The organism is Pseudomonas sp. PDM13 (assembly GCF_025685765.1).
Lineage (GTDB): Bacteria > Pseudomonadota > Gammaproteobacteria > Pseudomonadales > Pseudomonadaceae > Metapseudomonas > Metapseudomonas solani.
Genome location: NZ_JAOTQU010000041.1, coordinates 1 through 41610, shown reverse-complemented (window position 1 = coordinate 41610; position 41610 = coordinate 1). Strand labels below are relative to the sequence as shown.

General features: G+C 65.5%; 34 protein-coding genes and 1 pseudogene. 24 read left to right on the top strand and 11 right to left on the bottom strand.

What is annotated here, in order from left to right:
- Positions 1-301, bottom strand: a pseudogene (locus OEJ36_RS29155) (hypothetical protein); the annotation flags it as partial.
- Between the two features lie 386 nt (positions 302-687).
- Between OEJ36_RS29155 and OEJ36_RS29150 the strand changes: the two are divergent.
- Positions 688-1341 (top strand): YceH family protein, encoded by a 654-nt coding sequence (locus OEJ36_RS29150; protein ID WP_263404470.1) that lies wholly within the window; start codon positions 688-690, stop codon positions 1339-1341.
- 99 nt (positions 1342-1440) lie between these two features.
- On the top strand, positions 1441-2571 hold the full coding sequence (locus OEJ36_RS29145) for a M14-type cytosolic carboxypeptidase (protein ID WP_263404469.1): 1131 nt from the start codon (positions 1441-1443) through the stop codon (positions 2569-2571).
- Positions 2572-3197: 626 nt separating this feature from the next.
- Here the strand turns inward: OEJ36_RS29145 and OEJ36_RS29140 are convergent.
- Complete coding sequence (locus OEJ36_RS29140; protein ID WP_263404468.1) at positions 3198-3761, bottom strand: TetR/AcrR family transcriptional regulator; 564 nt, start codon at positions 3759-3761, stop codon at positions 3198-3200.
- A 172-nt stretch (positions 3762-3933) separates the two neighbouring features.
- On the opposite strand from OEJ36_RS29140, the gene OEJ36_RS29135 reads away from it, so the two are divergent.
- The 6 genes from OEJ36_RS29135 (at position 3934) to OEJ36_RS29110 (ending at position 13244) form a co-directional block, all read left to right on the top strand.
- A complete protein-coding gene (locus tag OEJ36_RS29135; RefSeq protein WP_263404467.1) occupies positions 3934-5082 on the top strand; it encodes a MexC family multidrug efflux RND transporter periplasmic adaptor subunit in 1149 nt (382 codons plus the stop codon).
- Between the two features lie 27 nt (positions 5083-5109).
- The gene (locus tag OEJ36_RS29130) at positions 5110-8235 is read left to right on the top strand and encodes an efflux RND transporter permease subunit (RefSeq protein WP_263404466.1); all 3126 of its coding nucleotides are present in this window, start codon (positions 5110-5112) and stop codon (positions 8233-8235) included.
- A 5-nt stretch (positions 8236-8240) separates the two neighbouring features.
- Positions 8241-9665, top strand: coding sequence for an efflux transporter outer membrane subunit (locus OEJ36_RS29125; protein ID WP_263404465.1), 1425 nt, complete (start codon positions 8241-8243; stop codon positions 9663-9665).
- Positions 9662-11197: an MFS transporter gene (locus OEJ36_RS29120; protein ID WP_263404464.1), complete on the top strand. Its 1536-nt coding sequence runs from the start codon at positions 9662-9664 to the stop codon at positions 11195-11197. The genes OEJ36_RS29125 and OEJ36_RS29120 overlap by 4 nt, the downstream gene beginning before the upstream one ends.
- A 120-nt stretch (positions 11198-11317) precedes the next feature.
- Positions 11318-12094 (top strand): APH(3') family aminoglycoside O-phosphotransferase, encoded by a 777-nt coding sequence (locus OEJ36_RS29115; RefSeq protein ID WP_263404463.1) that lies wholly within the window; start codon positions 11318-11320, stop codon positions 12092-12094.
- A gap of 109 nt (positions 12095-12203) precedes the next feature.
- Positions 12204-13244: a hypothetical protein gene (locus OEJ36_RS29110; protein ID WP_263404462.1), complete on the top strand. Its 1041-nt coding sequence runs from the start codon at positions 12204-12206 to the stop codon at positions 13242-13244.
- Between the two features lie 24 nt (positions 13245-13268).
- On the opposite strand, the gene OEJ36_RS29105 is transcribed toward OEJ36_RS29110, so the two are convergent.
- Positions 13269-14204 (bottom strand): SdiA-regulated domain-containing protein, encoded by a 936-nt coding sequence (locus OEJ36_RS29105; RefSeq protein WP_411861069.1) that lies wholly within the window; start codon positions 14202-14204, stop codon positions 13269-13271.
- Between the two features lie 161 nt (positions 14205-14365).
- On the opposite strand from OEJ36_RS29105, the gene OEJ36_RS29100 reads away from it, so the two are divergent.
- The 7 genes from OEJ36_RS29100 to OEJ36_RS29070 all read left to right on the top strand — a co-directional run bounded on the left by OEJ36_RS29100 (position 14366) and on the right by OEJ36_RS29070 (position 20501).
- A complete protein-coding gene (locus tag OEJ36_RS29100; protein WP_263404460.1) occupies positions 14366-14959 on the top strand; it encodes a GNAT family N-acetyltransferase in 594 nt (197 codons plus the stop codon).
- A gap of 61 nt (positions 14960-15020) precedes the next feature.
- A complete protein-coding gene (locus OEJ36_RS29095) occupies positions 15021-15440 on the top strand; it encodes a DUF1801 domain-containing protein (protein WP_263404459.1) in 420 nt (139 codons plus the stop codon).
- A complete protein-coding gene (locus tag OEJ36_RS29090) occupies positions 15440-16249 on the top strand; it encodes an AraC family transcriptional regulator (protein ID WP_263404458.1) in 810 nt (269 codons plus the stop codon). The genes OEJ36_RS29095 and OEJ36_RS29090 overlap by 1 nt, the downstream gene beginning before the upstream one ends.
- A 76-nt stretch (positions 16250-16325) precedes the next feature.
- Positions 16326-16703: a cupin domain-containing protein gene (locus OEJ36_RS29085; protein WP_263404457.1), complete on the top strand. Its 378-nt coding sequence runs from the start codon at positions 16326-16328 to the stop codon at positions 16701-16703.
- Between the two features lie 564 nt (positions 16704-17267).
- Positions 17268-18890 (top strand): methyl-accepting chemotaxis protein, encoded by a 1623-nt coding sequence (locus tag OEJ36_RS29080; protein ID WP_263404456.1) that lies wholly within the window; start codon positions 17268-17270, stop codon positions 18888-18890.
- A 25-nt stretch (positions 18891-18915) separates the two neighbouring features.
- Positions 18916-20085 carry a hypothetical protein gene (locus OEJ36_RS29075; RefSeq protein ID WP_263404455.1) on the top strand — a complete coding sequence of 390 codons (1170 nt, stop codon included), beginning with the start codon at positions 18916-18918 and terminating at the stop codon, positions 20083-20085.
- Between the two features lie 11 nt (positions 20086-20096).
- Positions 20097-20501, top strand: coding sequence for a phosphate ABC transporter substrate-binding protein (locus tag OEJ36_RS29070; protein ID WP_263404454.1), 405 nt, complete (start codon positions 20097-20099; stop codon positions 20499-20501).
- 708 nt (positions 20502-21209) lie between these two features.
- Here the strand turns inward: OEJ36_RS29070 and OEJ36_RS29065 are convergent.
- The 4 genes from OEJ36_RS29065 to OEJ36_RS29050 form a co-directional block, all read right to left on the bottom strand.
- Positions 21210-21713 carry a Bro-N domain-containing protein gene (locus OEJ36_RS29065; RefSeq protein WP_111264869.1) on the bottom strand — a complete coding sequence of 168 codons (504 nt, stop codon included), beginning with the start codon at positions 21711-21713 and terminating at the stop codon, positions 21210-21212.
- A 350-nt stretch (positions 21714-22063) separates the two neighbouring features.
- Positions 22064-24226: an AAA family ATPase gene (locus OEJ36_RS29060; RefSeq protein ID WP_263404453.1), complete on the bottom strand. Its 2163-nt coding sequence runs from the start codon at positions 24224-24226 to the stop codon at positions 22064-22066.
- 228 nt (positions 24227-24454) lie between these two features.
- Positions 24455-25621, bottom strand: a complete 1167-nt coding sequence (locus tag OEJ36_RS29055) for a catalase family protein (protein WP_263404452.1) — start codon at positions 25619-25621, stop codon at positions 24455-24457.
- 69 nt (positions 25622-25690) lie between these two features.
- A complete protein-coding gene (locus OEJ36_RS29050; RefSeq protein WP_263404451.1) occupies positions 25691-27568 on the bottom strand; it encodes a di-heme-cytochrome C peroxidase in 1878 nt (625 codons plus the stop codon).
- Positions 27569-27884: 316 nt separating this feature from the next.
- On the opposite strand from OEJ36_RS29050, the gene OEJ36_RS29045 reads away from it, so the two are divergent.
- Positions 27885-29171: a sigma-54-dependent transcriptional regulator gene (locus OEJ36_RS29045; RefSeq protein WP_263404450.1), complete on the top strand. Its 1287-nt coding sequence runs from the start codon at positions 27885-27887 to the stop codon at positions 29169-29171.
- Positions 29172-29397: 226 nt separating this feature from the next.
- Here the strand turns inward: OEJ36_RS29045 and lpdA are convergent, their stop codons facing one another.
- The gene (gene lpdA, locus OEJ36_RS29040; protein ID WP_184489045.1) at positions 29398-30798 is read right to left on the bottom strand and encodes a dihydrolipoyl dehydrogenase; all 1401 of its coding nucleotides are present in this window, start codon (positions 30796-30798) and stop codon (positions 29398-29400) included.
- Positions 30799-31154: 356 nt separating this feature from the next.
- On the bottom strand, positions 31155-32042 hold the full coding sequence (locus OEJ36_RS29035) for a pseudouridine synthase (protein ID WP_263404449.1): 888 nt from the start codon (positions 32040-32042) through the stop codon (positions 31155-31157).
- Positions 32043-32232: 190 nt separating this feature from the next.
- Here OEJ36_RS29035 and OEJ36_RS29030 point away from each other — a divergent pair, with 190 nt between their 5' ends.
- The 7 genes from OEJ36_RS29030 (at position 32233) to OEJ36_RS29000 (ending at position 38326) form a co-directional block, all read left to right on the top strand.
- A complete protein-coding gene (locus tag OEJ36_RS29030) occupies positions 32233-32907 on the top strand; it encodes a GntR family transcriptional regulator (protein ID WP_263404448.1) in 675 nt (224 codons plus the stop codon).
- Between the two features lie 52 nt (positions 32908-32959).
- On the top strand, positions 32960-33634 hold the full coding sequence (locus tag OEJ36_RS29025) for a DUF2848 domain-containing protein (protein ID WP_263404447.1): 675 nt from the start codon (positions 32960-32962) through the stop codon (positions 33632-33634).
- Positions 33631-34965: an amidase gene (locus tag OEJ36_RS29020; RefSeq protein ID WP_263404446.1), complete on the top strand. Its 1335-nt coding sequence runs from the start codon at positions 33631-33633 to the stop codon at positions 34963-34965. The genes OEJ36_RS29025 and OEJ36_RS29020 overlap by 4 nt, the downstream gene beginning before the upstream one ends.
- 43 nt (positions 34966-35008) lie before the next feature.
- Complete coding sequence (locus OEJ36_RS29015; protein WP_263404445.1) at positions 35009-36304, top strand: MFS transporter; 1296 nt, start codon at positions 35009-35011, stop codon at positions 36302-36304.
- Between the two features lie 210 nt (positions 36305-36514).
- Positions 36515-36832 carry a helix-turn-helix domain-containing protein gene (locus OEJ36_RS29010; RefSeq protein ID WP_263404444.1) on the top strand — a complete coding sequence of 106 codons (318 nt, stop codon included), beginning with the start codon at positions 36515-36517 and terminating at the stop codon, positions 36830-36832.
- Positions 36833-37083: 251 nt separating this feature from the next.
- Complete coding sequence (locus OEJ36_RS29005; protein WP_021217265.1) at positions 37084-37425, top strand: I78 family peptidase inhibitor; 342 nt, start codon at positions 37084-37086, stop codon at positions 37423-37425.
- A gap of 244 nt (positions 37426-37669) precedes the next feature.
- Positions 37670-38326: a DUF2848 domain-containing protein gene (locus tag OEJ36_RS29000; protein ID WP_263404443.1), complete on the top strand. Its 657-nt coding sequence runs from the start codon at positions 37670-37672 to the stop codon at positions 38324-38326.
- Positions 38327-38331: 5 nt separating this feature from the next.
- On the opposite strand, the gene OEJ36_RS28995 is transcribed toward OEJ36_RS29000, so the two are convergent.
- Together OEJ36_RS28995 and OEJ36_RS28990 are read right to left on the bottom strand one after the other, a co-directional pair.
- Positions 38332-39177 carry an EamA family transporter gene (locus OEJ36_RS28995; protein ID WP_263404442.1) on the bottom strand — a complete coding sequence of 282 codons (846 nt, stop codon included), beginning with the start codon at positions 39175-39177 and terminating at the stop codon, positions 38332-38334.
- 151 nt (positions 39178-39328) lie between these two features.
- Complete coding sequence (locus OEJ36_RS28990; protein ID WP_263404441.1) at positions 39329-40315, bottom strand: cyclase family protein; 987 nt, start codon at positions 40313-40315, stop codon at positions 39329-39331.
- 100 nt (positions 40316-40415) lie between these two features.
- On the opposite strand from OEJ36_RS28990, the gene OEJ36_RS28985 reads away from it, so the two are divergent.
- On the top strand, positions 40416-41300 hold the full coding sequence (locus OEJ36_RS28985; RefSeq protein ID WP_263404440.1) for a LysR family transcriptional regulator: 885 nt from the start codon (positions 40416-40418) through the stop codon (positions 41298-41300).
- The last annotated feature ends 310 nt before the right edge of the window (positions 41301-41610 follow it).

The following is a 41610-nucleotide window of genomic DNA, read 5'->3' as shown; positions in this document are numbered from 1 at the left end:
CGGAGCCGTCTTCAGCAACACGGAAGCCCGGAGTGCGATCGGAACCGTCTTCGGCAACACGGAAGCCGGGGGTGCGATCGGAACCGTCTTCAGCTACGCGGAAGCCCGGGGTGCGAGCGGAGCCGTCTTCGGCAACACGGAAAGCAGGGGTACGGGCGGAGCCGTGTTCGGCCAGGCGGTTGATGGTGCGCTCAGCGCCGCTGGCGAGAGTCTGCTGGGGTTGTGCGGCGTCCTGGGGCAGGGCGAACGCGGTAGCGGACAGGGAAGCGATGAACAGGCTGGCAAGGATTTGCTTTTTCATTTTGGGTGCCTCGTGGTTTCAAGTGGGGTTGAAAGTGAACACGAGGCCAATGTTACGGATGGAAAATCGATAAAAAAGTGGATACGGCTAATGGTCAACATCGATGCCGTCGATAGTTGCGTTGGCATGATTGAAAATCAATGAGTTAGCTGTGTTTTTGATGTGTTTATGCGGCGCTGTAACGCTCTGTAAAAGACTTTTTCGTTAAATGACAATAATCAATTAATTCGATTGATTGGCCTGTTCAAGCGGCTTGTTGGGCTTCCTGGCTCATCCAGTGTTCGAGGAAAACAACGCGTGTGGTGGGCGCGCCGCCAGCTTGTCGCGGTGTAAAGGGACGGTCACTCAGGCTAGGCTATGGCCCTTTCCCACCATCGGATGGCGACATGTCCAGCGAGATCGAAACCCCCTTCAGCAACGAGCCCCTTTCCGCCGTCGAGGTCCGCCTGCTCGGCAGCCTCATCGAGAAGCAGGCCACCACGCCGGAGTCCTACCCGCTGACCCTCAATGCCCTGGTGCTGGCCAGCAACCAGAAGACCAGCCGCGAACCGGTGATGAACCTGACCGCCGGCCAGGTGGGGCAGGGCATGCGCAGCCTCGAAGGGCGCAGCCTGGCGCGCCTGGTGATGGGCAGCCGCGCCGACCGCTGGGAGCAACGCGCCGAGAAGACCCTGGAACTTGTGCACGGCCAGCTGATCCTGCTCGGCCTGTTGCTGCTGCGCGGCCCGCAGACCCTCAACGAGCTGCTCACCCGCAGCAGCCGCATGCATGAGTTCGACGATGTCGAGCAGGTGCAGCACAACCTCGAACGCCTCGTCGCCCGTGGGTTGGTCACGCTGATTCCGCGCCAGGCTGGCCAGCGCGAAGACCGCTACATGCACCTGCTGGGCGAGAAGGGCGACCTGGAAGAGCTGCTGGCCGCGCGCCAGAGCGCCCCGGAACGCAGTGAAAGCCGTGCCGGCAGCGATGCACGCATCGAACAGCTGGAAGCCCGCGTCGCCGAACTCGAAGAGCGCCTGGCGCTACTCGAGGCGCGTTGAGCCCCATCTGCGCAACTCTTTGTCGCTTGGCGCGTTTCCCAGGGATGGCCGACCTGCCATCCTTGCGCGCAACCCTGATCCACAGCCTTTGAGGTAGCCATGAAAATCAGCTCGGACTTCGATAGCGGCAATATCGAGGTAAAGGACGCCAGCAACCCCCAGCACGTACTGTTGGCGATGCGCCCGGACCTCAAGAGCCATCACTTCCAGTGGTTCCACTTCAAGGTCGAGGGCCTGACCCCCGGCCAGCGTCACGACTTCAGCCTGGTGAACGCCGGGCAGTCCGCCTATGCCCATGCCTGGACCGGCTACAACGCCGCCGCCTCCTACGACCACGTCAACTGGTTCCGCGTGCCCAGCCACTTCGACGAGAAGGGCTTGCACTTCGGCCTGCAGCCCCGTGAAGGGCAGATCTGGTTCGCCTACTTCGAGCCCTACAGCCGCGAGCGCCACGATCGCCTGATCGCCGACGCCCTGGCCAATGCCGGCGCCGAGCTGTTCGCCACCGGCAAGAGCATCGAGGGTCGTGACATCCCGCTGCTGCGTGTCAGCCGCAACCCGGCGGCCCAGCGCAAGGTCTGGATCATCGCCCAGCAGCACCCCGGCGAGCACATGGCCGAGTGGTTCATGGAGGGCATCATCGAACGCCTCAAGGGCAAGGCCGATGCCGAGCTGGAAGAGCTGCTGGCCAAGGCCGACCTCTATCTGGTGCCTAACATGAACCCCGATGGCGCCTTCCGTGGCCACCTGCGCACCAACGCCGCCGGCAAGGACCTCAACCGCGCCTGGCAATCCGCCAGCGAGGCCGAGAGCCCCGAGGTGTTCTTCGTCCAGCAGCAGATGCGCAAGGTGGGCGTCGACCTGTTCCTCGACATCCATGGCGACGAGGAAATCCCCCATGTGTTCACCGCCGGCTGCGAAGGCAACCCCGGCTACAGCAAGCGCCTGGAACGCCTGGAAGACGAGTTCCGCAACCGCCTGGTGGATATCGGCGCCGATTTCCAGACCCGCTACGGCTACCCGAAGGACGAGCCCGGCAAGGCCAACACCACCCTGGCCTGCAACGCCGTGGGCATGGAGTTCGATTGCCTGTCGTTCACCATCGAAATGCCGTTCAAGGACCACGACGACAACCCCAACCGGGAAACCGCCTGGGACGGCAAGCGCTCCATGAAGCTTGGCCAGGACGTGATCAGCGTCGCCGCCGCCATGGTCGACGGCCTGCGCTGACCGCCGCTGCGCCCTTGTGAAAACGCCGCCTTCCCGGCAACGGGGAGGCGGCGTTTTTCGTTAGGGCTGCATCGCGGATGAATCCGCTCCCACGGCCCTTGCCCTTGGGGCTACCCGTAGGTTGGGCTGAGGTACGAAGCCCAACAGGCGGGGCCGGACCTTGCCAAGATCCCACCGCTTGGCACGCCTGTAGGAGCGAGCTCTGCTCGCGAAGCTGGCGGCGCTGCGCGCCGCTTGGCGAATGAATTCGCCCCTACATGCGAAGCCCGACGCTCCGGGGGGGAGAACCGCACGTAGCCCGGGCTTCAGCCCGGGAATGCTCCTCAGGCGCGGGTCGGCGCCGCGGCACCATGCAGCTCAGTAGGTTGGGCTGAGGTACGAAGCCCAACAGGCGGGGCCGGACCTTGCCATGACCCCACCGCCTTGCACGCCTGTAGGAGCGAGCTCTGCTCGCGAAGCTGGCGGCGCTACATAGCTGTTTTGGTTTTAAAGCAAACGCTTAAGCACAGTGCTTTCCTGGCGCCTAAGGGGTTCTGCCACCGCATGGGTTTCGCTTCGCTCTACGCCATCCTACGAAAGCCGCCACCCTCTAGTGCGTAGCCCGGGCTTCAGCCCGGGAATGCTCTTCAGGCGCGGGTCGGCGCCGCGGCGCCATGGAGGAAGAACAACTCGAGCAGGGAGGCGGAGCTGGAGCTGGCGGCACGGCCGCGGCGTTCGGCGTCGACGATGCCGAAGATCAGCGACAGGAAGAGTTCGGAGAACAGCGCCGCGCTGATGTCGATGCGGAACACCCCCTCCTGCTGGCCGCGCAGGAAGAACTTGTCCAGGGCGTCGCAGTAGGTCTGCCAGCGGGCGTCCTCGGCATTCGGGTCGAGGGTGTCGGGGTTGTACTGGAACATCAGGAACACCAGCAGCTCGCGGTGCATCAGGTGTTCGGCAATCAGCCTGCGCAGCACCTGCAGCGGTTCGGCCTGCTGCAGGTCGCCGGCCGAGAGAATCTGGCCGATCACCGTCTCGCCGTGGGTGATGAGCATGTCCACCAGGTTGTCCCGCGTGCCGCAGAAGCGGTGCAGCGTGGCCTTGCTGACCCCGGCCGCTTCCGCCAGCTCCTTCAAGGTGGCACGTGGACGCTCGACGAACGCGACGGCCAGCGCCTTGAGGAGTCGTTCGTCTTGAGCTGTCAGCGACATGGATGGATCCCGTCTTGATTTTCGGATTGCGCGCATTGTGCAGAAAAAACCTCCGGCTTCAACGGTGGAGGACATGATTAATAACAAAAGATTCAAATGAGACAATATTGACTCATTTCGATCAAGAGAAGATCATGCGCGCCTTTCCAGTCAAGTCGTCCGGGTGAATTACATGGGCAGGTTGCGTGCAGCAGGAACAATCAGTGCATTGGTGGTGGCCATGGCGCTCGCGGGTTGCGGGGCGTCCGGCGAGCCGGAAGCGGCGGCCGAGCAGGCCAGGCCCGTGGAGGTGGTGGCGGTGACCACCGAGCCGCTGGTGCTCACCACCGAGCTGCCCGGGCGCATCGAGCCCGTGCGCGTGGCCGAGGTGCGTGCCCGGGTCGCGGGCATCGTGGTGCAGAAGCGCTTCGAGGAAGGCGCCGACGTCAAGGCCGGCGAGCTGCTGTTCCAGATCGACCCGGCGCCGCTGAAAGCCACCCTGTCCCGTGCCGAAGGCGAGCTGGCCCGCGCAGAAGCGTCGCTTTACGAAGCCCAGGCGCGGGTCAAGCGCTACGAGCCCCTGGTGAAGATCGAAGCGGTCAGCCAGCAGGACTTCGACACCGCCACCGCCGACCTGCGCAGCGCCAAGGCGGCCGTGCGTTCGGCCCAGGCAGACCTGGAAACCGCGCGCCTCAACCTGGGCTATGCCTCGGTGAAGGCCCCCATCTCCGGCCGCATCGGCCGTGCGCTGGTAACCGAAGGCGCGCTGGTGGGGCAGGGCGAAACCACCCTGATGGCACGCATCCAGCAGCTCGACCCGGTCTATGCCGACTTCACCCAGCCGGTGGCCGATGCCCTGCGCCTGCGTGAGGCGCTCAAGGGCGGCCAGCTTTCCGCCGGTGACAGCCAGGCGCTGAGCATCCGCATCGACGGCACCGACTACCAGCGCCAGGGCGAACTGCTGTTCACCGACGTCTCGGTGGACCCGGGCACCGGCCAGGTCTCCCTGCGCGGCAAGTTCGCCAACCCGGACGGCATGCTGCTGCCGGGCATGTATGTGCGCGTGAGCGCGCCCCAGGGCAGCGATGCCCAGGCCATCCTGGTGCCCCAGCGCGCCGTGCAGCGTTCGCCCGATGGCTCCGCCCTGGTGCTGGTGGTGGGTGCTGACGAGCGTGTCGAGGCGCGCCCCGTGCACACCGGCGCCATGCAGGGCGCGCGCTGGCAGATCAGCCAGGGCCTGGCCAGTGGTGATCGCGTGATCGTCGGCGGCCTCACCGGCCTGCAGCCGGGCACCAAGGTCGAGCCGCGCCCCACCCAGGAGCAACAGGCGTCCCGCCAGTAAGGTCGGGATAGCCGCGAGGAATCATCCATGTCTCTGTTCTTCATCAAGCGTCCCAACTTCGCGTGGGTGGTGGCGCTGTTCATCTCCCTGGCCGGCCTGCTGGTCATCCCCATGCTGCCGGTCGCGCAGTACCCCAACGTGGCGCCACCGCAGGTCACCATCACCGCTACCTACCCGGGCGCCTCGGCCCAGGTGCTGGTGGATTCGGTCACCAGCGTGATCGAGGAAGAGCTCAACGGCGCCAAGAGCCTGCTCTACTTCGAATCCACCAGTAACTCCAACGGCACCGCTGAAGTGGTGGTTACCTTCCAGCCGGGCACCAACCCGGAACTGGCCCAGGTGGACGTGCAGAACCGCCTGAAGAGGGCCGAGTCGCGCCTGCCCCAGGCCGTGCTCACCCAGGGCGTAAAAGTGGAGCAGACCAGCGCCGGCTTCCTGCTCATCTACGCCCTCAACTTCAAGGAAGGCGCCCAGCGCAGCGACACCACCTTCCTCGGCGACTACGCCGCGCGCAACATCAACAACGAGCTGCGTCGGGTGGCCGGTGTCGGCAAGCTGCAGTTCTTCTCCTCCGAAGCGGCCATGCGTGTCTGGATCGACCCGCAGAAACTGGTGGGCTACGGCCTCTCCCTGGACGACGTGAGCAACGCCATCCGTGGGCAGAACGTGCAGGTCCCGGCCGGTGCCTTCGGCAGCTCGCCGGGCAGCACCGAGCAGGAGCTGACCGCCACCCTGGCGGTGAAGGGCACCCTGGACGACCCGGCCGAGTTCGGTCGCATCGTGCTGCGCGCCAACCAGGACGGCTCCTCGGTGAAGCTGGCCGACGTCGCCCGCCTGGAAGTGGGCAGCGAGAGCTACAACTTCTCCTCGCGCCTCAATGGCAAGCCCTCGGTCGCGGGCGCCATCCAGCTGTCCCCGGGCGCCAACGCCATCCAGACCGCCGAGGCGATCAAGCAGCGCCTGGCCGAGCTGTCGGTGAACTTCCCCGACGACGTGGAATATTCGGTGCCCTACGACACCTCGCGCTTCGTCGGCGTGGCCATCGAGAAGGTGATCCACACCCTGCTGGAAGCCATGGTGCTGGTGTTCCTGGTGATGTTCCTGTTCCTGCAGAACGTGCGCTACACGCTGATCCCGGCCATCGTCGTGCCGGTGTGCCTGCTGGGCACGTTCACGGCCATGTACCTGCTGGGCTTCTCGGTGAACATGATGACCATGTTCGGCATGGTGCTGGCCATCGGCATCCTGGTGGACGACGCCATCGTGGTGGTGGAGAACGTCGAGCGGATCATGGCCGAGGAGGGGCTGTCCCCGCGCGACGCCACGGTCAAGGCGATGGGCCAGGTGTCCGGCGCCATCGTCGGTATCACCATGGTGCTCTCGGCGGTGTTCCTGCCGCTGGCCTTCATGGCCGGTTCCGTGGGCGTGATCTACCAGCAGTTCTCCCTGTCGCTGGCGGTGTCGATCCTGTTCTCCGGCTTCCTCGCCCTGACCTTCACCCCGGCCCTGTGCGCCACGCTGCTCAAGCCGATCCCCAAGGGGCACCATGAGAAGCGCGGCTTCTTCGGCGCCTTCAACCGTGGCTTCACCGGCCTCACCCAGGGCTACACCCGCCTCAACGGCGGCCTGGTGAAACGTGCCGGGCGCTTCATGCTGGTGTACGCCGGCCTGGTGGCGGTGCTTGGCTACTTCTACCTGCGCCTGCCGGAATCCTTCGTGCCGGTGGAAGACCAGGGTTACATGATCGTCGACGTGCAGCTGCCGCCGGGCGCCACCCGTGCGCGCACCGACGTCACCGGCCAGCAGCTGGAGCAGTACCTGGGCTCCCGCGAGGCGGTGGAGAACACCTTCCTGGTGATGGGCTTCAGCTTCTCCGGCATGGGCGAGAACGCCGCGCTGGCCTTCCCGACCCTGAAGGACTGGTCCGTGCGCAGCGACGAGCAATCGGCCGGTGCCGAAGCCATGCTGACCAACCAGAGCCTCGCCGGCGTCAGCGACGGCGCGATCATGGCGGTCACCCCGCCGCCCATCGACGGCCTCGGCAACTCCGGTGGCTTCTCCCTGCGCCTGCAGGACCGTGGCGGCCTCGGCCGTGAAGCCCTGCTGGCCGCCCGCGACCAGTTGCTGGGCCAGGCCAACGGCAACCCGAAGATCCTCTACGCGATGATGGAAGGCCTGGCCGAAGCACCCCAGCTGCGCCTGGAGATCGACCGCGAGAAGGCTCGCACCCTGGGCGTGAGCTTCGAAACCATCGGCAGCGCGCTGTCCACCGCGTTCGGTTCCTCGGTGATCAACGACTTCTCCAACGCCGGCCGCCAGCAACGCGTGGTGGTGCAGGCCGAGCAGGGCGAGCGGATGACGCCGGAAAGCGTGCTCAAGCTCTACGTCAGCAACGCCAAGGGCGAGCAGGTGCCGCTCTCCGCCTTCGTCACCACCCACTGGGAAGAAGGCCCGGTGCAACTGGTGCGCTACAACGGCTACCCGACCATCCGCATCGCCGGCGACGCCGCACCTGGCGTCAGCACCGGTGAAGCCATGGCCGAGATCCAGCGCCTGGTGAGCCAGTCCCCGGCCGGCATCGGTTACGAGTGGACGGGCCTCTCCTACCAGGAGAAGGTCGCCAGCGGCCAGGCGGTGCAACTGTTCGCCCTGGCCATCCTGGTGGTGTTCCTGCTGCTGGTGGCGCTCTACGAGAGTTGGGCGATCCCGTTCTCGGTGATGCTCATCGTGCCCATCGGCGCCCTCGGCGCGGTGCTCGCGGTGACCTCGGTCGGCATGCCCAACGACGTCTACTTCAAGGTCGGGCTGATCACCATCATCGGCCTGGCGGCGAAGAACGCCATCCTCATCGTCGAGTTCGCCAAGGAGCTGATGGAACAGGGTCGCGGCTTGCGCGAGGCGGCCATCGAAGCCGCGCGCCTGCGCTTCCGCCCGATCATCATGACCTCCATGGCCTTCATCCTCGGCGTGGTGCCCCTGGCCCTGGCCAGCGGCGCCGGTGCGGCCAGCCAGCGCGCCCTCGGCACCGGTGTGATCGGCGGCATGCTCAGCGCCACCGTGCTGGGGGTGATCTTCGTGCCCATCTGCTTCGTCTGGGTGCTGTCGCTGCTGAAGCGTCGCTCCGCACCCGCTCAACAATCCACGGAGGCCTGAGCGCCATGCACAGACACGCCTTGACCGCATCGGCCCTGCTGATCGCCCTGACCCTGGGCGGCTGCTCCATGGCCCCCACCTACGAGCGCCCCGAAGCGCCGGTGGCCACGCACTGGAACGGCCCAGCCGCCATACAGGACCAGGCCGCCAGCGAGCTGGACTGGCGCACCTTCATCGTCGACGCCGACCTGCGTCGGCTGGTGGGGGAGGCGCTGGCTAACAACCGCTCCCTGCGCCAGACCCTGCTCGATATCGAGCAGGCCCGCGCCCAGTACCGCATCCAGCGCGCCGACCGGGTGCCGGGGCTTTCCGCCAGTGCCTCGGGCAATCGCCAGCGGGTGCCGGGGGATCTCTCCAGCACCGGCACCTCCACCGTCACCAGCAGCTACCAGGTGGGCGTGAGCCTGCCGGAGTACGAGCTGGACCTGTTCGGCCGGGTCAAAAGCCTCACCGACTCCGCCCTGGAGCAGTACCTGGCCACCGAGGAGGCGGGCCGCAGCGCACGCATCGCCCTGGTCGCCGAAGTCACCCAGGCCTACCTGACCTATGACGGTGCCCAGCGCCGCCTGGCCCTGACCCGGCAGACCCTGGAAAGCCGCGAGGACTCCCTCGACCTGACCGCCCAGCGCCGCGCCGCCGGTGCCGCCACCGCGCTGGATCACCAGGAAGCCCTCGGCCTGGTGGAGCAATCCCGTGCCGAGCTGGAGGCCAATCAGCGGCAGAAGCAGCAGGCGCTCAACGCCCTGGTGCTTTTGATCGGCACGCCGGACGCCGCCAAGGCACTGCCCGAGGCCCCGCGTGACGAGCTGCTGCTGATCCAGGACATCGCCCCCGGCGCGCCTTCGGCATTGCTGGAGCGGCGCCCGGACATCCTTGCCGCCGAGCACCGGCTGAAGTCGCGCAACGCCGACATCGGTGCGGCGCGCGCGGCGTTCTTCCCGCGCATCAGCCTCACCGGCAGCTACGGCAGTTCCAGCGCCGAGGTGTCCGGCCTGTTCGATGGCGGCTCGCGCTCCTGGAGCTTCATGCCGACCCTGTCGCTGCCGATCTTCGATGCCGGCCGCAACAGCGCCAACCTCGACCTCGCCGAAGTGCGCAAGGACGCCGCCGTGGCCGCCTATGAAGGCAGCATCCAGACGGCCTTCCGCGAAGTCGCCGACGCCCTGGCCGCCACCGACACGCTGCGCCGCGAGGAAGCGGCCCGCCGCGCCCTGGCCAACACCAGCAACGAGACCCTCAAGCTGGCCAAGGCCCGCTACGAAGGCGGTGTCGACAGCCACCTGCGCTACCTGGATGCCCAGCGCAGCAGCTTCGTCAACGACTCCACGCTGATCGAAACCAGCACCCAGCGGCAGCTCGCCCTGGTCGACCTGTTCCGCGCCTTGGGTGGCGGCTGGAGCAGTGCCGACGCCAGCGTGGAGAGTCGATGAGTTCGAGCCACCCTCCGGGCAACCGATGGCTGATCCTGCTGGTGGTGGTCCTGGCGTACCTGCCCATCGTCATCGACATGACGGTGCTGCATATCGCCGTGCCGTCGCTGACCCTGTCCCTCGGGGCCAGCGGCGAGCAGGTGCTGTGGATCATCGACATCTACCCGCTGATCATGGCCGGCCTGCTGGTGCCCATGGGCACCCTGGCGGACCGCATCGGCAGCCGGCCCATGCTGCTCACCGGCCTGCTGGTGTTCGTCGGCATGTCCTGCGTGGCGGCCTATGCGCCCACGGCCGGCGCCCTGATCGCCGCCCGCGCGGGCATGGCGGTGGGTGCCGCCATGGCCTTGCCCTGCACCCTGGCGATCATCCGCCGCGCCTTCGAGTCGCCCAAGGAGCGTGGCATCGCCCTGGGCCTGTGGGGCACGGTGGCCTCCGCAGGCGCGGCGCTCGGCCCGCTGGTGGGTGGCGCGCTGCTGGAGCATTACTGGTGGGGCTCGGTGTTCCTCATCAACCTGCCGGTGATGCTGCTCATCTGGCCCCTGGCCTATGTACTGGTGCCCCGTGATGCCGGCAGTGGCAGCGGTGGCAGCGGTGGCTGGAAGATCGGCCAGGCACTGCTGTTGATCGCCGGCATCATCGCCAGCGTCCATGCGCTCAAATCCGGCCTCAAGCCGGGCGGGCCGTCCTGGGTCAGCGGCCTCACGCTGCTGGTGGGCGTCCTGCTGCTGGCCGACTTCGTGCGCCGCCAGCTCACCAGCGCCGAACCCATGCTCGACCTGAGCCTGTTCGCGCGGCCGGCCATCCGCTCCGGGCTGATCATGGCGCTGGTGGTATCCGGCGCCCTGGCCGGCACCGAACTCACCATCGCCCAGGAGCTGCAACTGGTGCTCGGCTGCACGCCGCTGCAAGCCGGGCTGTTCCTGCTGCCGCTGATGATCGCCGCCGGCGTCGGCGGGCCGTTGGCGGGCTACCTGGCGTCCCTGGTCGGCCTGCGCCGGGTGGCGACCACCGCCTTGCTGTGCTCGGCCATCAGCCTGGCGGGGCTGGGGTTCAGCGATTTCCGCGAGGCCGGGCTGGCCGTGGTCGGCCTGCTGGTGTTACTGGGCCTGGCCCTGAGCATCGGCCTCACCGCATCCTCCATCGCCATCATGGGCGCCGCGCCGGTCAGCAAGGCGGGCGCCGCCGGTGCGCTGGAGGCCACCGGCTACGAGATGGGCACCGGGCTGGGCATCACCGCCTTCGGCGTGTTGCTCTCCAGCGTCTACGGCGCCGCCATCCACCTGCCGGGCGGCGTGCCCGAGGCGGTGAAGGACCAGGCGATCCGCTCGCTGTCGGACACCCTGGTCGCTGCCGAGCGCCTCGATGCCACCCTGGCCGCGCCGCTGGCCCAGGCCGGCCGCGAAGCCTTCAGTGCCGCCCACGGCGCGGTGCTGCTCTCCGCTGCCACGCTGCTGGTCGGCCTGGCGGTGGTGGTGTTCCTCTCGCTGGGCAAGGAGGAGGGCAGCGAGCCCGCCGCAGTGGGGCACTGAGTGCGGCGCGTCGGCTCTGGGCCGGGGCTGCGCATTCAAGGCCTGTCACAATTTCCGCGCATCCTGCGCTTGGCGGCTGCGCTATCGTTGCGCGCTTTCCATCAACGACAGGCGGGCTCCATGCCATTCGTGCTTCCTTCTTCCATCGCGCGCTTCATCGACGGCGCGCCCCTGACGCGGGATTGTGTCGGTGAATCCCCGTGCGAAGTCCACGCCTTCAGCCGTGGCAACGACCGTTTCTTCCTCAAGCTGAGCGCCGCCGTCTATGCGCCCACCACCTACAGCGTGCTGCGCGAGGCACGTGTGCTGCAGTGGCTGGACGGCAAGCTCGCCGTGCCCGAAGTGGTGGCCAGCGCAGCGGATGAGGCCCATGAATTCATGATCACCCGCGCCGTGCCCGGCCAGCCGCTCTCCGAGCTGATGGCGGAGGCGCCCACCGTGCACCAGGCCTTCGGTGAGGCCCTGCGCCAGTTGCAGGCGGTGCCGGTGGAGGGCTGCCCCTTCGACTCGTCAGCCGCCGTGCGCCTGCGCGAGCTGGAGTACCTGGTGGGCCAGGGGCTGATCGCCGATGACTGGGACCCGGAAACCTGGCCCGGCCTGCCGACGCCCGAGGCGTTGATCGCCCACCTCCACGCCAGCGTGCCGGTCGAAGACCATGCCTTCAGCCACGGCGACCTGTGCGACGCCAACCTCTTTCTCGATGCCCGGGAACGCCTGCACTTCATCGATCTGGGGCGCGGCGGCCTGGCCGACCGTTGGCTGGATATCGCCTTCGCCCACCGCAACCTCGCCGAGGAGCTGTCGCCGGCAGCGGCCGAGCGCTTCATCCGCCAACTGGGCATCCCCGACCAGCCGGCCAGGCGCCTGTTCTTCGAACAGCTGGACGAGATGTTCTAAGCCCCTCGCGGACACTGATCTAGCTCATCTGCACTATTTCGCCCCCATACCGTGTCGATGGAAAATGACCGGTCCAGGACCCGCTCCAGCCTCTATCAAGGATCGATGCATGAAATTGCCTCGCCCGCTTTACGCCCTGTCTTCCGCCTTGCTGCTTGCCCTGTCCCTCGCCGGTTGCGTGCCCGAGCCCTACACCAGCGGCTATGGCATGGACGACCCGAGCAACGGGCCCCTGCTGGACAAGGTGGACGCGGCGCTCAAGGCGAACATGGCCGTGGTGCTGGTGGCCGACGTGATGCCGCACAAGACGCTGAACGACGCGCTGACCATGACCCAGTGGACGCCCACGGTGATCTGGCAGAACGAGAGCGACCCGAACATCACCTTCGGCCGCCGCTTCAAGACCAACGAGCTGCAGCGCGACCCCAAGCCCAACAACCTGTTCACGGCCTTCGAGGTGCACATCCTGCCGCCCGGCAAGTACCTGCTCACCGGGGGCGACGACTACCAGATCCGCGGGGTGCTCGACGAGGTCGGCGCCCGCAGCGGCCCGGTCGGCTCGGGTAAAGGCCCCAACGGCACCGCGTACCTGTCCACCGAGATGTACCGCGAGTACTACCGCGAAGAGGTGTGGAAGGACGCCACCTACGGCAGCGAGCTGAAGAGCGAGAAGGTCTGCACCGCCGTGCACGTGGCCAGCGGCGCCTGCGTGGCCTGGGGCGAGCAGCAATACAGCCAGACGACCCAGGGCGCGGGGGCCGGCTACTACCAGCAGACCGACTCCCGGGACGTCCCCTCGATCAAGGTCCAGGCACGCCTGCCGGCGGACAAGGCCCTCGCCAGCTTCACCGTCCAGGGCGGGCAGCTGGTGCTGGCCCCGCGCATGCACCTGAAGAGCCCCAGCGCCCAGTACCAGCGCTCCAAGTGCCGGGCGACCGACCCGACGAAGATCGAGTGCCCGCTGCAGAACTTCACCGTCTACACCTGGCCGGCGCCCATGGACTTCGCCACCTCCGTCATCTCCCCGCGCTACCTGAGCGACAGGCACCAGGAGATGCTGTCCCGGCTCGTGCCCCTGCAGATCACCCCGCTGCGCCAGCAGGGCAAGGAAGACCCGCTCTGGGGCGTGCCGCTGTCGTTGACCCAATAAGCCGGACTGGGCGGTAGCCGGCGCCTAGGGCACCCGCTCGAAGCGATAGAACAGGTTCGGCTCGCTCACCAGGTAGAGGTTGCCGCTGTCGTCCAGGGTCATGCCTTCGCCTTGCGGCACATCCTCCTGCAGGCCGGCGAAGCCACTGGAGAGCGTGCGGTAGTCGAGCATCCGACCGTCGCCGTCCAGCGCCACCATCATTTGCGATTCGTCGCTGAGCAGGAGCAGCTGCCCGCTGTTCTCGTCGTAATGCGCCGACGACAGGTCGGTGGCGAACACCGCGCCGAGCCAGGCGCTGCGGTCGATCACCTGCAGGTTGAAGGCGCCGCCGATGCTCGCCTTCAGGCCACGGACCTCGTACAGCGCGCGGGGTGAGTGCTCCTTGACCACGAACAGGCGGTCGCCCTCGCGGTCGTAGCCCACGCCCTCGAAGCCCTGGTTGCCGCCGGCATCCAGGCCCAGGGTCAGGGCCGGGTAGTCGCTACGCAGCAGCGGCCCGGGTTGCCGGGGCACCGGCATCACCACCAGCGCCTGGCTGCGTTCCTCGGCGAGCAGCAGCAGGCCGTCACCCAGGTAGGTAACGCCTTCCACATCGGTGAAGCCATCGAGCGGGTAGCGCGCGAGCACCTCGCCGTCCTTGCTCATGGCCAGCAGCTCTTCGGGGTTGTTGAGCACCGCCCACAGCTGGTTGCGGTGCTCGTCGAAGGTCAGCCCCGAGAGGTTGTCGGCCACCTGCGGCACCGGCCTCGCATCGATCTTCACGCGGTAGTTCGGCAGGTGGCTGCGCGCATCGGCGGGCTGGTCCTGTTGCCAGGCCGTGTTGAGCCAGAAGTACAGGCGATCGTCGAAATGCTGCACGCGCACCTGGTAGGCCAGGACGGTGGAAACCAGCAACAGCACCCACATCCATGGGCGTACGGCGGGAAGCCGTCCTGGCGCCCCCTTTGCGGCAGATGACATGAGCGTGCGCTCGCTTGCTCGGCATGGGAGTCGTCCAGGCTAGAGCGGCTTTGTTGCAGTTCTGCGGGGTCGAAGCATGGGGAAACACATGCGCCGGATATTCCGGCACGCAGGGGCGCTGCGTTACGCTTGCCGTCCCCGTCGTTCCAGGAATTCCCCCGATGCCCAGCCAGGCCGCCCAGCAGCCGACCCTCAGTGGCCAATGCGTTGCACTGCTTCCCCTGCAGGCGGAACACCGCCAGGCGCTGCTGGATGCGGCCGCCGATGGCGAGCTGTGGAACCTGAAATTCACCGTGGTGCCGGGGCCGGAAACCGTGGACGCCTACATCGCCACCGCGCTGCGGGGCCGCGAGCAGGGCACGGTGATGCCCTTCGTGATCGTCCGCCGCGAGGATGGCCGGGTCATCGGCAGCACGCGCTTCTGGAAGCTCGACCGGGTCAACCGCAAGCTGGAGATCGGCCACACCTGGCTGAGCGAGTCGGCCCAGCGTTCCGGCGCCAACACCGAGGCCAAGTTCCTGCTGCTCAGCCACGCCTTCGAGGTGCTGGACATGGTGCGCGTGCAGTTCACCACCGACGAGCTGAACGAGAAATCCCGCGCCGCCATCCTGCGCCTCGGTGCCCAGCAGGAAGGCATCGTCCGCCACGAGCGGATCATGCCCGACGGCCGCAAGCGCAACTCCGCGCGCTTCAGCATCATCGACCCGGAGTGGCCCGAGGTGAGGGCGCGCCTGCTGCAGCGGATGGCGCGCTGACGCCGGCTGGTCTTCAATCAGTCCCCTGGTACGAACCCCGGAAGCAATGGAGGCAAACCCCATGAGCAAGGACAGCAGCAAGGTGGAAGAGGGCGCCGTGGACGCGCCCGCGCTGATCGACGCACGCATCGCCGAGCTCGCCGACTGGCGCGGCGAAACCCTGGCCAAGGTGCGCGAACTGATCCGCGCCGCCGACCCCGAGGTGGTCGAGGAGTGGAAGTGGCGGGTGCCCGTGTGGTCTCACGGCGGCATCGTCTGCACCGGTGAAACCTACAAGAACGCGGTGAAGCTGACCTTCGCCAAGGGCGCCTCGCTGGAAGACCCGGCCGGCCTGTTCAACGCCAGCCTGGAGGGCAACGCCCGCCGCGCCATCGACATCCACCAGGGCGAGCACATCGACGGAGCGGCGTTGCAGGCACTGTTCCTCGCCGCCGTCGCGCTCAACGCCTCGCGCCCCGCCAAGGCTCGGAAGCGCGCCTGATGACCGAGCTGCCCGGCACGCGCGACTGGGTGCTGCGCAGCGACCACCCGGCGCGGATCGAACGCATCGAGGCCTACTTCGGCGGCCACGGCTACGACCCGCACCGCCACGACACCTACGCCATCGGCCGCACCCTCTCCGGGGTGCAGAGCTTCAGCTACCAGAAGAGCCTGCGCCACAGCCTGCCCGGCGGCACCCTGGTCCTGCACCCCGACGAGCTCCACGACGGCATGGCCGGCACCGAGGCCGGCTTCCATTACCGGATGATCTACGTCGAGCCGGTGCTGATCCAGCAGGTGCTCGGGGGGAGGGCGCTGCCCTTCGTGCCGGGCGGCCTCTCCGATGACCTGCGCCTGCACCGCGCCACCGAAACCTTCATGCAGGCCATGGACCGCCCGCTGCAGGCATTGGAGGAACAGGACGCCATCTACGACCTGGCCCAGGCGCTGCAAGCGGTGGGTGGCAGGCGGCGAGGGCGCCGGGCCTTCGACTTCGCCTCGGCCGAGCGCGCCCGGGACTACATCCACAGCCACCTCGGCAGCAACGTCACCCTCGACGAACTGGAGCGCGCCAGCGGCCGCGAACGCTGGAGCCTGTCCCGCGATTTCCGCGCGCTCTACGGCACCAGCCCCTACCGCTACCTCACCCTGCGCCGCCTCGACCGCTGCCGGCGCATGCTGCTGGACGGCTTCAGCCTGGCCGACGCCGCCCTGGCCGCCGGCTTCTTCGACCAGAGCCACATGACCCGCCACTTCACCCAGTGCTACGGCCTGCCGCCGGCGCGCTGGCTGCGCATGCACGGCCGCTGAAGCTGCAGGATCGTACAAGAGCGCTACGGCGGGCCTCGCTACTCTCGCGGCTCAATCCCCAGCCCGGAGCCGCACCATGGCCGTTCAGCCCAACCACCAGAGCATCAACCTGCTGCACAAGGTCTCGCTGTTCAGCGAGCAGTGGAACCCCAAGGTCGTCGCCGAAATGAACGACTACCAGTTCAAGGTCGTGCGCATCGCCGGCGACTTCATCTGGCATTCCCACGCCGACACCGACGAAGCTTTCCTGGTGCTCGAAGGCCAGCTGCGCATCGATTTGCGCGACGGCGCCGTCCTGCTCGGGCCGGGCGAGCTCTACGTCGTGCCCAAGGGTGTCGAGCACAAACCCTACGCCGAAGGCGAGGTGAAAATGATGCTCATCGAGCCCCGTGGCGTGCTCAACACCGGCGAGGAAGGCGGCGAGCGCACCGCGCAGAACGACGTCTGGATCTGATCGCCCGCCCGCATCGCACCTCCGTAGGAGCGAATTCATTCGCGATCAGCGGGCGCTGCCGCGCCCCGGGCTGAAGCCCGGGCTACACACCGATCCCACGCAGGTTGTAGGGGCGACTTCAGTCGCCCAGCGCCTTCGTGGGAGCGAATTCATTCGCGATAGGCGGGGCAGGGTGCAACCACGACCCCGCTATGTAGGGCTTCGCCCTGACACGCGACGTTTCACAGCCTTCCACCCTCACTGCGGCACAGCGTCGCGCCGATCTGGCCGACGCTTCGATTCCTTCATCCCCACATCGCCCCGGCCCGCTGGAGCCCCTGCTGTGCCTGGCCGTAACCCGCAAACGCAGCGGTAAAGCGCAGCGCAGAGGGCTTCCAGCAGGTTAAGGATTTACGACAGAAGGTAGGCATTTTCCCCGGATGGGGGCTATAGCAAAGAGAAGGGCAGCCGAAACAGGAATCGGCATAACTAGAAATAAAAGTCACAGCGTGACCGCCAAGTGGCTATTGGCCACTAAATAGTCTTTTTGTACAATCCGCGCCCCAATCTTGGGTACCTGCCAAAATGCTGAAGAATCTGTCGCTGACACTAAAGCTGTCTCTGCTGCCCGCTGTTGCCTTGCTGGGTCTATTGCTGTTCGTCGGCTACACCTCGATGCAGCTCTCGGCCAACGACGACCGCCTGGTAACCCTCGAAAACAACAGCTTCCCCACGCTGGAGAAGGCTGACGCGGTGAACTTCCAGTTCTCCCGCCTGCCCGGGCTGCTCAACAGCGCGGTGGCTGCCGGAGAGCTGGAAACCCTCGACGAAGCCCGCAAGGTGCTGGCCGATATCGCCGGCATGCAGCAGGCCCTGCAACCGCTGACCCGCGCCAACAGCGAGCGCTCCAGCGAGCTGGACGCCTGGCGCGCCGCCATCGGCCGCTATGCCGACAACGCGCTCTCCGCCTCCGAGCAACTGATCAAGGGCAGCGCCGGGTTCGACGACCTGCGCCCCAGCCTCGACCGCATGGCCACCGACCTGAAGGCCGCCCAGGACCTCGGCGCCGCCTTCCGTGCCCACGCCTACAAGGACTTCCAGGCCACCCTGGTGCAGGCCCGCACCGACAACGCCGAAACCACCCGCGTGGGCTTCATCCTCACCGCCTTGCTGGTGGCGCTGGTGGGCCTCGGCGCCTGGGTGATCATCCGCGGCATCATGGGCAACGTGCACGGCGTCATCGAATCCCTGCAGGCCATCGCCCGTGGCGACGGCGACCTCACCCGTCGCGTCAACGTCGACTCCCGTGACGAGATCGGCGAGATGATCCAGCTGTTCAACGGCTTCCTCGACAAGCTCCAGGGCACCATCCGCCAGATCATCGAGGCCGCCAGCCCGCTGGGGCAGATGTCCAAGGAGCTCTACCGCCTCACCCAGGGCGCGGAAGAGAACGCCAAGTCGCAGCAGGGCCACACCGACTCCATCGGGCGCGACATCCAGACCATGACCAGCAGCATCCAGGAAGTGGCCCAGCGCTCCCAGCAGGCCACCCAGGGTGCCGGCGACGCCTCGCGCCAGGCCGTCGACGCGCGCACCAGCATCAACGCACTGTCCGGCAGCATCAGCGACCTGGGCAGCAGTGTGCTCGGCGCCGTGCAGGCCATGCAGCAGCTGGAGGAGGAGACCCAGCAGGTCGGCTCCGTGCTCACCGTCATCCGCAGCATCGCCGAACAGACCAACCTGCTCGCCCTCAACGCCGCCATCGAGGCCGCCCGCGCCGGCGAACAGGGCCGTGGCTTCGCCGTGGTCGCCGACGAGGTGCGCAACCTGGCGCAGAAGACTGCCGCGTCCACTGCCGAGATCCAGCAGATCATCCAGCGCCTGCAGAACAGCGCCAATGGCGTGCTCAATGTCATGACCGCCAACGGCGACAAGGCCCAGGCCAGCATCGAACGCTCGGTCGAGGCCACCCGCATGCTCGAGTCCATCGCCACTGCGGTGGGCCAGATCGATGAACTGAACGCCGGCATCGCCCAGCTCACCCAGGAGCAGATCGGCCTCTCCAGTTCCATCCAGCAAGAGACACAAGTGTTGCAGCAGGACGCACAAGCAACCGCCCATGGTGCAGATGCCACCGCCCGCCTCGGCGAGCAGCTGGTCAGTACCGGAGATCACCTGCGCGCGGCCACGGCCCAGTTCCGCGTTTAAACCCCATTTTCAACGGAGCATCACGATGACCAAACTTCGTCTCCTCGGCCTGTCCATCTGCCTGGCAGGCTCTCCGGCGTTCGCGCTGGAGCAGGGCGAATACCGTTTCAACGGTTTCGGTACCGTCGGCGTCACCCACCTCGGTGGCGAGGACGACGGTCGCAGCTACGGCATCACCGGCCAGACCAACGACTCCTGGCGCGGCGACCAACTGAGCAAGTTCGGCGCCCAGTTGAGCTACGGCCTCACCGACACCGTGGGCGTCACCGTCCAGGCCACCGCCAAGCCCCAGCAGGACGAGTGGAAGGCCAACCTCGAGTGGGCCTACCTGTCGTGGCAGGCCAACGACGAACTGATGTTCCGCTTCGGCCGCCTGCGTACCCCCGTGTACATGTACTCCGAAAGCATCGACGTAGGCTTCAGCTACCCCTGGCTGCGCCTGCCGGACGAGGTCTACAGCCAGGTCCAGCTGTCCAACTACGAGGGCGCCGACGTCGTCTACAACATGCCGCTGTCCTTCGCCACGCTGTCGTTCCAGCTCGCTGGCGGCCAGGCCAAGAACCGTGACTACTTCGCCTACGACGAACAGTTCGACATCGACTACAACAAGGTCTTCGGCGGCAACGTCAGCCTCGCCACCAACGATTTCGGCACCTTCCGCGTCGGCTACGTAGAAGCCGACATCAAGACCGACATCACCGGCACCGTGGTCGGCATCCTGCCCCCGGGCGTTGGCGTGGTGCAGCAGCAGAGCCTGGTCAACCTCGACAACAAAAAAGGCAAGTTCACCTCCATCGGCTACCAGTACGACAACGGCACCTGGCTCACCGCCAACGAGTGGACCAGCCGCAAGGTCGAAGGCGACAACACCGGCAACACCGACTCCTTCTACCTGATGGGCGGCCGTCGCTTCGGCGAGTTCCTCGGCCACGTCACCTACGCCCAGCTGGATGACGACGAAGGCCGCCAGAACTCCTGGACCCTCGGCCTGAACTACAACATCCTGCCCACCGTCGTGCTCAAGACCGAGTACAAGCGCGTGGACACCAGCGGCGGCTACGACGGCGTATTCATCCGCAACGCCCAGGAGCTCTACGAGAACACCGTCAACGAACTCACCAGTGGTGCCTTCGGTGTACCGGCCCGCAACTACGACGGCGACATCATCAGCGCCGGCGTCGAATTCGTGTTCTGAGGAGCCGCTACATGAAGCAGTCAATCAGCCTCCTGATCGCCGCCGCCGGCCTCAGCGCCGCCACCCTGGCCAGCGCCGAAGTCGCCGTCATCGTCAATGCCGGCGCCTCGGCCAGCCCGTCGCAGTCCGACGTGGCCAACATCTTCCTCGGCAAGAACAAATCCCTCAAAGGCGTCGACCAGAAAGACTGGAACGCCACCAAGGAGAAGTTCTACACCGCCGTCACCAGCAAGAACGAAGCGCAGCTGAAGTCCTACTGGTCCGGCCTGGTGTTCACCGGCAAGGGCCAGCCGCTGCCCACCGTCGCCGGTGACGCCGACGTGGTCGCCAAGGTCGCCGCCGAAGCCGACGCCATCGGCTACGTCGACAAGGCCGCCGTGACCGATAAGGTCAAGGTGCTCTTCACCCTGCCATGACCCGGCAGCGGTAATGAAAAGGCCGACGGGGCAACCCGCCGGCCTTTTTCTTTGCCCACCCAAACCCCAACGCAGCCGCCTGTAGGGGCGACTTCAGCCGCCCGGCGATACCCGGCATCGCGTTTTCGTGGGATCGAATTCATTGGCTCTGTCTACGTTAAGTGTTGCTAGGAGATTTGAGCCTGGCTGGTTGCCGAGTTTTGCTGAAAACTCCTGTTTCGCCTTGCCGGGCAAGTCCCTTTTAACAATCGCCTTAAAAGGAACCAAAAGCGCTCGCCCCTGCATACGGCCCGACTACGTCGGGTTCCCTCGCTCCATCATCGTTCCAGGGGCACGCCGCGAAGGGCCATCCCTGGCCCATCGCGGCTCTCGCGACATCCATGTCGCTCAACCCCCTCCACGACGATTCGCTCGGCCTCCTGAAAGGGGCATTTGGCGGCTGCTCCAACTTCTTCGCTCGAATCCTCACATTGATGTACGCACCAACCCAGCGTGTACGTGGCGACGGCTTTCGTAGGATGGGTAGAGCGGAGCGAAACCCATGCGGCGGAGGTGGCACGAACCCTTGGACGCCCGGAAAGAGCCGTGCTTGAGAGCTTGCTTTAAAACCACAACAGCTGACTCAGACTGAACGATTCATTCGCGACAGGCGGGGGGCAGGGCGCAACCACGACCCCCGCCACGTTGGGCTTCGTCCCTCAGCCCAACCTACAGGAGCTGCAAGCCCTTCCAGCTCGGCAGATCACGCAATTCCGGCTCGTCATGGATGGCCAGGAACACCGGCAGGTCGCGCCGCGCGATCCAGATATCACCCTGCCACTTGAGCACGCCCACCTGCTGGTTGGCCCAATGCATCAGGGCCCGTTGCGGTGCCGCCTCGGCGTCGCGGTGGCGGTCGTGCAGGGTGGGCAGCACCACCTCGCTCAACCACTGGCCGATGCAGCGGTGCTCCGGGTGGCGGAAGCGGTACAGCGCCTTGTACGCCCCGGCATCGCTGATCACCTCCACCTCCTCGCGCAACCCGGTGGCGTATTCCAGCAACACCCAGCGCTTCTGGTTCGGGTCCATGCGCTGGGGCAGGCGATAGGGGCGCAGCGCACCGATCATCCGCGCGAAATCCACGGCGACGAACCAGGGCTGGTTGTCGATCATCACGGCGCGCAGGGGATAGGTGTTGCGGTGGAAGAAGAGCGGGGTGAGTGCTTCGTGCATGGTGTAGCTCCTATCAGTCAGTTCAGGAGCTGCCGCCATTCGCTGTCAAACGAAGGGTGGCAGACCGCGCGGGGTTGACAGACCGGCGATAGGACCCGGCAGACCCGAGGGTCTCCCCACGCGATCTGCCATAGAGCAGTGCAGTTAAAACTGCATGCGAGCACGTGCCTGCAAAAAACGTTCGCCGTTTTTCGCATGCACCTAGCGGCGCAATCGCGCCTATCAGTACGGGCTGTCAAACCCGGTCGCGGGATTTACCGCGACCGGCGAAGGATAGGGAGGTGTAATGGGGATGGCAAGGGAGGGAAACTCTCGTAATACATAACGTTCTCCCTATTTTGTGGTGAATGCTATTTCATCATTGCGTTGTAATGATCAATGTAGCCGCAATCTTGAAATATCTCTTTTAGGCCATCTTTGAAAATTTGGTAGTCAAATTCTTTGATATCAAATATGTTTTGGCCTAACGAGTGGGACTCCCTATTCATATATCGATAGAAGGTTTTAAATCTGTCTGACGATAACACTGGTTTTTGAAATACATTATTAAAATCGGTCTTTTGAACGAAATTGAAAAAATATTCAACAATATTTCTCATGCAGTTGGCTATAAGGGCAGGAGGTGCTGAGGTATCTTTCACGATAGACCAATAGGACTGATAGTCATTTTGTATCTCCTCGTATCTCATGGGCACTATTTTGCTGCCGTCTGCATTCTTAACTATTCTAAAAAGGTGTTGGTACTGGTCTCGCTTATCTTTACCGGTAAAGGTTAGCTCGTAAAAGAAATATAAACTGTGTGTCAGTATGAATATCTGCTCAAATTTATCATTTTCAATGAAATGTCTTTTTATGAGCTGCCCGATGTTAAAGACATATAGGTGCGACAGACTGGAAATTGGATCGTCTATTACAATGATTTTATTTTTGGGGATCGCATCTGCGGATCGTTGCCCGTTGCATAGTTCGATAAAGTAAAGAAAACTAATTACGGTTTTTTCTCCTTCACTTAAAGAGTGGAAGGCGTTAGATGCTATGTTTGTTCTCGCTATTCTATACAAATTTTCACTGTGTTTGATTACGGAGAATCCATCAATGCCTATCTCTACAAGGGTTCTGTTGATGTTGTTTATTGCTTCTTCTATGTTTACGGTTTGTTCTCTAAGTTTAGCGATTTTTAATTTTTTCTCCGTGATTTTTTCTTCAGCTTCCAGAGATTTGGCATTTACTGTCCCTGATGTTTTTTCTAGCTCAGTGGTCGTTGCTTCGTAAGCAGAGATAGTCTGATTGAACTCCCATCGCATTAGGATCCAAAATTTTCTTTTTATTTCTTCGGCTGTGGATTTTTTGTTGTTGATTTTGTAGTTGTGATTCTCAATTAGTTTATTGATTTCGGTTAATATTTGATTTGCAGTGTCTGTGGCGGTGATGCTGCTTTTAAGACTTAACGGGATGCTCGGGTTTTTTAGTTTATTTTCAATTAGGAGAGTGTTTTCTCTGAAAATTGACTTCAGAGCCTCTGCCGTTGCGGCCCAAGAGTTCTCCAAATCTTTATTTGTGAATGGAAAAGTGCTGATATTTCCGAGGCTCAGGCCTTGCGTGAGGTTGGAGTAGTCAAGCTTTAGGCGCTCAAGCTCTAAAAGGTCTGCTTCATAAGCTTCGTCGAAGACGTTTCGAATGGATTCAGATAAGTTGTGGGTTATAGTAGGAGACTGGCAGAAGGGGCATTCGCATGTTTCGTGCGCAATATTAGTCGGTATGTATTTGAGGCCGGCTTTTACCCAGTCTGAATTACCTAGATTGCTTATAAATTGAGCGACAGAGCCTTCCTGGCTTCCTGTGATAATCTTTTCAAATAGGGGGTTTTTTTCTATTGCGAGCCAAGGTGCGTCAATCCTTCGTAGCGGCAGGATCGGAGACGAGTTCTCGCCTTGAGTAAGAGAGCTTTCTCTTTTGAGATCATCTACTGAGTAGCTAGGCGCTGAGGAGGGGAGAGGAATGGTTAGCAAGTGTTTGAAAAGCAATTCTGTTCGTTTTAGACCATCCAGGCAAAACTCAAGGACCCTATCACCACCGGAGTATTTTGTTTTAATTTCCCATATGGTTGAACTGGCCCGTTCTCTTGCTTGCTCTTTTTGCTTGTTTAAGTCCGCTTCTTCATTCTTTCTTTGAAATTGAGCTGAATTGAGTTTTTCGAGTTCTTTTGATTCTAATTCTATGCCTTGTAATGCGCTTTTATTTTCTTTTGATAGTGTGAAAATCCCCTTTAAATTATCTTCCTCATGAAAATATTCACTTAGGAAATCTTGATTGTATACTAGTAGATCGCAGTCTTGTGTTTGCTTGATTCTGCATTGTGTATAACGTGGGTCTGCCTGGTTGTATAGAAAGCTTGATATTGTGCTTTTTCCGGCACCATTAAGTCCATAAAAGAGACAGGTCCTATTCGTGGGTGAAATGGAGGATGGGGACTTGTAGCTCGCGACAGAATTGATAAGCATTTCAGTGATCATTAAGTATCCCTCTTAATTTCTGCTGGCATAGGCTTTCAATAAGCTAAAGCGAATATTTTTGGCTGAATTTCAGGTTGAATAATATCCTGGTTAATTGTGATTGAATTTTGTAAGCGCCAAGTGTTGTGCGCGCTTCTTCTATAGCTGAGTTATTCGTTGTTGCAACTAGTACTTAGGTTTTGCGTCTTGCAGGCCAACTGGTACTCATTTCCCAGTTGGCCTTTCCCATCACTCGCTTTCTTTCACCTCAGCCTGCGGCTGCGCCACGCCATTCCGTTCATGCCGGTACACGCTCACCGTTTCGTACACCAGCTTGCGCAGGCGGTTGATGCCGCCGATGGGGCGGTGTTCGGGGAGGGCGTGCCAGGGGTTGAAGGAGAGGTTGTCGCAGAATTCGTTCTGCTCGCGGCTATCGAAGTCCTGCGCGGGCACCTTGATGGTGGCGACGGTCTTGAAGGGGGAGACCTTCTCGCTCCAGGCCACGCTGGTGTCTTCGATGGGCATGTAGTACTGCGGGTTCTGCACCTGCACCTGGAGGGCGAAGCAGGCCGGTACGCGGTCCAGCGAGAGTTGCTGGTACAGGGCGTTGCGCAGGAAGTTGGGCAGGTCGGTGTTCTGCTTGGGCAGTGTGTACTGGGGGCAGGATTGCGGGTCGGGGATGACGCGGTACTTGATGTTGGCCTGGCCGAGCTTGTACGGCGCGACGGAGCTGTAGACGGTGTCGGTGGGGCTGTCCGGCGCCGGCGCGAGGGTTTGCAGGGCGATCAGCATGTGGCGGATCTCCCAGGTGCGCGGGTCGAGGCTGGGGAAGAAGGCGCCGACTTTCTGGCCGTTTGCCTGGGCTTCGAAGTTGCTGCGGTATTCGGCCACATCGCGGATGAAGAAGACGTCGTGGTTGAACATCACGAAGTCCTGCTCGGTGGCGTGGTCCGGGGCGTTCATGAGTTTCTGGCCGGGCACGTCGAGCAGCTTGATGGCCATGCCGCGGGCGTCGCGGGCGCTGTCGAACTGCGGGTAGGCGTTGCCGTTGGAGAGGCGCATCCAGGCTTGCCAGGTCTTGCCCGGTTCGGCGAGCACGCCGGCGCGCAGGTCGCTGGCCAGGTCCTGGGCGACGGTGACTTCGGCCTTCACGCAGCCGTGGGCCTTGGCGTGGGCGTCGCGCATGACGCGGGTGTTGTCGCGGTGCTGTTCGACCACGCGCACGGCTGATTCCATGATCGCCTTGGCGTCACTGGCTTCGTTCGGCGGGATCTGTTCGTCGGCGGAGACGGGGCCGGAGAACTTCCAGCCGTAGTAGAGCGAGCCGATGCCCCAGCCGAGCAGGCCGACGACCAGGAGGATGAGGAGGAGCTTGCCGAGGAGGCGGCCGAGCCAGAGCCAGAAGCGCTTGAGCATGGGAGCTTGAGTCCTTGTTGTTCGTTCCCAGGCCCTCCCCGTGGCGGGGAGGGGTTGTACAGCGGTCTATCAGCCTTCGCAGGCGGGGCCGGGCGTCCAGGGTTTGGGCGCGACGGGGCTGAGCTTTTCCTCCAGGGGCTGGTTGCCCATGACCTTGAGGTATTCGATCAGCGCGAGGCGTTCGTCCGGCGAGAGGGCGCGGCCGATCACGCCGTTCTGGCGGCAGCCGTCGCGGAATTCATGGCCCTGGTTGCCGTTGCCGGTGACCGAGGTCTTGAACAGGAAGCCGCCCGGGAACTTGTCGTGCTGGAAGCCGGCGAACTGCGGGTCGTACTCGAAGTTGCCGACGTAGAACTCCTTGGCGCGCTCGGGCACGGGGGAGAGCAGCTGGAAGAGGGTGGGCACCGAGCCGTTGTGCAGGAAGGGCGGGGTGGCCCAGATGCCGTCCAGCGGGCGGGCCTTGTAGGCGCGCAGTTCGCGCACGCCGATCTTCAGGCCGTAGCCGTCCATCTGCTTGCGTTCCTCGCCGCTGATGCCGGCTTCCTGGTAGGCGCGGTCTTCGACGAAGGCGGTGAGGTAGGCCAGGCCCTTGGCGCTGGAGATCTTGCTGAAGTCGAGGTCTTTCAGCGGCGGCTTGCTGAACAGTTCGACGTCGAGCTTGGAGAGCTGCTCCTTGGTCCAGCCGAGCTTGGTGATGTCGAAGCGGTGGTCGGCGATGTTGTCGGCGGTGGTGGGGTCGGTGCCGATCTCGCTGGTCTTGACCATGCGCAGCTTCCACTCCGGGTCGCGGTCGGGGGCGAGGCGCTTGTCCACCGGCTGCGGGTTGGGGGCGTGGCAGTAGGCGCAGTTTTCGGCGAACAGGGCGCGTCCCTGGCTGGCGCGGGGCAGGTCGATCTTGCCGAAGACCTCTTCCGGCCAGGTCGGCGGCTTCAGGGTCTTGAGGGTTTCTTCCAGGGTGTGCAGGTCACGCACGCGCACGCTGGAGGCGTAGCGCTGGTCCAGCGGCACCGGCTGGCCATTCTCCTGGTGCAGGGTGAGGCTGGCGCCCACGCCGAGGGATTCGCCGATGTTGCGTGCCATGGGCTGCATGGCGGAGCCGTTCCACTGCACCCAGTCGAACTTCCAGATGTCCCACAGCTGCGGGTAGCTCACCGGGGCGTTGCCGACGCGGTAGTTGGCCGGGTCGATGGCGTCGCCGAACACGCTGTTGGCGATGCGACCGAAGGCGTCGGTACGGCCGAAACCTTCCTCGGTGGGGTAGAGGCCGCGGTGGGTGTCGTTCCAGGCGGTGCCGAGCAGGCGGTCGAGCACATCCTTGAAGTCGCTGCGCAGTTCGTCCTTGCCCTTGGGGTATTCCTCGCCGAGTACCGTCTTGGCGAAGCGGTTGAACTTGAGCGGGTTGTAGTAGGTGAAGGCCATGCTCATGCCCAGCGCCTGGCCGAAGCCGCCGCCCTTGAGGGTGGGCACGGTGGAGGCGAGGGAGTGCAGGGCGGCGCCGCCGTCGATGCGCACGGCCTGGCCCTTGTAGTGCAGCTCACCGGTGTGGCAGGCGGCGCAGCTGATGTCGAGGTACTGCTGGCCGGTGTCGTCGTCTTCATGCCGGGCGAAGCCCACGGGCAGGTTGCCGGGGTTCAGCTCGGTGGGCTTCTGCTTGGGGTCGACGAGGAAGCCGAAGCGGCCGAGGTATTCCGGGCGGGCGAACTTGTCGCTGGAGAAGGGCAGCTCGAGGGCGGTGAACCAGTCGTAGCGCAGGCCTTTAACCGTGGTGCCCTGGGGGGTGTAGTAGTAGGTCTGACGCGCCTGTTCGTCCCACTGGTCGAGGTAGTGCAGCTGCTCGGGGGCTTTGTAGGTGGGCAGGTTGGGGTTGGCGACGTAATAGAGGACGACCGCCAGGCCCACGAGGACGAGCACGAGCAGAAGCACCAGGGTGCGACGCAGGATTCGCATCAGATACATCCTTGTAACCAGTGTGGAAAATCCTACGTTATGCCAATCAATAGGAATATTGGCAAGGTGCTATTACCAATGTCCTCAGATTGGGGTGTTTTGTCGGTTGCGTCATGTTTTTGCAATCCTATTTCCCACGGCCTTTTCGGCATACACCCACGCCATCTGACGGCGCTGTGGTTTTAAGAACATTTTGCGATTTTTCCTATAAGAAATGGTTCCATACCCCGTCAAAGATATTGCTAGCGTTACAGTCAGGCGCGCCAAACCCTTGTTTTTAAAGAATTATTCAAAAAATTGGCGCCAAGGATGGGACATGTTGGACACCATCACTCCTAGTACCCGCCGCGTGCTGATGATCGACCCTTGTGAGGAGTGCCGACAGCTATTGCCGCGCTTGCAGGCGAGCGGTTGGACTGTGGAAAGCCGCGAATCACGACAGGCCCAGGCGGGCGGTTATGACGTAGGCCTTTTATGCCTGCGCCATGAGCACCTGGATAACCCCGAACGCATCAAAACCCTGATCAGCAGCAGCGGCACCGAGTGGATCGGCCTGCTGGGGCCGGATATCGCGCCCCAGGAGCGGGTCGAGGATTTCGCCGGCGAGTGGTTCTTCGACACGCTGGAAATCCCGGTGGATTCCACCCGGCTGCAGGGGCTGCTCGGCCGCGCGTTCGGCATCGCCCGGTTGCGCGGGTTGGGCAGCCGCCAGGGCGCCGAGCACGAGCTGCTGGGGCAGAGCCGGCCGCTGCGTGACCTGCGCAAGCAGCTGACCAAGTTCGGCCCGCTGGACAAGCCGGTGCTGATCCTCGGTGAGAGCGGCACCGGCAAGGAGCTGGTGGCGCGCACGCTGCACCGTTATTCGCGGCGCGTGGGCGGCCCCTTCGTGGCCTTCAACTGCGGGCTGCTGGACGAGGCCGGTTGCAGTGCCGCGCTGTTCGGCCCCAATGGGCGCCTGCAGGCGGCGAGCGGCGGCAGCCTGTTCCTCGACGCGGTGGGCGAGTTGCCCCTGGAGGTGCAGCGCACGCTGATGCACTGCCTGCGCACCCGCAAGTTGCCGCAGCCCCAAGGGCCGGCGCGCAGCCTGGACGTGCGCCTGCTGGTGGCTTCCGACCGCGATATCGAGCTGATGGCCGAGCAGGGGCGCTTCCTCCCCGAGCTCTACCAGCTGCTGGCGGCGCATCAGGTGCGCCTGACGCCCCTGCGTCGACGCCAGGGCGACATCGCGCTGTTGGCCAATTACTTCGCCGACCTCTACAGCCTGGAGTCCGGGCACAAGCCGCGGCAGTTCAGCGAAGAGGCGCTGACGGCGATGGTCCGCCACCACTGGCCGGGCAATGTGCGCGAGCTGGCCAGCCGGGTGCGACGCGGCTATGCGCTGGCGGAGGGGGAGCAGATAGAGGCGGGGGAACTGGGCCTGCACAGCGTGCCGATGGACAGCGTGCTGATCGGCACCCTGGACGACTACAAGCGCCGTGCGGAATATCAGGCGCTGTGCGATGCGCTGGCGCGCTACGGCAACAACCTCAGTCTGGCCGCGCGGGTGCTGGGCATCTCGCGGCCGACCTTCTACCGGCTGCTGCACAAGCATCAGCTTCTTTAAGCAGCCGGGCTCCGTGCAGGGAGCCGAGCCCGCGCGCCGAAGTGCTCTTGTAGGCTGTGCTGCGCGCACCTGGGCGTCTGCCGGAGGCACCGTGCGGAGGTGCGCACGGCACACCCTGCGGCACGAGTTCGTCCTGCCGGGCTCTAAGGAGCCAATGACTCATGGTCACGTCTCAAGCAAACGAAAAAGGCGCCGGGTAGGCGCCTTTTTCATGGGCATCACGCCGTCAGCTTTGCATCGCCCAGCCGCTGACATCCATGGCCGCCTGGCGCAGCGCTTCGGAGCGCGTCGGGTGCGGGTGGCAGATCAGCGCGATGTCTTCGCTGGAGGCGGAGAACTCCATTGCCACGCAGTACTCGCCGATCATCTCGCTGACGCTGGGGCCGACCAGGTGCACGCCCAGCACTTCGTCGGTGCGCTCGTCCGCCAATACCTTGGCGAAGCCTTCGGTCTCGTGGTTGATCTTGGCGCGGCTGTTGGCGGTGAAGGGGAACTTGCCCACCTTGTAGGCGCGGCCCTCGGCCTTCAGCTGCTCCTCGGTCTTGCCCACGGTGGCCACTTCCGGGCGGGTGTAGATGACGTTGGGGATCACCTCGTAGTTCACCTCGGCCTTGTGCCCGGCGATACGCTCGATGCAGACGATGGCTTCGTCCTCGGCCTTGTGCGCGAGCATCGGGCCGGAGGTGACGTCGCCGATCACCCAGACGTTGGGCGTGGTGCTCTGGTGCTTCTCGTTGGCGAGCATGCCGCGCTTGTCGACGCTCAGGCCCACGGTTTCCAGGCCCAGGCCCTGGGTGTAGGGGCGACGGCCGATGGCCACCAGCACGTAGTCGGCCTGGATGCTTTCCGCCGCGCCGCCGGCAGCCGGCTCGACGCTGAGTTCGACGCCGTTCTTGCCGCTCTTGGCGCTGGTGACCTTGGAGGCGAGCTTGAACTTCATGCCCTGCTTGGCCAGGGCGCGTTGCAGGGTCTTGCCGGTTTCCACGTCCAGCCCGGGGCAGATGCGGTCGAGGTACTCCACCACCGTGACCTCGGCACCCAGGCGGCGCCAGACGGAGCCCAGCTCCAGGCCGATCACGCCGGCACCGATCACTACCAGGTGCTTGGGCACCTCGGGCAGGGACAGGGCGCCGGTGGAGTCGAGGATGCGCTTGTTGTCGATTTCCACGCCCGGCAGCGGGGTGGGCTCGGAGCCGGTGGCGATGACGATGTGCTTGGTCTCCAGCACCTGCTCCTTGCCGTCGGCGCCTTTCACGGCGACGCGGCCTGGGCCGTCGATACGCCCCCAGCCCTTGATCCACTCGGCCTTGTGCTTGCGGAAGAGGAACTCGATGCCCTTGGTCAGGGCGCTCACGCTGTCGGCCTTCTGCTTCATCATCTGGCCGAGGTTGAGCGTGGGCTTGACCTCGATGCCGAGCAGTTCGAATTCCTTGCCGCTGGCCGCTTCATAGAGTTCGGAGGCGTGCAGTAACGCCTTGGACGGCATGCAGCCGACGTTGAGGCAGGTGCCGCCCAGGGTCTCGCGGCCTTCCACGCAGGCCACCTTCAGGCCCAGCTGGCCTGCCCGGATGGCAGCGTTGTAGCCGCCTGGGCCACCGCCGATCACAACCACGTCGTATTGGCTCATGAAATTTCCTTCTGTCTCGATTGATGGCTATCAACCCAGCAAGCGTAGTGGAGCTTCACGGCGCGTCCATCGGCTTTGGATGACGGCCGTAATATCCTCGCGCCTGAATGATCGGTCAAGAAAAGATCGTGAGGGTCAGGGGGATAGGGGCTGGCACGGCCCTGTAGGTTGGGCTGAGGTACGAAGCCCAACACAGCGGAGTTCGGGCTGGCACCGAGTGCGGCGCGGTGCACCGCTGGGCGAATGAATTCGCCCCTACAGGGTGCAAGCCGGTGGCGTGGGTGGGGCGGTGGGTCTTTCGCGAATGAATTCGCTCCCACGGGGTGGGACGGGCGAGGCAGGGAGCCCGTCGGGGGTTAAGCGATATCCATCAGGCGCAGTTCGCTTTCAAAGCGCAGCGCCTCGCCGCTAATGGGGTCGACGAAGGCCAGCTCGCGGGCCAGCAGTTGCAGAGGGCGGGCGTGGTCGTCGGGGGCGCTGGTGTCGTGCAGGTCGGGGTAGAAGCCGTCGTTGAGGATGCCGGCGCCGAGGGCGGCCATGTGCACGCGCAGCTGGTGCTTGCGGCCGGTCACCGGGTGCAGGGCGTAGCGCCACAGCTGCGGGCCGCGCTCGATCACCTCCAGGCGGGTTTCGGTGTTGGGCTCGCCGGCCACCTGCTGCATGCGGAAGAAGGGCTCGCCCGCTTCCAGGCGGGTGCGCAGGGTGCAGGGAAACTCCAGCTGCGGCAGCGGCGTGGCCACCGCCTCGTAACGCTTGTGCACGCGGCGCTCGCGGAACAGCGCCTGGTAGGCGCCACGGCTGCCCGGGTCGCGGGAGAACAGCACCAGGCCGGCGGTGTGCCGGTCGATGCGGTGCAAGGGCACCAGCCCGGGGAGGCCGAGGCGGCGGGTGAGGCGCGCCTGCAGCGTCTGCTCGACGTATTCGCCGGCGGGCATCACTGGCAGGAAGTGCGGCTTGTCGGCCACCACCAGGCGCTCGTCCTGGTAGAGCACGCGTTCCTCGAAGGGGATCTCCCGCTCCTGCGCCACTTCGCGGTAGTAGCGGATGCACAGCCCCTGCTGGTAGGGGCGCGTGGCGTCCACCGGCTGGCCTTCGCCATCGGTGACCCGGCCACGGGCCATGCGGTCGAGCCAGGTGGCGCGGTCGATGGCCGGGAAATGCGCGCACAGGCAGTCGAGCACCGTGGCCCAGGGGCCCTGGGGCAGGTGCAGCGTGCTGGGGCGCACATTGGGTTCGGTGCTCATGGCCATCTCCGGCAAAGCCTGGCGGGGCGCGCATTAGGCCGCAGCGGGGGCGGGCGGTCAAACCCCGGCGTGCTCGTTTTCCCATTGCCCGGTGGGGCTTCGGCTGGCACCAGAAGCGGAAGGCCTCACCTGTCGAGCCTTTGAAACTTCAGCCTAGGATCACGGCCACTTCAAGCCACCGGGCCCCGCCATGACCGCCTTCGAAACCGCCCCCTCCGCCCCGACGCCAGCCGCCTCACTCTCGCTGCGCGACGCCGCCTACGGGGCCATCAAGGCGCGGATCATCCGGTGCGAGTTCCGCCCCGGGGAGGTGCTCAACGAGGCCGCGCTGGCCAGCGGCCTGGGGCTGGGCCGTACGCCGGTGCACCAGGCGCTGCAACGCCTGGAGGCCGAGGGGCTGGTGTCGATCATCCCGCGCAAGGGCGTGCTGGTGGCGCCGCTGTCCATCGACGAGGTGCTGGAGATGATCGAGGTGCGCCTGTGCAACGAGGTGCTCTGCGTGGGCCTGGCCATCGAGCGCGCCAGCCTGGCGGAGATCGCCGCCATGGACGAGCTGCTGGCCCGCGTGCCGGCGCTGATCGCCGAGCGGGACGTGGCGGCCCTGTCCGCCCTGGACCTGCAATTCCACCTGGCCATTTCGGCGGCCGCGCGCAACCGCGTGCTGGCCGATCTGCTGCGCAGCCTGCACGAGCGCCAGGCGCGCTTCTGGTTCCTCTCGCTGGCCACGGCCGGGCACCAGGAAGCGGTGCACCAGGAGCACCGTCGCATCCTCGAGGCCTTCCGCACGCGGGATGTGGCGGCGGGGCAGCGGGCCATGCGCGACCACATCGAAGCCTTCCGCAGCACCATCGGCAGGAGCATCTGAAGCCGGGGCAAACGGGCCCCGGCGCCTTTTCATGCACGCAAGGAGAATGACCATGGCACTGGATTTCATCGTCGCGGGCGAGCGTCGCCTCGCCTTCGAACCTCGGGAACTGGTGATCGCCGGCTGGACCGGGCGCAACCGGGTGGCCGTCGACCGGCACATCGCCGAGCTGGAGACGCTGGGCATCCGCCCACCCACGGAGGTGCCGTGCTTCTACCAGGTGGCGGCCTCGCTGCTGACCACCGCCGAGAGCATCCAGCTGCCCCGCGACCATTCCACCGGCGAGGTGGAATGTGTGCTGATCGCCGCCTGGGACGGCCTCTACGTCGGCGTTGGTTCCGACCACACCGACCGCCAGGTGGAGGCGCTGGACATCACCCTGTCCAAGCAGCTCTGTGCCAAGCCGGTGAGCCGCCAGCTGTGGTCCTTCGACGAGGTGGCCGGGCATTGGGACAGCCTGGTGATGCGCTGCTGGCGCGAGCGCGAGGGCCAGCGCGAGCTGTACCAGGAGGGCGAGGCCGGCAGCATGCTCGACCCACTGGACCTGATCGAGCGGCGCAACGGCGGCATGACCCTGCCCCAGGGCAGCGTGATGTTCTGCGGCACCCTCGAGGCGCTGCTGCCCATCGCCCCGGGCGAGGCCTTCTGCGTCGAACTGCACGACCCGGTACTCGAGCGCACCCTCAGCCACCGCTACACCGTGGAGGTACTGGAGGTGGAGGCATGAACGGCCTCGTCACCCTGGCGGAATGGTCCGCGCGCCTGTCCAACGGGCGCACCAGCAGCCGCGAGCTGACCGAAACCATGCTGACGCGTGCCCAGGAGCACTTCGCCGGTGGCGGCCATGCCTTCATGGAGCTGGACGAGGAGGGCGCCCGCGCCGCCGCCGCGTTCGCCGACCAGCGCCTGGCCCTGGGGCGGCGGGTGTCGCCGCTCGATGGCCTTCCGGTGTCGATCAAGGACCTGTTCGACATCGCCGGCCAGGTGACCCGCGCCGGTTCGCGGGTGCTGGAATGGCAGGCCCCGGCCACGGTGGATGCGCCCGCCGTGGCGCGCCTGCGCGAGGCCGGCGCCGTGCTGCTCGGGCGCACCAACATGACCGAGTTCGCCTATTCCGGCCTTGGCCTCAACCCGCACTTCGGCACGCCCCTGTCGCCCGTGGGCGAGGGGCTGATCGCCGGGGGCTCCAGCTCCGGTGCCGCCGTCAGCGTGGCGCTGGGCATGTCGGTGGTGGCGCTGGGTACCGATACCGGCGGCTCGGTGCGCATCCCGGCGGCGTTCTGCGGCATCACCGGCTTCAAGCCCACGGCGCGGCGGGTGCCCAACGAGGGCATGGTGCCCCTGTCGCAGAGCCTGGATTCCATCGGCCCGTTGGCGCCCACGGTGGCCTGCTGCGCCCAGGTGGACGCGCTGCTGACCGGCGCCCAGCTCTGGCGCGATGCCGGCCTGCCGCTGCAGGGGCAGCGCTTCTTCGTCACCCCCGACTACGTTTTGGAAGACCTCGCGCCGGAGGTGGCCCAGGCCTTCGACTGGGCCATCGCGCGCCTGGCGGAGCAGGGTGCGGAGATAGTCGAGTTCCGTTTTCCCGAGCTGCTGCGCCTGCCGGAGATCAACGCCGGTGGCGGCTTCGCGGCGGCCGAGTCCTGGCACTGGCACCGCGAGCGCCTGCTGGCCGAAAGCGCCCGCTACGACCCGCGCGTGGCGGTGCGCATCGAGCGCGGCAGCCGGCAGAGCGCCTGCGACTACCTGGAGCTGCTGCTGGAGCGCGCCGAGCTGAAGGCCCGCGCGGCGGAGGTGCTGCTGGGCGCGGATGCCTGGCTGATGCCCACGGTTTCCATCGCGCCGCCGCGCCTGGCGGAGATCACCGATGACGACGCCTTCCAGCGCATCAACGCGCGGGTGCTGGTCAACCCCGCCGTCATCAACTTCCTCGACGGCTGCGCGCTGTCCATCCCATTGCCGGAACGCCCCGGCATCGCCCTGAGCCTGTGCGGGCTCGGCGGGCAGGACGCCAACATCCTGCAACTGGGGGCCGCGGTGGAGCGCTGCCTGGGCTGACCCTCACCTCTGCGGGCGGCCTGGCCGCCCCGGGAGCGATCGCATGTCCATTTCCGATCCGGCCCGTTCGCGCCTGCGCGAGCGGGCCTACCGCAGCATCACCTGGCGCCTGGTGCCCTTCCTGGTGCTGCTGTTCATCCTCGCCTGGCTGGACCGGGTCAACGTCGGCTTCGCCAAGCTGCACATGCTCGACGACCTGGGCTTCAGCGAAGCCGTCTACGGCCTGGGCGCGGGCATCTTCTTCATCGGCTATTTCCTCTTCGAGGTGCCGAGCAACCTGCTGCTGGAACGCATCGGCGCGCGGCGCACCCTGGCGCGCATCACCATTTGCTGGGGGCTGATCTCCACCGCCATGTTCCTGGTGACCACGCCGATGCAGTTCTATGTGCTGCGCTTTTTGCTCGGGGTGTTCGAGGCGGGCTTCTTCCCCGGCGTGGTGCTTTACCTCACCTACTGGTTCCCCACCGCACGGCGCGCCCGGGTCAATGGCCTGTTCATGACCAGCTTCGCCCTGGCCGGGGTGGTAGGCGGGCCGCTGGCGGGGTTGATCATGACGGGCATGGCCGATGTCGGTGGGCTGGCCGGCTGGCAATGGCTGTTCATCGTCGAAGGCGTGCCCTCGGTGCTCGCCGGCCTGCTGGTGTTGCGCTACCTGCCCGAGCGCCCGGCGGACGTGCGCTGGCTGAGTGCCGCGCAGCGCTCTTTGGTGAGCGCCGAGGTGGCCGCCGACGCCGCCGCGCCGGGCAAGGCTTCCAGCCTGCGCGACGCCTTCTGCAACCCCCACGTGTGGCTGTGCGCGGCCATCTATTTCTGCCTGGTGAGCGGCAATGCCACCATCGCCTTCTGGGTGCCGACGCTGATCCGCGACCTGGGCGTGCAGGGCAGCCTGGATATCGGCCTGCTTGCCGCCTTGCCCTTCGCCGTGGGCACGGTGGCGATGGTGCTCAACGGCATCCATTCCGACCGCAGCGGCGAACGGCGACTGCACTGCGCCGGTGCCGCCGTCCTGGCTGGGGTCGGGCTCGCGGCCTGCGCCGCATCCATGGGCCACGGCGTGGCGGCGATGCTGGCGCTGACCCTGGCGGCGGTGGGCATCCTCGCCGCCTTCCCGGTGTTCTGGTCGCTGCCCACGCTGTTCCTCACCGGCACGGCAGCGGCCGGCGGCATCGCGGTGATCAACTCGGTCGGCAACCTCGCCGGTTTCGCCGCGCCCTACCTCATCGGCTGGGTGAAGGACCGCACCGGCGCACTGGCTGGCGGCCTCTATGGGGTGGCCGGCCTGGAGCTGCTGGCGGCGTTGCTGGTGGTGGTGTTCATCCGCAAGGCTCGGCGTGGGTAGGCCCCTTGCATGGGGTACAAGAGTGCTGGCTATCCCGTGCCTTGCTTGGCCCTATGCGCTGTGCGCTACCGGCTAAATCCAATATTCAGAGTGTTATCGGCGCTATACGGGGATAAACGATGGTTTTCTGAAGTTATGTAGCTTCCAGGATTCACCGAATAACTCTGCATCTCAGCGCATCAGCGGCGATTCCGGGGTTTCACGCTCGATATGATGAATTTAGGCTTGGTCAAACCGGGAGAAGTGATCCAGCTGCTCTGCACGCGCTTGCGCCAGGAGCGTCTGTCCCAGGAGATGACACAGGCCGAGGTAGCCGGTCGCGCCGGTATCGGAGTGGGCACCTTGTCGAATCTGGAGGCCGGGCGCAGCGTGGCGTTCGACAGTGTGGTGCGCGTCGCCATGGTCCTGGGGCGTCTCGGCGAGCTGGAGCGGCTGTTCATGCCGCGGCTGGATAGCCTCGACGACATCCTCCGTTATGAGCAAGGTGCCCAGCGCCGACGGGTCAAGAGGAAAGCCCGCGATGCCTAAGCGTGTCGACGTCCATTACTACGGCTGAGACCCGTACCCCGCCACGGATGTGCTAAGCCTGCATAAGGCCGGCGCAGTGACATGCCGCAAGGATTTCACCGTGCAGCGCAACGGGCAGCGGGCCGGAGCCGCGCTACAATGCGCGCCTGCGTCGGGAACGGCGAGCCGGCGGTGCGTGTCCCATGCACGCGGCCCGGGCCTTCCCAGCCACCGATTTCAGCTTCGTTTTCACTTTGTATGAGGATCGCAGTATGTCTCGCACTTCCATCACCCTTGGCCTGGCGCTCGTGGGCGCTCTGCTGGCCGGTTGCAGCTCCACCGATGCGCCGGCGGAGAAACCTGCCGCCGCTGCCACCGAGAGCCTGCCGGCCGCCGCTCCTTCGGAAGACGGCCGCTGCTCGTCCGGCCCGGTGCGCTCGCTGATCGGCAAGGCCGCCACCCCCGAACTGGTGGAGCAGGCCAAGAACGCCGCCGGTGCCAGTGATGTGCGCGTGCTCAAGCCGGGCAGCGTGATGACCCTGGAATACAACTCCCGCCGCCTGAACATCGACACCGACGACACCAACCTGATCAAGGGCGTCAGCTGCGGTTGAGCTGAGCCACCTCCAGGGCCCGCGTCGTCGGGCCCTGTCCCTCTCGCTGCTGCCATAAGGCTCCGTCCACACCTGTGGTGGTGCCATCCTTCAAGGGTTACGGACTTCGCCCTCTGTGCCCGCAACGGCCCGCCCCCTAGCATCTGAGCTTCATCGCTTCCCGCCCGCCTGGATCGCACCCCTGACGATTCGGCATCACCCCGCGCGGGAAACACCGCATCACCGCAATCGACAGGAGTTAGCCATGACACTGCACTTCACCGTGGCCGGTGGGGAGTCCCTCGCGTTCGACGTGCGCAGCCTGGTGGTCGCCGGCTGGACCGGGCGCGATGCCGACCAGGCCAGCGCCCAGGCCCGCAGCCTGAGTGCCACGCCGCCGCAGGAGCTGCCCTGCTTCTTCGAACTGTCTGCCGACCTGCTGAGCACCGATGAGGACTTCCAGGTGCCGGGCAACGATTCCTCCGCCGAGGTGGAGTGCGTGCTGTTCTCCACCGGCACCGCGCTCTACGTCGGCATCGGCTCCGACCATGCGGACCGCCGCGTTGAGGGCTACGACGTTGCCGTTTCCCGCCAGCTCTGCCTCAAGCCGGTGGGTCGCGAGCTGTGGCGCTTCCACGAGGTGGCGGGGCACTGGGACCAGTTGCTGCTGCGCTGCTGGCGCCATGTGGAGGGGCGGGACGAACTGTCCCAGGCCGGCCTGGCGGCGAAGCTGCTGGACCCGCGCGAACTCATCGCCCGGCGCACCGGCGATGCCAGCCTGCCGGCCGGCACGGCGATGTTCTGCGGCACCTTGCCCTTCATCGGCGAACCGCTGCCGGGGGAAGGGTTCAGCGTCGAGCTGCACGACCCCGTCCTGGGGCGCAGCCTGCGTCACAGCTACCGGGTCAAGCCCCTCGCCTGAGGGGCTCAGCCCAGCTTCATCACCACCACGCCGAGGGCGATCACCGCGCACGCCAGCAGGCGGATCGGCTTCATGGGTTCCTTGAGGAACAGCCAGCCGATCAGCAGCGCGAACACCACGCTGGTCTCGCGCAGGGCGGAGACCAGCGCCACCGGCGCCTGGGTCATGGCCCAGATGACGATGCTGTAGGCCAGCAGCGACATGGCGCCACCCGCCAGGCCGCTCTTCCAGTACGGGCCCAACTGCAGGAACACGCGCGGCCCGCGCTGCACCGCAATCACCCCAGCCATCACCCAGCCATTCACCGCGAACAGCCAGGCGGCGTAGGACAGCGCATCGCCGTTGCTGCGTGCGCCCACCGCGTCGGAGAGGGTGTAGCCGGCGATGAAGGCCGCGGTCATCAGCGAGCAGAACAGCATCGAGCGATTGATCCCGACCCCAGCGCGCCCGCCGCGCCAGGCCATCAGCCAGATGCCCGTGACCAGGGTCAGCAGGCCGGCCAGTTCGGCGTGACCGAGCCCGTCGTGGAGGAAGGCCAGGGACAGCAGCGCCACCATCAGCGGCGAGCTGCCCCGGGAGATGGGGTAGACCTGCCCGAGGTCGCCGTACTGGTAGGCGCGGGCGAGGAAGTGGTTGTAGCCGATGTGCAGCACGGCGGAGAGGATGATCCAGGGCCAGGCGGCGGCCACCGGGAAGGCCACGAAGGGCAGGGCGCAGAGGGAGACCAGGCCGGCGGCCATCTGGATCAGGGTGGCGGTGAGCAGGCGGTCGAGGCCGATCTTCAGCAGCGCGTTCCAGCCCGCATGCAGGGCGGCCGCCGCCATTACCACCAGAAAGACCGAGGTTTCCACGCGCGAGGTTCCTTGTACCGACGGAGCGACGGCGCCCACGAGGGGCGCCGCGAAGGAGGCGCGATAGTGACACAGCCCAACGGCCGCTGTGAAACCGCCGCACCTCGCGCTTCCGTAGCCCGGGCTTCAGCCCGGAAGCTCGCCGAGAGCCTCAGTTGATCGGCAGCGCCACCGGGCGGATCGGCGCGGCATCGGCGCCGCGGAACTTCAGCGAGGCGCCGATGAAGGCGAACTCGTAGACCTTGTCCCGCGAGAGGCCTTCCAGGTCCACCAGCTCCATGATGGGCGCGCCCTGCTGGGCCAGCAGGTAGGTGTGCACCGGGATGTAGTTCTCCGGCACCTCGGTGGGGAAGGTCTCGAAGCTCAGGTTGTCCGCGCCCACCACCATGGCGCCGCCTTCCTCGATGAGGAACTTCGCCGCGTCCAGGCTCAGGCCCGGCGGGTTGGTCATGTAGCGCTGGGCGTTCTCGTAGTCACGCATGCGCCCGGTGCGGATCAGCACCACATCGCCTTTCTCCAGGCTCACGCCCTGCTTGTTCAGGGCCTGGCGCAGGTCCAGGCGGGTGACGCGGTAGCTGTCCGGCAGCATCTCCACGCCCTTGGCGGCGGGCACGTCGATCAGCACGCCACGGGCGACGATGGGGGGCAGCTTCTCGGCGCCGGTCACGTTCCAGCCCCGGTCGCCCAGGTGGTCGGCGGCGGCATAGCCGTTCCAGATCTTGCCCTCCAGGCCGAAGTGGTTGAGCGCGTCGATATGGGTGCCCATGTGGGCGTACATGGACACCGCCGAACCGGTGTAGCTGACGTGGCGGTTCATCGCCTCGCCCACGCCCATCGGGTCGGCCAGCAGGTTGCCGTGGGGCGTGTGGGTCATCCACATCTGGTAGGGCGGGTCGCCGGCGGCCTGCCAGCTGGGCATGCCGATGAAGTACTCCACGGCCAGGTCGTAGGCCTTGCCGCCGGCGAGGCGGCCGAGGATGGCGGCGCGGGATTCGGGGGTGATCAGGTTGAGGCGGCCGATCTCGTCCTTTTCGCCCCAGGGGCTCTTGCCGACTTCCTCGGCGGCGAGGGCGCCCTGGGCCAGGGCCAGCAGCAGAGGCAGGGCAGCGAGGCGGGAAAGGGGGCGGGGCAGGTGCATGGCGGAACTCCTTGGTGGTGATGAGTGCCGCGATGGTATTTGTTGAGCCTGAAGAGATAATCTGCGCATCCGCTGAAAGACATTCAACCTGAGGGAAAATATGGACCTGCTCGTTGCCATGCGCACCTTCCGCCGCGTCGTCGAGCTCGACGGCTTCAGCAAGGCCGCCCTCGACCTGGGCCAATCCACCGCGGCGGTGAGCAAGCAGGTGCGCCAGTTGGAGGCGCGCCTGGGCAACCTGTTGCTGCTGCGTACCACGCGGCGCATGAGCCTCACCGACACCGGGCGTGCCTACTTCGCCGAATGCTGCCGCCTGCTGGACGAGCTGGAAGCCCTGGAAAGCGCCACCGCCCAGGGCGCGGGCGAGGTCAGCGGGCGCCTGCGGGTGAATGCGCCGCTGTCGTTCAGCCTCAAGGTGCTGTCGCCGCTGCTGGCGGAGTTCATGGCGCTCTACCCGCAGCTGAACGTGGAGCTGACCCTCGACGACCACCTGCTGGACCCGGTCTCCGAAGGCTTCGACGTCTCCTTGCGCATCCGCTCCAGCCTGGCCGACTCCACGCTGATCGCCCGGCGCCTGGGGGAGGTGGAGCAGGTGATCTGCGCCTCCCCGGGCTACCTCGCGGCGCGGGGCACGCCGCAGCGGCTCGAAGACCTCTGCGGCCACGACTGCCTCGCCTATCGCCTGGCCGACAGCCCCGGCGGCTGGCGCCTGGATGGCCCCAAGGGGCGCGGCGTCGAGCTGCGCACACGGCTCTCGGTGGACAACAGCCTGATGCTCGGCGACCTGCTGGTGGCCGGTGCCGGCATTGGTGCGCTGCCGTCCTTCATCGCCGCGCCACTCCTGGCCAGCGGCCAGCTGCAACAGGTGCTGCCGCACCAGCAACTGGCCCGGCGCAGCATCTACGCCCTCTACGCCAGCAACCGCCACCTGCAGCAGAAGGTGCGGGTCTTCGTCGACTTCCTCGCGGAGCGGCTGGCGGAGTGAAGCCCCTTCACAGGCGGGCGCCGCAGCACGTCTGGTAAGCCGTAGGTCGGGTGCAGCCCGACGCTGTGGCCGATCAACTACGCGGGTTTCACCCGCCCTACGGAGCGCGGGCCTTGATCGCGAATGAATTGGCTCTGTCTGCGTTAGCTGTTGTGGTTTTAATGCAAGCGCTCAAGCACGGTGCTTTCCGAGCGCCCAAGGATTCGTGCCACCTCCACCGCATGGGTTTCGCTTCGCTCTACGCCATCCTACGAACGTGCGCTGGGTTACTGCGCACATCAATGTGAGGGTTCGAGCGAAGAAAGTTGGA

Bases quoted from the DNA above. Each gene is read 5' to 3' on its own strand.
- OEJ36_RS29150 (WP_263404470.1), top strand. From the start codon at position 688: ATGTCCAGCGAGATCGAAACCCCCTTCAGCAACGAGCCCCTTTCCGCC.
- OEJ36_RS29145 (WP_263404469.1), top strand. From the start codon at position 1,441: ATGAAAATCAGCTCGGACTTCGATAGCGGCAATATCGAGGTAAAGGAC.
- OEJ36_RS29140 (WP_263404468.1), bottom strand. From the start codon at position 3,761: ATGTCGCTGACAGCTCAAGACGAACGACTCCTCAAGGCGCTGGCCGTC.
- OEJ36_RS29135 (WP_263404467.1), top strand. From the start codon at position 3,934: ATGGGCAGGTTGCGTGCAGCAGGAACAATCAGTGCATTGGTGGTGGCC.
- OEJ36_RS29130 (WP_263404466.1), top strand. From the start codon at position 5,110: ATGTCTCTGTTCTTCATCAAGCGTCCCAACTTCGCGTGGGTGGTGGCG.
- OEJ36_RS29125 (WP_263404465.1), top strand. From the start codon at position 8,241: ATGCACAGACACGCCTTGACCGCATCGGCCCTGCTGATCGCCCTGACC.
- OEJ36_RS29120 (WP_263404464.1), top strand. From the start codon at position 9,662: ATGAGTTCGAGCCACCCTCCGGGCAACCGATGGCTGATCCTGCTGGTG.
- OEJ36_RS29115 (WP_263404463.1), top strand. From the start codon at position 11,318: ATGCCATTCGTGCTTCCTTCTTCCATCGCGCGCTTCATCGACGGCGCG.
- OEJ36_RS29110 (WP_263404462.1), top strand. From the start codon at position 12,204: ATGAAATTGCCTCGCCCGCTTTACGCCCTGTCTTCCGCCTTGCTGCTT.
- OEJ36_RS29105 (WP_411861069.1), bottom strand. From the start codon at position 14,204: ATGTCATCTGCCGCAAAGGGGGCGCCAGGACGGCTTCCCGCCGTACGC.
- OEJ36_RS29100 (WP_263404460.1), top strand. From the start codon at position 14,366: ATGCCCAGCCAGGCCGCCCAGCAGCCGACCCTCAGTGGCCAATGCGTT.
- OEJ36_RS29095 (WP_263404459.1), top strand. From the start codon at position 15,021: ATGAGCAAGGACAGCAGCAAGGTGGAAGAGGGCGCCGTGGACGCGCCC.
- OEJ36_RS29090 (WP_263404458.1), top strand. From the start codon at position 15,440: ATGACCGAGCTGCCCGGCACGCGCGACTGGGTGCTGCGCAGCGACCAC.
- OEJ36_RS29085 (WP_263404457.1), top strand. From the start codon at position 16,326: ATGGCCGTTCAGCCCAACCACCAGAGCATCAACCTGCTGCACAAGGTC.
- OEJ36_RS29080 (WP_263404456.1), top strand. From the start codon at position 17,268: ATGCTGAAGAATCTGTCGCTGACACTAAAGCTGTCTCTGCTGCCCGCT.
- OEJ36_RS29075 (WP_263404455.1), top strand. From the start codon at position 18,916: ATGACCAAACTTCGTCTCCTCGGCCTGTCCATCTGCCTGGCAGGCTCT.
- OEJ36_RS29070 (WP_263404454.1), top strand. From the start codon at position 20,097: ATGAAGCAGTCAATCAGCCTCCTGATCGCCGCCGCCGGCCTCAGCGCC.
- OEJ36_RS29065 (WP_111264869.1), bottom strand. From the start codon at position 21,713: ATGCACGAAGCACTCACCCCGCTCTTCTTCCACCGCAACACCTATCCC.
- OEJ36_RS29060 (WP_263404453.1), bottom strand. From the start codon at position 24,226: ATGATCACTGAAATGCTTATCAATTCTGTCGCGAGCTACAAGTCCCCA.
- OEJ36_RS29055 (WP_263404452.1), bottom strand. From the start codon at position 25,621: ATGCTCAAGCGCTTCTGGCTCTGGCTCGGCCGCCTCCTCGGCAAGCTC.
- OEJ36_RS29050 (WP_263404451.1), bottom strand. From the start codon at position 27,568: ATGCGAATCCTGCGTCGCACCCTGGTGCTTCTGCTCGTGCTCGTCCTC.
- OEJ36_RS29045 (WP_263404450.1), top strand. From the start codon at position 27,885: ATGTTGGACACCATCACTCCTAGTACCCGCCGCGTGCTGATGATCGAC.
- lpdA (WP_184489045.1), bottom strand. From the start codon at position 30,798: ATGAGCCAATACGACGTGGTTGTGATCGGCGGTGGCCCAGGCGGCTAC.
- OEJ36_RS29035 (WP_263404449.1), bottom strand. From the start codon at position 32,042: ATGAGCACCGAACCCAATGTGCGCCCCAGCACGCTGCACCTGCCCCAG.
- OEJ36_RS29030 (WP_263404448.1), top strand. From the start codon at position 32,233: ATGACCGCCTTCGAAACCGCCCCCTCCGCCCCGACGCCAGCCGCCTCA.
- OEJ36_RS29025 (WP_263404447.1), top strand. From the start codon at position 32,960: ATGGCACTGGATTTCATCGTCGCGGGCGAGCGTCGCCTCGCCTTCGAA.
- OEJ36_RS29020 (WP_263404446.1), top strand. From the start codon at position 33,631: ATGAACGGCCTCGTCACCCTGGCGGAATGGTCCGCGCGCCTGTCCAAC.
- OEJ36_RS29015 (WP_263404445.1), top strand. From the start codon at position 35,009: ATGTCCATTTCCGATCCGGCCCGTTCGCGCCTGCGCGAGCGGGCCTAC.
- OEJ36_RS29010 (WP_263404444.1), top strand. From the start codon at position 36,515: ATGATGAATTTAGGCTTGGTCAAACCGGGAGAAGTGATCCAGCTGCTC.
- OEJ36_RS29005 (WP_021217265.1), top strand. From the start codon at position 37,084: ATGTCTCGCACTTCCATCACCCTTGGCCTGGCGCTCGTGGGCGCTCTG.
- OEJ36_RS29000 (WP_263404443.1), top strand. From the start codon at position 37,670: ATGACACTGCACTTCACCGTGGCCGGTGGGGAGTCCCTCGCGTTCGAC.
- OEJ36_RS28990 (WP_263404441.1), bottom strand. From the start codon at position 40,315: ATGCACCTGCCCCGCCCCCTTTCCCGCCTCGCTGCCCTGCCTCTGCTG.
- OEJ36_RS28985 (WP_263404440.1), top strand. From the start codon at position 40,416: ATGGACCTGCTCGTTGCCATGCGCACCTTCCGCCGCGTCGTCGAGCTC.